The following is a 56783-nucleotide window of genomic DNA, read 5'->3' as shown; positions in this document are numbered from 1 at the left end:
ACTCGCGGGCGGTGGTGGGGGCCATCGCCCTGGGGATCGCCCGTGGGGCGGTGGAGGCCGCCACCCGCTTCGCCCGGGAAACCCGCCTGGGGAACCGCCCCCTCTTGGCCTATCCGGAAGTTCAGGTCGCTCTGGCCGAGCTGTGGGCCCTGACGATGGCCATGCGGGCCATGGTCTGGCAGAGCGCCCGGTATCGACGCCCCGTTCAGGGGATCGCCGCCGCCACCAAAGCCCTGTGCGCCGATCTCGGGGTGTATATCACCACCCGCGCGCTGGACCTGATGGGGGACTGGGGCTACATGCCGGCCTGGGGGGTGGAGAAGGCCCTGCGGGACGTCCGGCTGAACCCGATCTACGAAGGCACCAACCAGATCAACATGCTGGCCCTGGTGGAATCCTTCTGGGCCTCGGATCTGGCCGGCGTCCCTTACCCCCAGATCCCCTCTGAAGATCGCTCATTCGGCCGGAGCCGCTGATCAAAAGCGGAAGATCTTCACGTTATCCGAACACGTTCGATCGGGGCGCACCGGTGGATCAGTTCCTGGAATCCGACGCCCGGCAGGCCCTTCAGGATGCGGCGGAGGTGATCCGCTTTGCGGAATCTCTCATCCGGCCCTCCCGATGAGGAGCGCTTCCGGCGCACCGTTGAGCGGCTCCTCCAGGAGCGCGGGGAGGAGCTCGAGTTCCTGGTGCTGTTCGGGTCCGTCGCCCGGGGGGATTGGTCCTGGCGCAGCGACTATGATCTCCTCCTGGGCCTCCGGGAGGCGGACGGCATTCGTCTGATCGATCGGATCCTTCGCTTCACCCCGCTCGTGGAGGGGAACGTGGACCTGTTCCCCTACAGCCGTCCGGAATAGGAGCGGATGTTCCAAGCGCGCCACCCGCTGCTCCTGGAGGCCCTGGACCACGGTATCGTCCTCTGGGATCGAGGGGCCTTCGCCCGGATGCGGGAGATCTTCCAGCAATGGAAAGCCCGTGGGGAGGTGGAACGCCTGCCCTCTGGATGGCGGATCCGATCGTTGCCCGAGGAATGAAGTCGAGATCTTACGCGGGAGGAGCCCCCAGGGCTTCACGGGCCCACCGGGCGACCTGGGCCATGGCTGCCTCCAGGGTGGGGGAGGGGATCACCTCCGCGGAGAGCCACCCGCGGTAGCCGATCCGCTCCAGGGCCTTCAGGGCCGGCCGGAAGTCCAACCCGCCCCATCCCGGTGCCCGCCGGTTGGAGTCGGCAATGTGGACATGGAAAAGCCGATCGCCGGCCTCCTCGATGGCCCTCTCGATGGAGGGCTCCTCCAGGAAGGCGTGGAACGTATCCACCAGCACCCCCACGTTCGGATGGCCGACCGCTTCCACCAGGGCCCGGACCTCCGCTACGGTGTTCAGCAAGTCCGTCTCCCGCCGGTTCAGCGGCTCCAGGGCGAGGCGGACACCCCGGGCAGCGGCGCGGGGGGCCAGGTGTTCCAGCGCCTCCATAAGCCATCCCCGCGCACGCTCGGCCTCCACACCCGCCATACGCCTTCCCCGGATCAGCCCGATGATGACCTGCGCGCCCCATTCCGCCGCCAGATCCAAGTGGGCCTCCAACCGGGCGAGGGCGGCGCGCCGCACCGCCGAATCAGGATGGGTCAGGGAGAGCCCTTCCTCCACCCAGGCCTGGCCGGTGCCGATGGCTGGGACCCGCAGGTCGTAACGGGCAAGGAGCGCCCGCAGCCGCCCCACCGGGACCGCGGCGGGGTCCCGGACCGCCAGTTCCACGCCCTGATATCCCAGCCCCCGGAGCTGTTCCAGGGCACGTTCCAGATCCTCGACGGCCGCGGCGGCCTCGAAGCGCGTCGGTTGCCAGGAAAGGACGAAGGCCAGCGGGAACATCCGCGCTACACCCCCGAATCCGCGTCGAACCCGCCGTCCACCGGGACCACGATGCCGGTGACGAAGGCGCTGGCGGGGGAGGCGAGCCAGATCACCGTGCCCACCAGATCCTCCGGGTCTCCGAACCGCCCCATGGGCGTGCGGGCGAGGATCGCTCGCCCCCGAGGGGTCAGGTTCCCCTGCTCGTCGAGCAACAGGAAACGGTTCTGCTCGGTCAGGAAGAACCCCGGGGCGATGGCGTTGACCCGGATCCGGGGGGAATACTCCCGGGCCAGATGCACGGCCAGCCATCGGGTGAAGTTGTTCACCGCCGCCTTGGCGGCCGCGTAGCCCACCACCCGGCTCAGGGGGCGGAAGGCCGCCATAGAGGAGACGTTCAGGATCACCCCCTCGCCGGCCTCGACCATCTGCCGGGCGAAGATCTGGCTGGGGAGGATGGCCCCGCCGAAGAGGTTCAGGGCCACCACCTTCTCCAGGGCCTCCAGAGGCAGATCGAAGAACGAGCGCTCCGGCCCCACCGTGGCTTCCGGGAGATTGCCCCCCGCCAGGTTCACCAGGATGGTCACCGGACCGATCTCCCGCCGCACTCGTTCCGCCGCTGCCTCGATTTCCTCCCGTTTCAGGACATCCATCTGCTCACCATAGACCTCCAGTCCTTCCGCCCGCAGGGCCTGCAGCCGGGCCTCCAGGCGTTCCGCCGGAGGACGGTAGTCCGTGAACACTACCCGGGCGCCGGCCCGGGCCAGGCCCCGGCCGATGGCCCCCGCCAGCATCCCCGCTCCCCCGGTGAGCAGGGCCACCTTCCCCTTCAGCGAGAACAGGTCCTCCAGGAAGCTCATCCCTCCTCCCACTCCGTATGGAAGGTCCCCGGGCGATCGATCCGCTGGTAGGTGTGGGCGCCGAAGGCGTCCCGCTGGGCCTGGATCAGGTTGGCCGGGAGCCGCGCCCGCCGCATGGACAGCACGTAATCCACCGCTGTGCGCAGGGCCGGCATGGGGATCCCGGCCTCGAAGGCCCGGGCCAGGACCCGGCCGGCGGCGGGGAGCCGTCCCTGGAGCTCCTGGCGGAACCGTGGGTGGAACAGGAGGTGAGGATCCTCGGGGTCCTCACGGAGGATCTCCCGCAGGAAGATCAGCCAGCGGGCGCGGATGATGCAGCCGGCCCGCCACACCCGCAGCACCTCGGTTCGATCCGTCCCGTAACGGTAGGCCCGGGAGGCTTCGTGCAGCAGCCACAGGCCCTGAGAGAAGGCGCTCAGCACCGTTAGGTTCAGCGCGGCCTCCAGATCCGTGACGGCCGACGGATCCGCCGCCTCCGACCGGCGGTCGGGCCACGGGAAGCCGGCCGCGATCCGCTCCCGGTCGGCCTTGAAGTGGGAGAGGGTGCGGGCGATGACCGCCGCCGTCAGCGTGGGTGTGGGGACGCCCAGCTCCAGGGCGGCCTGGGCGGCCCAGCGGCCAGTTCCCTTCTGCTCCGCCTGATCCAGGATCCGCTCCACCAGGGGCTCCCCCGTCTCGGGATCCCGGTATCGGAGCACCCGCGCGGCCAGCTCCACCAGATACGCGTTCAGCGTCCCCTCGTTCCAGCGCGCGAAGGTCTCGGCGATGGCGTCGGCCGGCATCCCCAGCGCGTTTTTCATGAAATCATAGGCCTCGGCGATGCCCTGCATGAAGGCGTATTCGATGGCGTTGTGCACCATCTTCACGAAATGGCCGGCGCCGCCCCGGCCCATATAGGCGCAACACGGACCCTCCTCGCTTTGCGCGGCGATGCGCAGGAGGAACTCTTCCGCCAGCGCATACGCCTCCGGCGTCCCCCCGGGCATGATCGAGGGGCCGAGGAGCGCCCCTTTCTCCCCCCCGCTGATCCCCACCCCCAGGAACCGGATCCCGCGGGCGGCCAGGGCCTCCATCCGCCGCTCGGTGTCCGCGTAATGGGAATTCCCCCCGTCCATCACCAGGTCTCCGGGCTCCAGGAAGGGAAGCAGGGCTTCGATCACCTGATCCACCGCCAGCCCGGCCTGGACCATCAGGAGGATGCGGCGAGGACGGGTGAGACACCGGGCCAGCTCCTCCAGCGAATCCGCCGGGGTGATGGGCTCGCCCCGCACCCGCTCCCGCATGAACGCCTCGGTGCGCTCCCGGGTCCGGTTGTAGACGCACACGGAGATGCCGTGGCGGGCGAAGTTCAGGGCCAGGTTCTGCCCCATCACCGCCAAGCCGATGATTCCGATCTCACAACGGTTCATGCGCGCCTCCCATCGTGAGGTGGTGGGCTTCGGAACTCCCTCCATGCTGGAACGCGGCCTCCAGATTCGCCAGCACGGCCTGGAAGCGGGCGAACTGCTCTGCGTAAACGGGGATCCAGTCCTCCACCGGTGAATACACCCGAACCGGCACTCCAGGGGGGAGGGCAGAGAGGTCCGGGAGGATCCCCAGGGCTTTCCAGGCCAACATCGCGCTCCCGAGGAGGCTGGGCTCCGGGATCTCGGGGACTTCGATGGGCATCTCGAAGACAGAGGCGAGGATCCGCATCCAGAGCGGGGAGCGGGTGCCGCCGCCCCCTGCGCGCAGCCGAACAGGTTGCAGTCCGTTCTCCCGCAGCGCCTCCAGGAGGCGGCGCAGGGCGAAGGCCACCCCCTCCATCGCTGCCCGGATCAAGTGGCCCTGCCCGTGGTGGACACGTAGGCCGAAGATCACCCCGGAGGCCATAGGGCCGATCCCGGGCTCCCGCTCCCCGGCGAGAAAGGGGAAGAACAGAATCCCCGTGGGCCCCGCGGTCGCCTCGGCTAGGGCTTCCGCCTCCGCGTCGACCACCCGCAGCACCGCCTCCTGAAGCCACTGACGGACGATCCCGGCGTTGTTGAGGGCCCCGCCGGGAAACCACCGTCCCGGGAGCAGCGCATAGGTCTGCAGCCGCATGCGGGGGCTGTGGTCCAGAACCGGCTGCGCCGCGATCATGCGGATCATCGCCGTGGTGCCCAGGTTCATCACGCCCACGCCCGGCGCCAGGGCGCCCAGCCCGAGGCCCATCGCCCCCCCGTCGTAGACCCCGGCGATCACTTCCACCTCCGGCGGGAGGCCCAGGGCGGCCGCCGCCTCCGGCCGCAGCGGGCCCAGGCGGGCCTCCGGGGCTACCACCTCCGGCAGGCGATCCGCGGACAGCTCCACCGCCGCCAGCAGCTCCGGGTCCCAGCGCAGGGTGCGCAGGTCCATCAGCTGGGTGGCCGTGGCCAGGGAGGGCTCAGTGAAGGGCTTCCCCAGCAGCCGCAGCAGCAGGTATTCCTTCGCCCCCAGGAACCAGCGGGCCGCCCGGAAGATCTCCGGGCGACGAGCCCGGAGCCACGCCAGCTTGGCCAGGGGGTAATGGAAGAGGGGCGGGCAGCCGGTGCGGGCATAAAGGATGGTCCCATCGATGCGGGCGAGCAAGCCCGGGAAAGTCTCCCGGGGCCGGGTGTCGAGCAGCGTCATCAGGCCCATCAGCGGTCGTCCCCGCGCGTCCACCGGCAGCAGGCCCAGCTGATAGGCCGAGAGGATCAGCCCGCGCACCGCCGGGGCCTCTTCCCCCAGCGCCTCCCGGGTTGCGGCCACGAAGGCATCCCACAGGGCCTCCGGGTCGTGCTCCGCTCGGCCGGTCTCATCCCGCAGCAGCGGAAGCGCCCGCACCGCCCGGCGCCGGAGCCGGCCCTCGGGGTCCAGGCAGCCCGCTTTCACGTGCGTAGTGCCGATGTCCACGGCGAGGATCCACATCGCCCGCTCCGATCATCGTCGCCAGGCCCGGGCATGGGGAAGGACCTCGGGGTTCACCACTTCCTCCGGGATCTCCCCGCGCAGCACCCGTTCCACATCGGAGATCACTTTCTCCCCCATCCGCCGCAGGGTCTCACGGGTATACGCGGCGATGTGGGGGACGATGAGCACGTTGGGAAAGCGCAGCAAGGGATGGTCTGCGGGAATGGGCTCCTCCGTCATCACATCCAGCGCCGCGCCAGCCACCCGTCCTTCCTCCAGGGCGGCGATCAGGGCGGCCTCATCGATCAGCTCCCCCCGGGCCGTGTTCACCAGGATCACGCCCGGCTTCATCTTCGCGAAGGCCTCGCCGGAGAGCATACGGATGTTCTCCTCCGTGAGGGCGGCGTGGAGGGAGAGGATGTCGGCCTCCCGAAGGAGGGTCTCCAGGTCCGCCGGCTCAGCCCCCGCCGCCCGGATCGCCTCCGGCGGCACGTTCGGGTCATAGGCCAGCACCCGGGCGCGGAAGCCCTGGGCCAGGATCTCCCCCACCCGGCTTCCGATGTTCCCGAAGCCGATGAGCCCTACGGTTTTGCCCCGGAGCTCCCATCCGACGAAGGCCGCCCGCTCCGTCCAACGGCCCGCCCGGACCGCGGCGGCAGCCTCGGGGATGCGGCGGAGCAGGGCGAGCAGCAGCCCGACGGTGAGCTCCGCCACCGCCTCCCGTTCCATCCAGGGCGTCACCCGGGTGACCAGGACCCCGTGGGCGGTGGCGGAGGGGAGGTGGATGTTGTCGACGCCGATGCCGTGACGGGCGATCAACCAGGTTTCGTCCTTATGGGCGAAGAACTCCGGGCCGAACCGCGGGGTGACGCTCACGATGAGGATCGGGAAGCCGCGGAGCGCCTCAGCCAGGGCCCAGCCATCGATGTGCGGGGGGAAGTCCAGCCGCCGGACCTCCCCCAGGGTGGATAGGCGCTCCAGGTGCTCCGGGAAGTAGCGGCCGAAGCTGCTGGAGTTCACGATGGCGATGCGCGGACGCATAGCGGCTATCCTTCTCCACTAAGGATCGAGGTGGATCGATCTTCCAGGGGATGCTCATTCGAGAGGAGGCAGGCGATAGAGCAGCTGGTGTTGCACAGCGCGTTCCCGCAGCTCTCAGGCATGCTGCTGAACCAGTTCTCGCAACCTTGGGAACAGATCTTCCGGCCGCTTCCCGGTGATCCGCAGATACAACGCGTCCGGGCATATCTCGATCTCCTCACCCCAGGAGATCTCCCCGCCGGATCCGATATGGACTTTCTCAAACTCCTGTTCGTTCTCCCATGCCGCGAAGACGCCTTTCCCAACCAGGTCCGAGAGATCCAGCGTGCCTTCTACGCCATCTGAATATCGGATCCAGAGTCGATATCCCGGAAGCGCTTTCACGGCGATCGGCTCGGGCCTGCGAAGCTCACTCATCCATTCTTCCGTTGGGCTGGCGGATCGTTATTCAGTACGGTTTCCTATCGCCGTGAATATCCGCTTCGCTTCCTCCGGCAGTTCCACAGGCACAAACATGGATGCGGGGTAGAGATACCCATCGGGCTCCGATAGGTCCTCATCGATGATGCGAATCATATGGTGGGACTCCGCTTCTGGATCAGGCAGCCTGCGATACACTTTGCCGACAATCAGGCTGGCCGGATTCCCTTCATTGTTGATGCATATGACAAATTCGCTCATCGGATCACCCTCTTGATTTTGAAATCTCGGCGGCCTATTCCATGGGCCTCATACCAGTGTATTTCTGCTTCACAGATTGTGCCATCCGGAAGCTCGACGATGGCGATGCCTTTCATTTTCCGCCATCGCCCTCGGCCGTAAATGCGTTCCAGATGGCGTCGGATATACACGCCTCGGCCTGATGCGATGGTCTCAATGTCTCTGATCTCGCCGAGAATCTTGAATCTTGGACTCATTTGTCATGCTCGCGTGCTAACAAACGGGCTATCCGGGAGGACGCACGCGCCGCCTGCGTTCCTCAGACTCCGCCATCCGAATACCGGATCCAGAGTCGATATCCCGGAAGCGCTTTCACGGCGATCGGCTCGGGCCTGTGAAGCTCATTTATTTATCCCTCCGTTGGACTGACGAATCGTTGAGGTGGAGCACGTTGGGCTCTCTCACCCCCGATCTATTTTAGCAATGCCTCTAAGTGGCGCTCCAGGTTCTCCCGGACGGCGGTGAAGTGTTCCGCCTCGTGGGCCTCCAGGAGTGCCCGGATCGCGGGCCCTCGCTCGCGCAACAGCACGCCGTAAGAGATGTGGAAAAGCTGTCGCACGGCGCGGTCGGCCAGCGCGGCTTCGGGATCGTCGGGGAGGGCAGGGGGCAGCGCCTCCGGCTGCAGCGCGATGGGGTAATCCCGGCGGCTCTCCTCCAGATGCGCCCGGGCGATGGCGTAGAGCTCCGCGAAGAGAGCGGGGACGGCCCGCGCCACCACCCGCACCGCCTGCAGCCAGGTGGTCCCCGAGGTTTTCACGTGGAAACGTCCTCCGGTTGCCTCTCGGAAGACCGGGAGGATGCGGAACTTCTCGCTGCCGGAGTGCAGGCTGAGCCGGTGGCCCCCGAAGGTCCGGGCCACGGCGGTGTGGAGGGCGGCTGCCTGCGCGAAGCGTTCCACCTCCCCCTCATAATCGACGGCCTTCTCGAAGACCCCCGGGAAGCGGGGGGCCAGGCTCCAGAGGGCCACCCCGCGCCGTTGCAGATACACGGCGATGAAGGCATGGGCCTCCGGGGTGGTTTCCTCCTCGGTCTCGTCCACCGACACCTCCAGGTCGGCGTCGATCCCCTGATCGCGGAGGATCTCGGCCCCGCGGACCACCTCCTCCAGGGCCGGCTCGTAGCGGCAGGCTGCGGCCCGCAGGGCCGATTCCTCCAGCGTTCGCGGGCCCTGTGGCGCCTCGACCCGCCGGTCCGCCAGCTCGGCGACCACCGAGCGGGCGAGGGGCGAAAGCGCCTCCCACGGACGGGGGCCCCGGGCCAGGGCCCGGCGCAGATCGAACGTGTAAAGGGAGTAACCGGCCTCGGCCGCCGCGCGCAGCTGTTCGTCATCCTGGAGGTGATCCGCATCGGCGCCGAAGGGGCCCGCGAATCCGGAGGCGAAGACCCCCCACGCGGCGTCGAGCAGGACCGAGCGGAAATCCCGGCCGGTGCGGGCGAGCTCCCGGGGGGACTGCTGGGCCAGCACCGGGAAGACCGGGTAGCGCTCCAGGGCGGCGATCTGAGCCGCCGTGGCCATCCCCAGGCGATCCCCCGCCCCGAAGGAGGCGGGCCGATCGCACCGCGTGGGGGACAGGGCTGGGAGGCGCTCCCGCAGGATGCGATAATGGGCCCACGTCCAGGGGTGGATCCACACGAGATGCTCCTGGACGCGCATCGACATGCGCGGATCCGGGGCGGGGAAGGGGGATGTCTCCCCGATCCATCCGATCCGTCGCTCGCTTCCCTGACGGGCGGCGAAGATCGCCCCGCCGTCGGGGAGCTCCCGGATGGATCCCACGATCAGATGGAGCCCATACAGGCGCAATCCTTCCGCAAGGGCCTCTGGGGAGAGCATCATAGAAGAGCGCTGCCTCCTCCCGGACGCTGCCGCTCACATCGGGTAATGGAGCTCATACAGGCTGCGCCAGCCGGGCTCGAAGGGCATCTTGAGGTAGGGCTCCAGCATCTCCCGCTCCCGCTCGGTCACCCCCTCCAGCGGGGGCAGCTTCCCCGGCGGGAACGCCTCCAGGATGTCCCGCACCAGCTTCTCCAGGTAGTCCAAGAGCTGCTCCACCCCGGGTTTGGCCTTCTCGGCGCTGGCCAGGGTGGCCTTGCCCACCACGCCCGGCTGGTAGGCCTTCACCTCGATGGGGCGCAAGCCCACCTGGGCGTACCAGGCGATGGGCTTGCGCAACAGGTTCCCCGCCTTGTCGATGTGCTCGCTGTCGGTGGGCAGGAAGCTGTAAGGCTCCGTGTCCACCGCGTCCTCCATACGGATGAACTCAGGGAACAGGGCCAGGCTCCAGCTGGTCTCCACCTCATCCCCGTGGATGAAGTGGGTCTCGTAGGGTCCGCCTTCGGATTTCAGCTTGAAATGATCGGGGATGGCGTGATACCAGTTGACGTTGACGATGACCGCGGGCACCTTGTAGGTCTTGGCGAAGCGGTGGATGGCGATGGGGATGACATATTCCTGGCCGTGGCCGTTGAGAATGATCTGCTTGCGGAAGCCGGCGTTCCAGAACCCGGCGATGATGGCCGTGAGCATCCCGACGAACACATCCTCCGGCACCACGATGGTCCCCGGCATCCCCATGTGGTGATACGGATGGGAGCCGAACCACAACGGCTGGCTCACCGTGCACCCGGTGCGCAGGGCCACCTGTTCGGCCATCCGGGTGACCAGGAAGACGTCCTCTCCATAGGGCGCGTGGGGGCCGTGGGCCTCCGTCGCGCCCACCGGGATGATGATCAGGTCGTTCTGCTTCAGGCGCTCCATGACCTGCTTGCCGGTCATGTTCTGGAAGTAAATCCCCGTCGGCCGATCCATGTGGCCGCCTTCCGGTGGGATCTGCCACTTGCCCATCGCGAACCTCCCGCCGTTGGTGTATCCGTGGACGGTCTGTCTCTCAAGCGGGCACCATCATCACCTTCACCGCCTCTCCCCGGCGCAGCAGCTCCAGCCCCTCCCCGAAGCGGGAGAGCGGCAGGCGGTGGGTGACCAGCGTCTCGGGGCGGATCACCCCGCGCTCCAGCATCTGGATGGCCAGAGGGAAGGTGTGACGGCCGACGTAGCTGCCCACCACCCGCAGCTCCCGCCGGGTGATCTCATACTGGGCGACCTCCGCCCGGGCCCGGGCGTTCATGCCGAAAAGGACCACTGTTCCTCCCGGCCGGGCGAGCCGCAGCGCGGTCGTCATCAGTGAGCCCACCGCGTCCACCACCACATCGGCCCCGATTCCAGTGGTTTCCCGCACGACCCCCTCCAGATCCTCCACCCGGGGGTCCACCACCACATCCGCCCCGATCTGTCGGGCGAACTCCCGGCGGAAGGGCGCGATGTCCGCCGCGATCAGGGCGCCGGCCCCGCCCGCCCGGAGGACCTGGATGAACAGCAGCCCCACCGGCCCGCACCCCAGCACCACCGCCGATTCTCCGGGGTGGAGGCGGATCTGCAGAGTGCCGCCCACCACTGTGGAGAGCACCTCCGTGAAGATCGCCCGCTCCAGGGGGACCTCCGGGGAGATCGGGAACAGGGCCCGCGCGGGGGCCACTTCGTAGGGCGCCAGGCCTCCGTCCAGGAAGACCCCTAAGGTGGTGAACTGTTCGCAATGGTTGTAAAGCCCGCGCTGGCAGAACCGGCAGACGCCGCAATACAGGTTTGGGGCCACCGCCACCCGATCTCCCGGCCGCAGGTGGGTCACCGCCGGCCCCACCTCCACGACGCGGCCGATCACCTCGTGGCCCAGGATCACACCGGGGGTGGCCGGATGTCCCGGGGGCACCTCCAGGATGTGCAGATCCGTGCCGCAGATGCCGCAGGATTCTACCTGGAGAAGCACCTCGTCCGGTTGCCGGATGGAAGGCTGAGGCCGCTCCTCCAGCGCCCAGCGTCCTTCCCCTTGGAAGACGATGGCCGGCATACGGGTCCCCGTCATGAGATGCCTCCTTCAGGCCACCGTCGCGGCGGCCGGCTCCACTTGCGGAACTTCCCGCAGGTCCGGCTTGATGGTGATCTTGGCGTCGAGCCGCCGGCTCAACCGCTCCACCGCCTCCACCGCGCGGTCCAGGGGATAACGGGCGGTGATGATGCGGGTCATGTCGATCAAGCCGGCGGCCATCATCCGGATCACGCTGGGGAAGATGGCGTCGCCCGAGTGGCCCTGGGAGCCGAAGATCTGTCCCCGCCGCACCTGCAGGGTTTCCAGATACAGCGGCACCCGCTCCGCCGCCCGGCCGATGACCACGATGCGGCCGTTGATGGCCAGGGCCTTCTCCATCTCCGGCAGCGTCCGCGTAGGGGCCCCCGCCGCCTCGACGAACAGGTCGGCTCCCTCCCCTCGGGTGAGCTCCCGCACCGCTTCGCTGGGGGCCACCTCCCGGGGATCCAGGGCGATGTCCGCTCCCATCCGCCGGGCCATCTCCCGTCGCGGCGCGCTCACGTCGAAGGCGATCACCTTGCCGGCCCCTGCCGCCCGGGAGAGGGCGATGGCCGCCAGGCCGATGGGCCCCGCCCCGAAGACGGCCACATAAGCCCCCGGCCGGAACCCGCCCGCGCGGACGAAAATCCCATTATAGGCCACGCTGGTGGGCTCCACCAGCGACCCCGCTTCGTAGGCTTTGTCGACGTCGCCGTAGCGTTCAGCAATCGCATTGATCTTCCAGCAGTATTTGGCCTTGACCGCCACATACTCGGCCATGGCTCCGGGCACGGTGAAGCCCAGCTCCTCCAGGTTGGTGCAGTGGTTGAAGAAGCCGCTGCGGCATGGCATGCAGACCCCGCACCACAGCATCTCCTCCGATGTCACCATGTCCCCGGGCCGCAGATCCCGGACTTCCTTTCCCACCGCCACCACTTCCCCGGAGAACTCGTGGCCCGGGATCACCGGGAACTTCACCAGGCCGGGATACAGGATGTAGCCCTCCGGGTCGGTCTCGTAGAAATGGAGATCCGACCCGCACACCCCGCAGGCCTTCACCCGGATCACCACCTCATCCGGGCCCGGGGTGGGGTCCGGGACCTCCTGGATCGAGAAGCGGGGCTGCCGCCAGATGCTGGACCCGGTGATCGCCTTGCCGGTTTCGCGCTCCCAATCCGAGAGCGGGTAATCCGGACGGGGATCCCATTTCGCTTCCACCACCACCGCTTTCATGGCTTCTCCTCCTCCGGGATGGTGATCCCGCCCGCGATGAGCTCCGCCACCTGCTCAGGCGAGATCTGGTGTTTAGGGAAATCCCCGACTTTGCGGCCGTGGCTCAGGATGACCAGCCGGTCGGCCACCGGATAGACGTGATAGATGTTATGGGTGATGAAGATCACTGAGAGCCCCCGGCGGCGCACCTCCTCCACATAACTCAGCACCTTTCGGGTTTCCTTAATGGAGAGGGCGGAGGTGGGTTCATCGAGGATCAGCAGGCGGACGCCGAAATGGAGGGCGCGGCCGATGGCGATGGACTGGCGTTCGCCGCCGGAGAGGGCGGAGACCGGCTCCCACACCGAACGCACGCGGATGCCGATCTCCTCCAGGACCTGCCGGGTCACCCGCTCCATCTCCTTCATGTCCAGGAACGCGAGCGGCCCGATCCGTCGCACCGGCTCCCGGCCCAGGAAGAAGTTGCGGGCGATGCTCATCCTCTCCACCAGGGCCAGGTCCTGATAGACCGTCTCGATGCCCAGGGCCCGGGCCTCCCGGGGCGAGCGGAAGCGGACCGGCCGTCCCTCGAAGTAGATCTCCCCCGCGTCCGGCGGATAGACCCCGGTGAGGATCTTGATCAGGGTGGATTTGCCGGCCCCGTTATCCCCCAGCAGGCCCACCACCTCCTGATAGCCCACCGCGAAATCCACCCCGGCCAGGGCCTCCACACCGTCGAACCGTTTGACGATCCTTCGCATCTCCACCAGCCAGCGACCTGCGGTCATCGTCCTCTCCTGCACCACAGGGGATCCACCTTCCAGAGGCCGGGCGCTCGCTTATGCTCCGGCAGATCGCCGGATCCGCAGGTTGATGATCACCGCGAGCACCAGGACCAGGCCGATGAAGGCGCGATACCAGTAGGCGGGCGCCCCGGCCAGCACCAGCCCGTTGCGCACCATCCCCACGATGAGCGCCCCCAGCACCGTCCCGATCACGCTGCCGTAGCCGCCGGTGAGCAGGGTCCCCCCGGTCACCGTGGCCGCGATGGCCTCCAGCTCCACCCCCTCCCCTCGTAGGGGGTCTACGGAGCCGAAGCGGCTGAACTGGATGATCCCGGCCAGGGCGGCCAGCACGGCCGTCAGGACGAAGCCGATCTGCTTGACCCGGTGGACCTCCACCCCCAGGGCCCGGGCCGCCTGGGGGTTCCCACCGGCGGCGAACACCGCGTTGCCGAAGGGGGTGCGGGTGAGGACTACCGTGGCGATCCCGGCAATGGCCAGGAACCAGAGGGCAGAGGCGTGGAAGCCTCCGGGCAGCCGCCCCGAGAGGGCGAACATGAGGGAGGATGTCCCCTCGTAAGCGATGGGGAATCCGCCCGTCACCGCCAGCAGGACCCCGCGCCAGAACATCATAGATCCCAGGGTCACAATGAAGGAAGGCAATCGGCCGCGGGTTACCACCCAGCCGTTCAGCGCCCCGATGGCCGCCGCCAGGGCCAGGGCGGACCCGAAGGCCACAAGGTGCGGCCACCCCGCCCGGACCATCAGGGCGAAGGCCATGGATGAAACCCCCAGCACCGATCCGACGGAGAGGTCGAACTCCCCGGCGATCATCAGCAGGGTGACGCCGACCGCCACCAAGCCCAGCTCGGCGGCGATGGTCATGATCCCGGCCAGGGAGCCCAGGGTCAGGAAGTAAGGGGCGATCACCGAGAACCCGATAAAGACCGCGAGGAATCCAGCCAGCGCCCCCACCTCCGGATAGCGCCGCCATCCAGACAGGCGGACAATCTGGGCCCAACGCTGCGCATACGTCTGCCAGCGGGATCGAGCCTGGACCATCTCAGGATCCATCTGGAACGCTCCGCGGGTCGTCGGGCGAGGGATATCCGATCCGGCGAGGGGGGTGGGGATCCCCACCCCCCTCGCCAAGGTCTTCACCGATCAGCGGATCCCTTGCTTGATCAGCTCCTCCACCAGGCCCACGTTGTCTTTGTCCACGAACCCGGGCCCGGTGAGCACGTCGTTGGCCGGGCGCAGCCCGTATTTCTTGTAGAGATAGAGCCAGGTGATGGCCATGTAGCCCTGCAGATACTGCTGCTGATCGATGGCGAACAGCGTCACCCCCTCCTTGATCGCCGACAGCGTCCCGGGGTGCAGGTCGAAGGTGCCGTGGAGCACCTTGCCGACCAGGTTGTCCTCCTTCAGGAACTTCACCGCCGGGTCCGTGCCCAGGGGGCCGAGGGTGAGTAGGGCGTCGGTGTCGGGGTTGCGGGTGAAGTAGGCCTTCAGGGCCTCCACGGCCTTGGTGGGGTCCGTGCCGATGTCCAGCTTCTCCACCGGCACGTTCTTCTTGCTCATCTCATCCAGGAAGCCCTGGCAACGGGCCTCGAGGCCCACGTGGCCGACCTCGTGGATGGCACACACCGCCCGCTTGGGCGTGCGCACGGCAAGCATCCGCTGGGCCGCCCGCACCCCGCCCAGGTATTCGTCCATGCCGATGTAGAACATATAGGGGATGCGCTCGCCTTCTGGACGGGGATCGGCGACGTTGATGGCCACCACGGGGATCCCCTGCTGGATGGCCCGGCGCAGCGGCTCATCCAGGGCCTTGGGGTCGGTGATGGTCACCGCCAGGCCGTCGGGCTTGGCGGCGATGGCGCTGTTGAGGAGGTTAACCAGCTCCTGGATGGAGAACTTCTCGGGGCCGAAGTATTTCGCCTCCACCGGGTAGACCTTCGCCGCGTCGTTCATCCCTTTGAGGACCACGCCCCAGAAGGGGTCCGCGGGGCCGCCGTGAGAGACGATGTAGAAGGTGAACTCCTTCTGCACCGGGGTGGGGGCGGGCGTGGCCGGGGCGCATGCTCCGGCCAGCAGGGCGAGGGCCAACAGGATCAGGATCCAGCGGTGGGCGTGACGGATCATGGCAACCTCCTTTCTGTGAGGGATTGGGGGAGAAGATCCATCCCTTCCTCCGGGGGCGGGCCGCATGAAGCGCGCTCCACCAGCCGGCAGGGCAGGCGCAGATGCGTCGGCGTTCGTTCCCCCTGTAGCAGGCGCAGCAGCATGCTCATCGCGGTCCGCCCCATCTCATACTTGGGCTGGGCGACCGTGGTCAGCGGGGGCTCCGTGTAGAAGGCGAAGAGGATGTCGTCGAACCCGATGATCGAGAGATCGTCCGGGATCCGCAGGCCGGCCGCCCGGGCGGCCCGCAGGGCCCCGATGGCGGTCATGTCGTTGTAGCAGAACACGGCCGTTGGCGGACGCGGGGCCTCCAGCAGGCGGCGCAATCCCCATTCCCCGCCCTCCGGCCGGCCGTTCCCCTCGGCGATCCAGGCGGGGTCCACCGGGAGCCCGGCCCGGGCCATCGCCTCCCGGTAGCCGGCCAGGCGCTCCCGGTTCGAGCGGGCGGTGGGCGGCCCGGCGATGTAGGCGATGCGGGTGTGGCCCAGCGCCACCAGGTAAGAGATCGCCTGCACCGCTCCCTGATAGCTGTCCGAAGCCACCGAGTAGATAAAAGGCTCCTCCCGCTGGTTGTTGATCAGCACGATGGGGACGCCCAGGGCCTCCAGGTGCGGGAGGTAGAGCTCGCCGACGCGGGAGGAGGCCACGATCACCCCTTCCACCCGGCTCTCGGCCAGGGCCCGCACCGCCGCCAGCTCCCGCTCGGGGTCGGCGTTGGAGGTGGCCAGGAACAGGCGATAGCCCGCCTCCAGGGCCACCTCCTCCACGCCGCGGACGATCTCGGCCAGGAAGGGATCGGCCAGGGTGGTGATCACCAGGCCGACGATGCCGGTGCGGGCGGTGGCCAGGCTGCGGGCGGCGGCATTCGGGACATACCCCATCCGCGCCGCCAGCCGGCGGATCCGCTCCGCCGTGCGGGGATTGACCAACGGGCTCCCCCGCAACGCCCGGGAGACCGTGGAGTGGGAGACGCCCGCCTTCCGGGCGATATCCTTGATGGAGACCTGGCGGGAAGTGCGTCGGCCCACGGGATTGCACACGTGTGCAGATTTTTTCTTATGATACTCGGCGTGGCTGATTCTGTCAAGGGGTTGCAGCGTCATGGTTTCTGGTTTCCCAAGAGGGCAGGAAAGCCCGGAGGAGACATGGGGAAGAGATGTCTTTCGATGCTGCGCGGACTACCCATGCGGTGTGGGGGCCACCAGCACGCCCGGATTCATGATCCCGGATGGATCCAGCGCGCCTTTCACCCTCTGAAGGATATCCACAGCCAGCGAGCCATGCTCAGCCATCAGAAGGGACTGGAGGTCCCGTCCCGTTCCATGGTGATGGGTGATCGTCCCCCCGCATTCCAGAAACGCTTCCAGGGCCGTCCCTCGAAGATCCTGCCATGCCTCACGCAGCGCTTCTCGAGGCGGACGGGCGAAGAAGGTAAAATACAGCGCGCAGCCATCCGGATATACGTGCGTCACCCGCGTCATCACCCCGCCGACCGGTGACCAGCGGTCGATCCGCTGAAGTAACCGCTCCCGCACGGTCCGCACGGTGTTCTCCGCACGAGACCATGGCACAGCGGTCTCCACTGTATCCAGGAGCAAGCCGAAGTCGATCATGAGGTCTCGCCAGTAAGGCTGTTCGAAGTAGGCCTGTTTCCACGTCTCCACCGCCTCCGACGCCGGAATGCCCCCCGCTCGTTCGATCCATCGGAGGGCTGAGCGCCAATTGGCTTCCGCCCGATGCGCGTCCTCGGGATCCTCGATCTCCAGGCTGATGTGCAGCAGTGCGCCTGGCTCCAGCGGACGACCGGTGAGGGCGGCGCTGATCGCCACTTCATACTCGTCGAGCAGGCGGAGAACCGCCGGCGCTAAGCCTGCCTGCACTATCCTCCGCAAGGCTTCCAGGCCGGCCGAGAACTCCGGGAAACGGAAACCGCCCGCCCGCTTGGCAACCGGTGGCCGCACCGCCCGCACCACCGCCTCGGTGATGAATCCGAACGCCCCCTCGCTCCCCACGATCCACGATCGCACATCCGGCCCCGAAGCCGAGGCAGGGACCTCGCGGGTTTCCAGAACCCCGCGGGGGGTGAGCACGCGCAGGCTTTCCACGCGATGCTCGATCCTCCCCCACGCGGTGGCGAAATGCCCCGCCGCCCGCGTCGCGATCCAGCCCCCCAGTGTCGACATCTGGAAGGACTGGGGGTAATGCCGGAAGGCTAAGCCATGCGCCCTTAGCGCCTCCTCCAGATCCGGCCCGCGAATCCCCACCTGCACCCGAACCCGACGGCTGGATGGATCGAGGTACCGGATTCGATTCATCCGAGCGAGATCCACCGAGAGGACCCCCTGGAAGCCCGGTGGAACAGCGGGCTCCACCCCGCCAACGACAGAGGTTCCGCCCCCATACGGGATGAGCGCGATGGACTGGCGTTCCGCGCTCTCCAGCAGACGGAGCAGATCCAATTCGTCCTCCGGATAGGCCACAGCGTCGGGGAAACAGAGATCCTGGCCGGTCCGCAACCGCACCAGATCTCCGAAACTCCGTCCCGCCGCATGTAACGCCCGCTCATAAGGCGTGGCTGTGAGATCGCCCTTAAACCCTGGGATCTCCACAGAGATCCGAGGCGGAGGAATCCGGAGGGACTCCAGGGGAAGAGGCGGCTGATGGTCCTTTAGGGAGATCCGTAGCCATGGCTCCACGGCTTTCAACCAGCGGGCGACCCGCTCCGCCGGGATCCCTTCCCCTTCATAACCCCAGCCGTTCCATTTCCGCAGGCGATCCGGCATATCAGACCCTCCGCGCTGGGGCTTTGCCCGTGTCAATGATCCATGTCGGTAGGATCCGCTTCAGCAGCGACCAAAGGTCGGAGGCGAAAGCTCCTCCTACCGGTCTCCAGAGGAGGTCGGCAAAGGCCGATCTCCCGAAGGAAGCGTCCGCCTCCAGGGCCATAGAAGGCGCGCGGGCCGGCTTCCCATACTTCGTATCATGGATTGGGGATGGAGGGCGGGCGGCCAAGCCAGCCAGCTCTCCTTCTCCTCTTCTTCCTTTTCCGCATCTCCACATGGGCATGAGGATGGGCGGTGATGCCCGAAGGCATAATCGAACGGAAGCGACCGGATCGGGCGCCCGGCCCACACGTGGGCCTCCGCCCACAGGTATTTCAGCAATAGGGGGAAAACGCCTTCCTCCTCCACCCGGCGGGTGGAGACCGGGATGCGCACCGAGGTCAGCACCCCGAACCGGCCGTGGCGGGCCGCCCGTCGCACGTAATCGTGATCCTCGGCCAGCACCAGGGTTTCATCGAACCCCCCGATGGCCTCGTGGAGGGCGCGGCGAACCAGAATGCAGAACCCCGGCGCGCGGGGGGAGATCCATTGGAGCGCCAGCAGATATCCGTTGGCCACCTCGTGGAACACCCGATCCGTCGGCCGGGGGCTCAGGGGCTCCATCAAGCATGTGGCCACATCCAGACGCCGCGCCTCGATCTCTCGCAGTGCCTTCTCCAGGAAATCCGGCCGGGGGACCACGTCCGCGTCCAGGAAGACCAGCCACGTCCCCCGGGCGGCCCGGGCCCCTGCATTCCGGCCGACGGCCGGTCGTCCCCCGGGGACCACCCGGGCGCCCCAGGCCCGGGCGATCTTCGGCGTCCCATCCTCCGACCCCGCGTCAGCGACGATCACCTCCTCCGGCGGCTGTGTCTGACGGGCCAGGGCCTCGAGGAGTTGGGGGAGATACGCCGCTTCGTTCAGGGTTGGGATGATCACGCTGACCATAGATCTCCACTCCCCCATCCGCATCCCTTATTCGTGGGCATTCTCTTCTTGCAGGATTTGGGCCGCGAAGTGAGACAGCCGGCGCCGATCCATGGGATCCAGGCGCTCCCATTGCTCCTGGAACCAGCGGATCTTCGCCAGAAGTGCCCGGATCTGCTGGGGCGGGGGGTGGGTCAGGGCGACCAGGGCGGCGCTCAATCCGGCCAGTGCCCCCAGATCCAGCGCCCGACGGGGGGGAGGCGTTCGCTCCTCCTCGCTGGGTTGTTCCAGCAGGCGGAAGACCAGCATCAGCCCAGCAGCCATCCGGGCCATGCCCTCGGCGGCTGGTGCCTCCTCCGGTATGGTGAGCAACCATCGTAGCAGAGCCCCTGGATCCATCCGGGCCTGCAGCGTATGGATCTCCTGCTGCACGCGTGCCCGGGCGCTCCGCCAGGCCGCAGCATCCCACACCGGGGTCAGGATCCGTTGCGCGTGGGCGGTAGGACGGAAGACCACGCGGGGCCGGCCTGGCCCTGCCAGGCTTTCATATCGCCGCTCCACCAGGCCGATGCGCTCCAGCAAGGCCAGCATCTCATATGCAGTCGCCCGGCCGATACGCAGGGCGCGGGCTACCACGGCGTAATGGAGGGGCCGACGCCACCTCCGATGCAGCCGCAGGAAGGCGGCTAAAAACTCCCGCTGACGACGGGTGAGCGCGCCCATCCCCCACCTCTACACAAAATTTCCGAAAATTCCAGAAAAATTTTACCCAGGCTCGCCCATCTTTGCCAGGTCCCTTTCGGGGACAGATCGTGGGGGATCAGGTGAAGGGCCTGCGTCTTTAGGATGACCCCTGTGCTCTTGCTCTACATTCTGGCTGCCATCCGAAGCCACGCACGGCGCCGCGTGAAATCGAGAGGCGGCCCAAGGGTAGGGGCGTAGCGCCGCTGCGCCCCTACATTCTCAACGGCGGGGGCCTCCGTTTCCGGGGGAAGGCGGAACCAGCGGGAGCGTGAACACGAACAGGGCGCCGCCTCCGGGTCGATCCTCCACCCAAATCCGGCCGCCGTGGGCCTCTACGGCGAGCTTGCAGAAGGCCAGGCCCAGACCGAACCCACGCCCCTTGGTCATCCCGGTCACGAAGGGCTGGAAGAGGCGTTCTCGCAGCTCCGGTGGCACCCCGGGCCCGGAGTCGGCGACCTCCACGCGCATCTCCCTCGCATCCTCCACCGCTGCCCGGATCCAGATCGTCCCACCGGATGGCGTGAACTTGATGGCGTTGTCCAGCAGGTTCTGAAGCGCCCGCGCCACCAGCAGCTCATCCGCCCATACCGGTGGGAGATCCGGTGGGATCTCCATTCGCACCTCCAAGGTTTTCTCGCGGATCAAGGGGGAGAGCTCTCGCAGGATCCCGGCGACCTGCTCCGCCAGGGAGAACGCCCGCCGCTGGAGGATCGCCTGCCCGGATTGCAGCCGGCGCAGATCAAGGATGGTGTTCACCATGCGCAGCATGCGCCCCACGTTGTCCCGGGCGATGGTCAGCACATCCCGTTGCTCCGGCAGCAGCGGACCCACCCCTTCGCTCAGCAGGAAGTCCAGGGCGGTCTGGATGGAGGCCGCGGGGTTGCGCAAGTCGTGGACGATCATATGGAAGAACTCCTCGCGCAGGCGCTCCAGCTCCCGCAGCGGCGTGATGTCGTAGATCCAAAGGAGCCAGCCTGTGATGGAGGAACCCTCGGCGATGGGGACCCCGTGGATCCGCAGGGCGTAGGGGCCGGCCTCCAGCTCCACGGTGGGACGGCTTTCCGGGTTCCGGCGCCACGCCCGCAGGTAGCGGGCCAACCCCCGGGCCAGAGCGGGCCGCCGCCCTTTCAGATGGCAGAGCAAGTCGCTGACCGAACGCCCAATCCAGGATTGTGGCTCCCCGTCCAGGGAGAGCAGGCGGGCCGCTGCCCGGTTGATCTCCACCACCTCCCCTCCTGCCCGGATGAGGAGGATGCCGTCCACCGCCGCGTCGATGAGCGCCCGCAGCCGGCTGCGCTCCGTCCGGAGGTCCTCCAGCAGCCGCGCGTTCTCGAGGGCCACCGCCGCATGGTTGGCGATGGCCTGGCTCAGGGCAATCTGGTTCATGGAGAAGGGCTGGTCCCCGACCCGGTCCCATACTTCCGCAATGCCGAACACCCGCGTCCCCACCGCCAGCGGCAGGATCATGAGGCGCCTCACCCCCAGCCGGGCCAGGGTCTCCCGGTCCTCCGCCGACAGCGATCGTTCCGCCTCCGGATCCGCGAGCCGGAGGGCGATCGGCCTGCGCTCCCGAAGCACGGAGATCCGCACGGCCAGGGGGTTCCCCCGGGTTCCTTCCGGCCAGCCCGGCGGTCCTTTCCGGGCGGCATCCGGGGCCGTGAACTCCATCAGGACCTCCAGGGTCCCGGATTCCGGCCGATACCGGTAGAAGCGCGCATAGGTCCCGCCGGTGATGTCGCAGAGGAAGCGGCCCAGCAGGGTCAGCACCCGATTGACCTCCTGGGCGGCCAGCAGGTTCGCGCTGGCCTCGTAGAGCAAAGAGACCTCCCGAACTTGCTTGGCCATCCGCTCGACCAGAGCCGCCCGCTCCACCGCCAGAGCCAGGTGATCGGCCAGCGCCTGGAGCATCCGGATCTCCGGGTCGGTGAAGAGGTGCGGCTCGGGATCGTGCAGGCTGAGGACACCTACCGGGTGAGTACCGGCGTGCAGCGGGACGCCGATCCATGCCCGGATGAAGTCCTGTGGCAATGGGAGAGTGATCTTCGGGGCTTCCAGTGTGAGATCCCCATAAACGAGGACGCGATCTTCCGCGAAGGCCCGTCCCGCCAAGCCTTTCTCCGGGTAGCATTCTGTCAGAAGGGCTTGGACATCCGGAGGCAATCCCATCGCCGCGTGCAGGCGTAGACAGCCTGCGCTCTCGTCCCACAGATAAACCTCCCCCATCCGCAGGCCGACCGCCGCGCGCGCATGCTCCAGGCCGGCACGAAGGATCCCCTCTAAGTCCTCCGCCTGCAGGATCGCGGTGGCCACCTGATGCAGCGCCGCCTCGTAAGCAGCACGCCGCCGGGTCTCTTCAAGCAGATACGCGTTGGCCAGGGCCTGGGCGGCGGCGTTGGCGAAGGCCTGGCCCATGAACAGCTCCTCCGTCGTCAGCGCGCGGACCGTATCCCAGTAAACCGTGAGCACCCCGCGGAAGGGGAACTGGCTGCCTGTCATGGCGGGAGCCCAAAGGGGGAAGACCACGTAGGCGCGGAACCCCTCTTGCAGCAGCCGCTCGCGAACGGCCTGGGTGCGCGGATCGGTCTGAACGTCTGAGACATGGATCACTGTGGGGATTTCAATGGCCCGGACCCCGGGGACGCGACGGTAACTCTCCAGGAGCCATTGAACGTAGTCCGGCGAAAGCCCATCCGCCCCAGCGCAGGCCACCTGCTCCCGGATGGGCTCGTAGAACCAGACGCCCGCGCGGTCGCCGCCGAGCAGCCGTTTGGCGCCCCGGAGGATCGTCCGCACCCGCTCGGAGAACTCCGGAGGGGTGCTCAGGATCTCCTGGAGCGCTCCCGCCATTGCCTCCCACAGCCAGATCTCCCGCCGCCGGCGCAGGGCGATGCCCACGGCGTCCGCCAGGGTCTCCGCCAGACGGAGGGTGTCCTCATCGGGATGGCGTGGGGCATCGTAATACAGCATCAGCTTGCCTAAGGTCTGCCCCTCGCTCCGGATGGGGACGAAGGCCAGGGCCCGGATGCCTTCCCGAAGCACGGCCTCCCCCACATCCCCCAACTCGGGGGATTGGGCGGCGTCCGGGATCCAGAGGATGCGGGGGTTCGGATCCGAGGGGTCCCAGGGCCAGTGTCCTTCGACGGCGCGCCGGTATCCATCGGAGAGGTTCTCCCACGCTTTGAATCGCGCCACCCCATCTGGATCCCGCACCAGCACCGCCGCTCGATCCGCCCCCAGCACTTCGCGCACGCCCCGAAGGGTCAGCGCGTAGAGGTGCTCGACATCTGCGGCGCGGAAGAGCTCCTGGGAGATCCCCTGGAGCAGCTGGAGTTGCCGGGCATAGCGCTGGGCCCGGGCCTCCGCGGCCCGTCGCTCCGCGTTGCTCCAGACCAGGGCGATGAGATCCGCCACCTCCGCTGCGAAGGCGATTTCATCCGCAGTCCAGATGCGGATCTCCCCGACCTGCTCATGGCAGATCACCCCGATCACCTGTCCCCCCTGGCGGATGGGCGCGTCCAGCATCGAGCGGATGTTCCGAGGCGCCATGTAGCGCTCCCGCAGCTCGGAGGTTCGCGGATCGCTCCAGGCGTCCGAGGCGTCGATGGCGCGCCCCTCCTCCAGGGCCCGGAAATATGTGGGGAACTCGTCCGCGCGCAGATCCGCTTCCTTCCCCGTCCGCCCCTCCGGCCACTCCACATGGATCAGACAGGACAGGCGGCCGGTGGCCGGGTCCAGCCGCCAGATGTTCACCCGGTGGACCTGCAGGGTCTCCGCGGCCGTCCAGGCGATCCGGGCCATGGCCTCCTCGAGCTCCCCGTTCTGGATCCGGGGATCCCGGGCCAGGCGCAGCAGCGCCTCCTGCTGGCGGGCGCGTCGGAGAGCCTGGCGCCGGTGTTCGGTGATCTCGCTGGCTCGAACCAGCCACCCCTCAGGCTCCCCTTGAGAAGGGATCGCATGGATGGAAAAGAGGAACCAGCGCTCCTGAGCCGGATGGCGGAGCTCTGCGATCCTTTCCCCGCCTTCATGGACTGCCGCACGCCATACATCCCGGAGCTCCGGCCATGCCCGGAGCAGGTCCTCCGCCGGCGCGCCGAGGCATTCGGTCGGGAGACGTCCCAGCAGCTCGGCCATCCGGGAGTTGAGGTCGAGCACCCGACCCTGCGAATCCAGCACCATCATCCCTTCGGATATCCTCTCGATGAGCAGGCCCCGGGCGAGGGGGATGGGGCGGAGGCGCGGGAGGGCCTGGAAGATCAGGCCCAGCAACACGGTGGCCAGCCCCAGCGCGATCGCCGGCGCCCCTCGCCATGCCGTGGGGAGCTGCGCATACGAAGGATCGTGCAGCGCCATGAAGACGCTGACCATGACCAGGGCGACGGCGAGCAGGAACCCGACAAGGACCCGGAACGCGACCCGGTAAGCGTGGATCAGGGTTGGAAGCAGGAGGATCACCGCGCCGAGGAAAGCCAGAAGGGCGAACAGGGTGTGCACCCAGAACCAGGGCCCGTAAGAGACCGCGAGGGAGCCGTCCGGGCGGACGACTAAGGTGGACCAGACGAGGTGATGCGCATCGTTGGTGAAGGCCAGCAGGACGGTCAGGCTGGGGATCAGAAGGACTCCGATCAGGTGCCAGAGGCGGAGACGAGGGCGGAGGCCGGAATATCGGAGGGCGCCCAAGAGGAAGAAAGGAGCGACCCCCGCCACCCCCAGCGCCTGAACCTGAAACCCCAGGATGCACAGTTCGGGATCGGACGTGCCGATGATCAGACTCTCGCTCCAGGTCCAGAGGGCCAGGGCGAGGAGGGCCAGCCCCCACAGACGCGCCTCCGAGGAGCGGGAGCGCCGCACGCCCCGATAGGTCAGGAGCAGGCCGATCCACCCGAGGAGGACACCCAGAACCCACGCCATTCGAAAGGCGCTCCTCCGAAGCCCTGGCGGAATTCCTCTATCTTCCTCAGAACCCTTTTCTTTCGTTCGTTAGGATAAGGCAACCTTGGGGCTGTGTCAAGGAGAAATAAGGGCTATACTGAATTTCCACCTCGCGTAGCGGAATGGAGAGGCAGTGCCGTGGAGGATCTCACCCCCATCCGACGCCAGTATCTGGATCTGAAACGCCAGCATCCGGACGCCATTCTGTTCTTCCGGCTGGGCGATTTCTACGAGACCTTCGATGCGGACGCGGAGATCGTCGCCCGGGAGCTGGATCTGGTGCTCACCTCCCGGCCGGTTGGGAAGGGGCAACGGGTGCCCCTGGCCGGCGTCCCGGCCCATGCCCTGGAGGCTTACCTCGCCCGGCTGGTGGAGCGGGGCTATCGCGTGGCCATCGCGGAGCAGGTCGGCGAACCGGTGAACGGCCTGATGCCCCGCCGCGTGGTCCGGGTAGTGACCCCGGGCACCGCCCTGGAGCCGACGTTGCTGGAGGAGCGGGCACCGAGCTATCTGGCGGCGTGGGTCGAGGAGGGGGAGGGGATCGGCCTGGCCTATTGCGAGGTGAGCACAGGGCAGTTCGCGGCCACCCAGTGGACGGGCCCGGAGGCCCGGCGAGAGGCGGAGGCCGAGTGGTTGCGTCTCTCGCCCCGGGAGTGTCTGTATCCCGTGACGCCGGGGGAGCCTGCCACGCCGCCGTTGCCCTCGGCCGGAGAGGTCGCCTGCGCCTTCACGCCGTTCCCGGCTCATCGCTTCGCGCCCGGGGTGGCGCGCACGGCGTTGCTGGAGCACTTCCGGGTGACTTCACTGCACGCCTTCGGCCTGGAGGATCAACCGCTCGCCCTCCGGGCCGCGGGGGCGATCCTCCAGTATCTTCAGGAGACCCGTCCGGAGGCGCTCTCATTGCTGGTCTCCATCGAGATGTATTCCACTGCTCGCTATATGCTCCTGGACCCGGCCACCCGGCGGAACCTGGAGCTGGTGGAGAGCGCCTCGGGGGGCGGCCGGCGCGGATCCCTCCTTTCGGTCCTGGACTTCACCCGCACGCCGATGGGAGGTCGGCTGCTGCGAGCCTGGCTCTCGCAACCCCTGCGGGATCGGGCCGCCATCGAGGCCCGCCTGGATCAGGTGGAGGCTTTTGTGGAAGATCCCATCGCCCGGGATCGTCTGGCAGCGCACCTGCGCGGGTTCCCCGATCTGGAGCGCCTGGCTGGGCGGATCGGGAGCGGGCTCGCCTCCCCCCGGGACCTGGCGGCGCTGCGCCGGGCCCTCACGGCGTTGCCGGAGATCCAGGCCCTGCTTCGCCGAATGGAGGGCCCGCACGCGGGGGCCGTCCGGCCCCTGGCCGATCGCCTGGAGCCCCTTCCGGAGCTGCTGGAGCTGCTGAGCCGGGCCCTGGTGGACGATCCGCCGGCGACCCTTTCGGAGGGTGGGGTAATCCGACCGGGGTTCTCCGAGGAGCTGGACCGCTGGCGGTCCCTCGCCCGGGAGGCCCAGGCGTGGCTGGCGGAGCTGGAGCAACGGGAGCGGGAACGGACCGGCATCCGGTCCCTCAAGGTCGGCTACAACAAGGTGTTCGGGTATTACATCGAGATCTCGAAGGCAGCGGCCCATTCGGTGCCTTCGGACTACATCCGCAAGCAGACGCTGGTCAACGCCGAGCGGTTCATCACGCCGGAGCTCAAGGAATACGAAACCCAGGTCCTGAACGCAGCAGCCCGCCAGGCGGAGCTGGAGGCCGAGCTGTTCCGGGATCTCTGTCGCCGGATCGGGGAGGAGCTTCCCCGCCTGCGCGCGATCGCCCAAGCCCTGGCCCATCTGGACGCGGTGGCCAGCTTGGCGGAGGCCGCCGCCCGGCATCGCTACGTCCGCCCCGAGCTGACCGAGGAGGACGTCCTGGAGATCCGAGGCGGACGGCACCCGGTGGTGGAGCAGGCCCTGGCCGGGCGCTTCGTCCCCAACGACGTCGTGCTGGATGCGGAGGGCCGCATCCTGATCCTGACCGGCCCAAACATGGCCGGCAAGAGCACCCTGCTGCGCCAGGTGGCCCTGATCGTGTTGATGGCCCAGGTGGGCTCCTTCGTGCCCGCGGATCGGGCCCGGCTGCGGCCGGTGGATCGGATCTTCACCCGCATCGGGGCCCACGATGAGCTGGCCGCGGGCCGCTCGACGTTCATGGTCGAGATGAACGAGACGGCCTATATCCTGCATCAGGCCACGTCGGACAGCTTGGTGGTGTTGGACGAGATCGGGCGGGGGACCAGCACCTATGATGGGCTGGCCATCGCCTGGGCGGTGGCCGAGCATCTGCACAACCATCCGAAGCGGCGGCCCAAGGTGCTGTTCGCCACGCATTATCATGAGCTGACCGCCCTGGCGGCGTATCTCCCTCGCGTTCGGAACGCGCACATGGCGGTGGCGGAGGTGGAGGGCCGCATCGTCTTCCTGTATCAGGTGCGGCCCGGCGGCGCGGATCGCAGCTACGGGATCCACGTGGCGGAGCTGGCGGGCCTGCCTCGCGCAGTCATCCGGCGGGCGCGGGAGCTGTTGCGTCGGCTGGAACGCGGGGAACCGGCCGTTCAGCCCAAGGCGCCCCCCGCTGCGCCCCTGCCCCTTTTCGCCGAGCACCCCGTGGTCCAGGCCCTGCGGAACCTGGACCCGGATTCCCTTTCCCCGCTGGAGGCGCTCCACAAACTCTATGAGCTGAAAGGGATGGTGGAAGGATCCTCGCGCGCGGGCTCCTCAGCGGAAGCGGGGCCGGAAGGAGGTTGGGGATGAGCAAGGTACGGATGCCGCGGCGTCGCATCTCCTATCGGGATCACGGGGTGGTCATCGAGATCGCCCCGGATTATCAGCAGCTGGCGGAGCAGGCCGACGCCACCATCCGCCGGATCCTGGCGGATTATCCGCGGGCCGCTCACCTCTATGAGCGCATCGTCCGGGATCCGCGGGCCTCGGCGTGCTGGGATCTTTCGAACTACATGGCCGTTTACAAGCTCAACTACAACGACCACGGGCCGGTCCACGCGCGGGTGGCTACTGCTGCGGCGATGCAGATGATGCAGCTGCTGGTGCGTCACCAAGTTCCCATGGACGTGGTGACGTCAGGGGCGGGGGAGCTGGACGACGCCTTCCTGGTGGTGATGGCGGCGGAGATGCTACATGACATCGGGAACATGGTGCATCGGGCAGGACACATCGAATATGGAGTGTTCCTGGCCGCTCAGTTGCTCCCTCGCTGGCTGCCGGAGATCTACCCGGATCCCGAGCAGGAGCAGCTGATCACCGGATTCATCCTCTCGTGTATCGCCAGCCACGATGGATCGCCCCCACCGCTGACGGTGGAGGCCGCGGTAGTGGCCATCGCCGACGGCACAGACATGACCAAGGGGCGGGGGCGGGCAGCCTTTGATCTGGGGAAAGTGGACATCCACTCGGTGTCCGCATTGGCTGTGGATGCGGTGGAGATCCGGGACGGAGGGGATCTGCCCATCGAGATCGCGGTCTACCTGAGCAACTCGGCGGGGATCTTCCAGGTTCAGGAGATCCTGGCCCGCAAGGTGGTGGTGACGCCGTTGAAGGATCGAGTGCGGATCGTGGTGTGCGCCCGCCCCGAGACGCCGCTGGTCGACCAGCGGATCATCCAGAAGGTGGTCTTTGAGAACGGCCGCTTTCAGGTGGCCCAGGACTGAGTCGGGAGTCAGGTGTTCGGAGTTATCGGGGCGGCTTTCGCTGCGACCCTTGCGCCATCGAAGGCGGAGGTTCGGGGCCGAGGCCCCTCCTACAGAAACCGCCTTTTTGTATGAGCGGCTACAGCCGCGATCCTCTGCTCACACCCAGCCCTCGCCGCGCCCCGAATCCTCCAGGGAGATCAGCTCCTCGGGGAAGGGGAGGAGGAAAGCCTGCTGGCGAAGATACGGCTCATCGAAGCGGGCGGTCCATGAGCGCAGCAAGGCCAGGGGCGTGCTCAGAGGCAGCCGCCGCGCCCGGTAGGCGGCCACGGTCTCCAGGAAGTGGGCCTTCTCCGCCCGGCTCAGGCGATCGGAGAAATACCCGAAGGCGTGCAGGAGGGCATTGACCACCACGGGCCGGTGGGGCGGGTGGCGCAGGGCGGCGCGGAAGGCGGCCGCGTAGCGGGCGCGCACGGTCTCCAGGGGCGCCCGCTCCGGGTTCGCGACGATCCGCCCCAGCTCCCCAAGCCGCCGGGGGCTGTAAGCCATCAGCAGCAGCTTGTAGCGGGTGTGAAAGGCCACGAGGTCTTTCATCCTGCCCTCTTCCAGGGTCTCTCGCAGCGCCGCGAGGGCGAAGATGGCCGTGAAGAAGTGCTCCCGGATGCTGCGGTTGGTGAGACGCCCTTCGTCCTCCACCGGCAGATCTCCGAACCGCTCCAGCACCGCCTCGGCGAACAGCCCGGCCCGCAGGCCGGGTCCCCGCATTCCATCCGCCGTGTAGACCATGGCGTCCTTGACGGCGCATGAGGGGGAGCGGTTCTTGAGGAGGAAGCCGTCCACCGGAGGCAGGCGGTCCAGGAAGGCCCGGGCAAAGCGTTGCATGGCCTCGGTGAGATCCTTTCCGGTGTCCGGCTGCATCAGGCGCACGGTCCCCTTTTCCTGCACCAGCCGCACCGGCGGCCGGGGCGTCCCCAGGCCGATCTCCACCTCCGGACAGACCGGGATGAACTCCACATAACGCCCCATGGCCTCCACCACGCGGTGGGGGATGAGGCTCCCATCATACCGACAGGCGGCGAATCCCAGGCAGGCGCTGACGACCACGCGCGGGCGAGGGAAGCCCATTGCTTCCTCCTCTCAAAGCTCCAGGATATCTGGAGGCGCCTCCGCCTCCACGGCCTCCAGAATGCGCCGGGCGGCCTCCTCAGGGTCCATGGCGCCCTTCGGGGGACCGCCGAAAGGCGCCCAGATGCCGGTGGCCACCGCTGGCAGGCGGACCAGCATCAGACGCACCCCACGCAGCTCCCGACGCGCGACCGTGAGCAAGCCCTCCAGGGCCCACTTCGAGGCCGCATAGGCCCCCAGGCCCGGAAGGGCGATCCGCTGGGGGTAAGCGCCGAGGAACACTCCCCGCGCGCCCGCTCCCCATCGGGCGTGTTTCATGGCGAGGAAGGCGCCCCACAGGTTGGCCGTGAACGTCCGCTCCCACGCCTCGCGATCGGTCCGCGCGAGGGGGGCGGGGAAGACGGCCCCGGCGGCGTAAAACAGCCGATCCACCGGGCCGATCTCCGCCAGGAAAGCCTGAACGGCGGTCTCGTCGGAGAGATCCATCGCCTCCGCCTCGGCCCCCAGGGTCTCGGCCAGCTCGAAGAGAGCGGCCTCGTTGCGCCCGGTGAGCCAGAGCCGGCCCCGACCCTGCAGGGCCTGCGCCAGCGCGCGCCCGATGCCGCCTGTGGCTCCGAAGATCACGATCTCCATGATCTCCCTCCTCATGATGACCTCCGATGGGTCCAGAACAGGAGCAGCGTGTGGCCGAGAGCGACCGCCCAGAGGCTGATGTCAGCGAATCCGGCAAGGGCAGCGCCTCCGAGCAGGAGGTTCAGGGCGAGCATCCCTGCGCGCACCGCTTGCCCTTCTGCGCGGAAGAGCCGCAGTGTCACAGCGAACAGGCCTCCCAACAGCATAGGGACCCGCCATTCGGTGAGGCCGCACCAGACGCCGAAGGTGACGGCCAGCGCCTTTCCGCCCCGGAACCGCAACCAGGGGGTGAAGGCGTGGCCCAGGGGCGCGGCCAGGGCAGGGGGGACCAGGGCCCATCCGGAGAGGCCCCCGATCCACCGGGCCAGCGCGATGGGCGCCGCGCCTTTGAGGAACTCCAGCAGCAGCGCGGGCAGAAACCACCTCCATCCTCCGGCCCGCAGCACGTTCATCGCCCCTGGGTTCCCGTCGCCGAAGGATCGGATCTCCACGCCCATCCCCCACCGTCCGATGGCCCACGCCAGGGGAAGGGCGCCCATCCCCCCGGCGATCAGGGTCCACAGTCCGATCCGAAGCCCGAGCTCCATCTCTTCGGCCCCTTCTAATCCGAGGGAATGCGCAGAGGGCGGAACTCCGCCTGGCGGATCCGCCGCTCCACCACAGGATCGAGTGCCAGCGTCCAGCCGTTGGCCACCAGGAGGTTGGTCAGGGCGAAGAAGACCATTTCCTCCAGGGGGAGCCCAGCGAGTCCCAGGCCGACGGTGAATTCAGGCCGGATGAACCAGATGCCGGCCCGGATCGCGATCCCATCGGCCAGCCACAGCCACAAGGTGGGTCCGGCCCAGCGGCGGGCTAGCACCTCTCGCGCCGCCCACAGTCGGTCCCCGCCCACCGCCACCTGGAGGGCCAGCGGCGGCAGCCCCCACGCCAGGATCCGGCTGAGGTAGGCCCCTTCCTGCAGGCCGCTGATCCAGACTCCAAGGGCCCCGATCTCCAGGGCAGCCAGGGCGATGAGGAGACCCCATCGGCCCTTCCCGCCTGTCGTTTCCGGCGGGGGCGGCTTGGGGCCTTCTGCCATCGCCCACAGGCCTACCAGGAGCGGCTGGAGCACGAAGAACAGATATTCCTCCAGCGGCACCCAGCCCAGGGTGATCCCCAGGACCCGCTGCGGGTCGTAGCCCCAAACCCCCATGGCCACCAGGTGATTGTCCCATGGTGTGGTGTAGAGGAGGGCGATGAGGCTAAGGGCCGCCATAGCCGTCCATGCTCGCCGCTCTGTCGGACGCCGGCGCGCAAGGGCTCCCAGGACGAGAATCGGGATCCCTAAAAACAGAGCGAGAAATCCCAGGTAGGTCATCGTGGTCTCCGCGATTCCTCGAACTTCAACGAACCCTTCGGCCTTTCCACGGGATCCCATGCCCGCTCCAGCGGCGAGCCAGCCCCCAGAGGGCGCTCCCCGCGAGGAGGGCTGCTCCCAACGGGGCCAGCCCGGCCGCGGCCGGCCATCCCCATCGTTGCGCCCAGGGATAGGCCCCCAGCCCGGCCAATGCCCAGCGGAGGAGGCGTGCTCCCAGACGCCCTCGCCTCACCTCGCCCAGCGGGAAGGCCATCCCTGCGGTCAGCAACACCGGGACCCACGGGCGCATGGCCTGTGCTTCCATCACCCCCGCGGCCCAGCGCCCCATCCGGTGGATCCATGCCCGAAGATCTCCATCCGTTCGCACCCGCACGACATCGCGTCCGTCCACCAGGGCGATGCGATAGCCGAGGGCTCGCAGCCGTTGCCCGAAAGCCAGATCCTCCAGCATCCGGTCCCGCACCGCGGCGAACCCTCCGCTGGCGAAGTAGACGGCGCGGGGGATCAGGAGATACTGGCCGTTGATCAGCCCGTCGAAGCGGCGCAGGCCGGCGAAGAGCCCGGCGAAGGCCACGGCGAGGGCGGCTGCCTCCCAGATGCGTTCGGTCTCCAGATCGGGGAAGAGGGTCAGGGCATCCACCTGATGCTGAAGCGCCCAGGCCACGGCCCTCGCGGCGCTGTCGGGAGCGTGCCAGGTGTCGGCATCGGTGAAAAGCAACCATTCCCCGGATGCAGCCTCCGCGCCCCGGTGGGCGGCGAAGGGCTTCCCCAGCCAGCCCGGCGGGCGTGGGCCTGCGCGGAGCACGGTCGCCTCAAAGGCCACGGCCACTTCTGCCGTCTCGTCCTCTGACTCATCGTCCACCACCAGGATCTCCAAGGGGCCCGGGTAGCGCAGGCCGCACAGGGAGGGCAGCAGTCGGCGCAGGTTCCGGGCCTCGTTGCGCGCCGGCACGATGATGGAGAGGGCGGGCAGAAGTTCCTGTGGAGGCGGAAGGGCCAGTCGCGGCAGGCGGCTCGCCCGGGCGAAGGCCCACCATGAGAGGAGGACCGCCGCCAGCTCAGGGATCGGGAGATCGCGGAGGGAACGCCCGCTCACTTACCACCTCCGTCGGATCCGCACGAGGAGGCCGGGCGCGGGCTCCAGCGTGGCCCCCATCCGCGGCCGCGGGGTGGAGAACGCCGGCTCAAAGGCCGCCCGCTGGAGCATCCGCGCCACGGCCAGTTTCCACTCCAGCCGCGCCAGCGGTGCGCCGATGCAGGTATGCGGCCCCGCCCCGAAAGGCAGAAACCGCAGCCCCATCCCTTCCCCTCGGAACCGCTCGGGGCGGAAGGCGTGAGGTTCCGCCCACAGGCCCGGGTGGCGATGGAGCGTGTAGAGCGAGACCATCACTCGAACTCCGGCGGGGATCGTCCATCCCTCCAGCGTGCAGGAGGCCGTCGCCCGCCGGTTGAGAACGGGGATCGGCGGATACAGGCGCAGGGCTTCCCAGCCGATCCCCTCCAGCTCCTCCAGGCCGCGCAGGGCCTCCGGGCTTGGCGTTCCCCAGCCCAGCCGCGCGTCCACGGCTGCTCGGGCTCGCTCCTGAACCTCCGGATGGGCGGCCAGGAGGATCATTGTCCACGCCAGCCAGGCGGCCACCGTGTCGTGACCGGCGATCAGCATGGTGAGCATTTGATCCCGCACTCGCTCTTCATCGCCCCCGAAGGCCTCGATCCAGGCGTCCAGGAGGGTTCCCCCCATCGGGCATGCTCGGCGCTCACGGATATGATCCCGGAGCACCTGTTCCAGCTCCTGAAGGGGCCCTTTCAGGCCGGGTCGGGAGAGGGCGGGATGGAGGAGCCAGGGGCCCGGGGAGATATACGCCTGGGCGGCCCGCAGCAGCGGGAGCAGCCGCGGCGCCTCCGTCGGCCCGGGGATTCCAAACAGGGCTTCAAGGAGGACCTCCAGGGCCAGCGTCCGCATCGCCTCGATGATCTCCACATGCGCTCCGTCCGCCCAGGCTTCGATCTGTCGGTCGGCGGCGCGGACGATCGTGGGGGCGAAGCGCTCCAGCGCCGCCGGCCGGAAGAAGGGCGCGGCGATCCGACGTAGAGCGGCGTGCTCCGCACCGTCCATCACCAATATCCCGGTCCGGAACAGGCGCACCACCGGGTCCGGATCCACCCGGGAGCGCAGGGAGGAGACCGCTTCCACCAGGGCCGCGCGGATGGAGGCGGGGCCGGCGGCCACCACGGCTCGGAAGCCCGGCATCTCCAAGCGGAACACGTCCCCGGCCCCTGCGCGCAGCGCCTCTAAAGCATCCAGCCACGTGCCGCCGCGCAGTCGCACGGCGAGGGCGCGCAGCCGGCTTTCCACTGAGGGGATGGGCGGCGCGTGGCCATCGGTCTTCTCTTTCATTGGTTTCATCGTCGTCGCGCCTCCCGGAAGATCACCCGCGCCTGCGCCGCTGCCCTTTCCGGCACCCAGGGCGCTGGATAATCGACTCCAACGCGACAGCCTGCGGCCCGCTGGATCTCAGGAGGCATTTCCCATGGGGCGTGCACGTATTCGTCCGGGACGTCCGCCAGCTCCGGCACCCAGCGCCGGATGTAGGCGCCGTGCGGGTCGCTGCGTCGGGATTGGGCCGCGGGCTGGAAGATGCGCACGTAAGGCGCGGTGTCCACCCCCACCCCCGCGGCCCACTGCCAGTTCCCCCCGTTGACGGCCGGGTCGCCGTCGAGAAGGTGGGTCATGAACCACCGTTCTCCCCATCGCCAGTCGATGAGCAGATGCTTGGCGAGGAACGCGGCCGCCACCATCCGCACGCGATTGGGCATCCATCCGGTCGCCTGCAGCTGACGCATCCCGGCGTCCACCAGGGGATAGCCAGTGCGCCCCTCGGCCCAGGCCGCAAAGCCCTCGGGATCCGACCGCCATGGGATGCGTTCGCCGAAGGGAAACAGGCTCCGCCGGCGCAGCGCCGGCTCGTGGGCGAACAGCACGTAAAAGAAGTCTCGCCAGATCAGCTCCCTCAGCCATGCCTGAGCGCTCCGCTGGCCCTCCGCATCGGGGGCGTTCGCCATGGCCGCAATGGCGGCCGCCGCAGCGGTGCGCGGCGAGAGCATCCCGAACCGGAAGTAAGGGGAGAGCCGGGCCGTCCCCTCGCGGTCCAATCGATCCCGCTCCCGGGCATAGCGGTAGATCGGCGCCTCGGGCCCTTCCGTGAAGGCCCGCAGCCGCCGCAGCGCCTCGGCCTCTCCCGGAGGGAACTCCTCCTCTTGCGCGATCATCCTCGTTTCCCATCCCTCGACGTGGAGGAGGGAGAACAATCCGGTGGGTGTGGCCAAGGACCGCTCCGGCGGAGGCAGGGGCGCGGGAAGGGGGAGTGCTTCCCAGACGCGACGGAAGGCCCCGAACACCCGATAGGCGCCCCCGTCGGCGCGGACCAAGGACTCAGGAGGATGGATGGTCGGATGGCCCACCAGGCGCAGGGGAAGCGAACGGGCCACGAACGCATCCCGACGCCGGGCGTAAGGGGTGAGATCCCGCTCCGCGAAGATCGCCGAGGCGCCGGTTTCGGCCATCAGGGCCTCTAAGACCTCCGCGGGCGATCCCTCCCGAACCACCAGGCAGCCCCCGCGGGCGTGCAGGGCCGCGTCCAGCGCCCGCAATCCGCCGATCAGGAATCGCCGCCGGATGGTCGCTCCCGGGGCTCGGGTCAGGGTGGGATCGAGGATGAAGACGGGAACCACTGCGGCAGCGGCCCTCAGGGCAGCGTGCAGGGCCGGGGCGTCGTGGAGACGCAGATCCCGCCGGATCCACCAGAGGGCCACCTCGGCCATCACAATTCCTCCACCGGTGTCGGCACAGGCACCTGTTTCGGAAAGGCCAGGTGGAGCATGGAGAGAACTTCATAGGCCACTGTGGGCTCAAAAGTATAGAATCCCTCGTAAAATCGGCCCTGGCCGTCCAACGCCGGGATCTCCCGGGCGAGCAGGCACATCGAGAGCCCGGGCCCATACGCGATGACGAACCAGTAGGACAACAGAAGGGTTCCTTCCGTATCGATGAGGATCACGTTCGGGCCCACTTGGGCCTCCTCGGGGTCCGCCACATCGAAGGCCCCATATAGCCAGAGCCGCTCCACCCGGGGGGCCAGCGCTCGGTAACGCTCGCGCTGGGGCAGGAAGCGGGACAGGGTCTGGAACGAGACATGGAAGCAGACCGGTCGGGGATGCTGCATCGCCTGCTCTTCGATGATGTGGCTTATCTGGGTCATCGCCTCGACCGATAGTGTGTAGCGGAAGGCAAGCTGCCGCCAGGCCTCCGGCCGGACCCGGGCGAGCAGGGCTTCCCCTTGCGGGGGATAGCTGGCCATGATCCCGCGGTAGAAATCCTCCAGGATGCGCAGGGCGTTCATCGGATCGAGCCTCCAGAAAGCGAAGAGGATGAAGGGAGCGGACGGCCCCAGAGAAGCCAGCGCCGGGCCCGGGCCGCTTCGCGCTGCACCTGCTGGGCCACGCGCATGGCTCCCAGGGCCACGGCGGGGATCGAGGGGCCGGGGAAGATGGCGTCTCCCACGAGCCACAACCCAGGGGCCAGGCGAGGGCCGATATATCGCCACAGGGAAGTCTGGGGGAAACCGGCCACCCATCCCCGGGCACGGCGGGTAAACTGATGGAAGGTGACCGGCGTGGCGGTCCGGAGGACCCATCCTTCCGGCCACTCCGCCTCGGATGCGGGCAGATCGGGGAGGAGGCGGCGGGCTGCCCGGAGGACGCGCGCGGTCAGCTCGGCCTTCCGGGCTGCGTAAGCTTGGGGGCTGCGGGCCAGCGCCTCCCACCAGGGCGCCAGGGCCGTGTGGGTGCTGAGGGTAATGGATCGAAACCCCGGTGGAGCACGAGTGGGGTCCCACGATGGGCTGAGAGTTAGGAAGATCATCCCTCCCTCCGCAAGCCCCTCTTCAGTCAGGATCTGGTGGTGGAGCGGCAGGTTCGGGGGGATCCGATCCTCCGGCACCCCCAGGTAGACCATGAAGGCGCCCCAGCCGTCGGGCGGGGCCTCCGGGAGCCTGCGCAGGATGGGCGGCGCCTCCTCACCCAGCAGGGCGGCCGCGTTGCTGGGCGGCAGGTTGAAGATCACGACGTCTGCCTCCATCCCTTCCCCGGCGCCTGTCTCCACGCGGAAGGCGCGCGGCCCGGAACGCCGAACCCGTTGGACCTCCTGGCCGAAGCGCACCCGCCCCCCGGCCCTTCGCACAGCCTCCACCAGCCGCTCAGCGATCGCCCCGATGCCGCCAGGCATGGACCCGACACCGGTGTGTGGGAGATCCAGGGCGACCGCTCCGTAGAGAGCGTTGGCCCGCGCTGCAGGGGCTTGGGCGCTGATCATCAACTGGGCATCCACGAACAAGCGCAATCGTTCCCCTTCAGGCAGCCGCGCCGCCACCGGGCGGAAGGCATCCTGAACGATGGAGCTCCACATCCCCGGATGCCGCCGCAGCCAGGCGGTTGCCCTCCGAAAGAGCCTCCATCCTTCACCGGCGTCCTGAGGGGGCCAGGGAAACCCTTCTCGCGCGAGATCCCAAAGGGCTTGAGCGGTCTGCTCCTGCCACGCCCAAAAGGGCTCTCCCGCTGCGCCGAAGTGCGCGCGCCGTTCTATCCGCCACCGCTCTCGATCCGTCCAGCGGGAGATCGTCGTCCCATCGGGCAGGTGAACCTGCATGGCGAGGGCCTCCGGATGGATGCCCCACGAGATCCCCAGCCGTTCCCCCAGGATCGCCATGGGCATCCCCGGGGCGAACCCGCCGGCCAGCGTTGCCCCTGCGTCGAAGCGAAAACCTCGATAGGAGAAGGTGGCTGCGCACCCCCCCGGATCCGTGTGGGCCTCCAGCACCTCCACCTCTAGCCCGTCGTGGGCGAGGATGGCGGCCGTCGTCAGCCCGCCGATGCCCGCTCCGATCACAACGACACGCATGGGATCTTCTCCTCATTGAGAGGCGGTCTGAAGGGCGCGCCGGGTAGCCCGGGCGCGGTAGGCGAAGAGGAGGGGAAGCCCCAACCAGATCGCCAGGGCCACCAGCGCCCGGAGGGGATGCCGCGGCAGCGCCGCCTCGATCTCATCGACGATCTCGGTCACCCCCGGGGCGATCTCCCGAAAGCGATGACGGTGAACCCACCTTCGGAACGGTCCCGCCACCTGCTCGTCCACGAAGCCTGTTGCGGAGACCTCCCGATGGACCGCCTCCCATGGGATGGCGACGGGGCCCCACTGCAGGATGAAGCGGGCCCGTGCTCCCTCGGCGACCGGCTCGCGATGAATCCAGCGGATCGACAGCGGAGGCGGCGTCAGGCGGGCCAGGGCGATGGGATCGCGGTGGAAGGCCGCCACCCGTTCGAAGGGCGCGCTCACGATGAAGGCGTGTCGGAACCGCATTCCGATCCCTCCAGAGAGGTCAAGCAGGCCTCCAAAACTTCCGCCAGCCGGATGACCGCGGGTTCCCCGCTCAGGAGGCGGCGCAGGGCTCCGGCATAGGCACGGGTGAGCTCGGCCAGGAGGGAGACCGACCCGCCGTGATGGCGCAGCAAGCCGGCCGCCCATCGCCATTCCTCGGCCACCGCTTCCGGCCGCCCGAGCCGTAGGGCGGCCTCCATGATCCGCAGAGGGGTCATCGGTCCTAAATCCAGGGACTCCAGCAAAGCTTGGATCGTCCCGCATGCTTGCCAGATCTCCAGCTCCAGCTGGGGCCGGGCGGCACGGTAGGCCTGGAGGGCCCGGCGGAAGGCCTCGGGAAGTGGCGCAAGCGGCGGGATGGGGCGCCCGAGGGCCACGAGGGCCTCCGCTCGGCTTACGGCCTCCTCCCACGTGGTGCCGAGGAAAGCCCCTGGGATGGCGTCCCCCAGCCCCGGTCGCTGGAAGATCCGCCCACCGTAGCCCAGTGGGATCCCCTTTTGGGCGACGATCTCAGCGGCGTCGGCCAGGGTGGCGGCGGTCGGAAGCATCTGGGCCAGCATGATCACGAGGTGAGGGCGGATGGCGATCAGGGCCTCCTCCAAACGCAGCAGAGGCAGATTGGGGCCCAGGTAGATCACCTCCCATCCTCGGCGTCGGAGGAGGAGGGTGAGGAGCAGAGCGGGCAGGGCATGGGACTCCTCCGGTGGGCAGCCGATCAGGATCCGCTGGGGACGCACGGAAGGCGGAGCCGCCGCGATCAGGGCGTTCAGTCGGCGCATCGCCAGCGCGGAGGCGAAATGCTCCTGTTGAGCGGTGGCCTTCCCACGATACCACCGCTCGCCGATCTCCCCGAGCCCTGCCTCGATGATCTCGTGGCACACCTGCTCCACCGGATACAGGGCGAAGGCCTCGCCCATGATCCGATCGGCCTCCTTCTCGTCGAAGCGCAAGCAGGCCTCGATCCAGGCCGCCCGCAGGGCGGCAAGCTGGTCCCGCGTTGAGCGAACTGGGCGAACCCGAAGGGGGTCCTGGCCTTCGGCCTCCAGGGCGCGCCAGAGGGCAACGGCCTGGCCGATCCGCATCCCCTCCGCCTCTCGGGCCATCAACCAGCGGATGATCTCGATGTCCCGACGCGAGTAAAGGCGATGCCCGCCACGGGTGCGGTGGGGACGCGGCAGCCCGTACCGGCGCTCCCACGCCCGCAGCGTGTCCGGGCGGATCCCGGTCTCGCGTATCACCGCGCGGAGGTTGTAGGTGGGGGCCCGGTCGGCCTCCTCCATCCTGACCTCCCTGGCTTACGCGGTCGCTGACGCCCTCGGCACCGGATAGCGGCGTGCTGCAAACCACGCCGCACATTCCTCGACGATGCGCTGGGCCGTTAACCGAGCCGACAGCAACACGATCGGTAACCCGGTCCCCGGATGCGTGCTGGCGCCCACGAAGTAGAGGTTGCGGTAACGCGGATGACGATTCGCCGGGCGCAGGTAGCCCACCTGGGCGAACGTGTGGCTTAGGCCGAAGGCGGCCCCGCGCTCCAGATGGTAACGCGTCTGCCACGTGTGCGGGGTATACACCCGTTCGAACTTTCGCAAGGGCCCCAGCGGCCACCCCAGGGCCCGAGCCAGACGCGCCTCCACCGCCGCTCGGGCCCGCTCCACCATGGCCTGCAGGTCCTCTGGCGGACGACCATCCGCAGGCAGATGTCCGGTGGGCACCAAAACCATCACGGTGTCCTCGCCAGGCGGGGCGGCGTCTGGGTCGAGGCGGGCCGGGGCGTGCACGTAGAAACTGGGCTCCTCCGGCAGCCGGAGGTCCCGGAAGATCTGTTCGAAGCTCTTGCGATAGTCTCCGGCCAGGAACACGTTGTGAGCCCACAGGTCGGGCAGCGACTTCCGAAGGCCCCAGTAGAAGGTGATCGCCGAGCATGTGTAACGAAGCCGGGCCATGGCCTCCGCCTCCGGCCCCGGAGGAAGCAAATGGCGATACACATAGGGAAGGTCGGCGTTGGCCACCACGAGGTCCGCCCGCACTCGCTCCCCGCCCTCCAGACGAACCCCTGTCACCCGGTCCTCATCGACTTCGATCGCGGCCACCGGGGTGCGGTAGTGGAAGCGAACGCCGTGGCCTTCGGCGATGGCCGTCAGGGACTCCACGACCCGATACATCCCTCCCTTGGGGAACCAGACGCCCTGGGTGATCTCCGACGCTGCCAGCAGCGCGTAGGTGGCGGGGGCCTCAAAAGGGCTGAGGCCCAGATACATGTCCTGGAAGGTGAAGGCGGCGCGCAGCCGCGGATCCCGGAAATAGCGCCCCACATCCTGATAGTGGGCCGTGAGGGCCCGCAGCTGCAGGAGGAGGGGCAGGCGAGCAGGGCTGAAGTATTCCCACCAGTGGCGAAAATTGCGCCCGATGAACTCCCGCCGGGCGACTTCGTAGAAGCGGTGCCCATCCGCGAGATAGCGCAGGAAGGCCGTGAAGCTGCCCGGCTCCAGGGCCTCCAGCTGATCCCGCATCGTCGGCAGATCCGCCGTCATCTGCAGGACGGTCCCATCTTCGAAATGCACGAGGTAAGTGGGATCCACCCGCCGCAGCGCGAGATGGTCTTCCAGCCGCTCGCCGAGCTCAGCGTAAGTTTCGGCGAAGATCTCGGGCATCAACAGCAGCGTGGGCCCGGTGTCGAAGCGATGGCCCTCCCACACCCAGCGGTCGCAGCGGCCTCCCGGCCCTTCGTTCTTCTCGAACACGGTCACGCGCGCCCCCTGTCGCGCCAGCCGGGCAGCAAGGGCGATCCCCCCCACCCCTGCTCCGATCACTACAACCTCCAATGTCCTCATCGGCACGCTCCTTGACCAATGGATTTCCCCGGAGACGGGTCCCCCCAGCTGACCGGGGGGACCCGCCCGGGAACCAGTGGGATCCGCTCCCCCGGTGCACCCCACTCCACCTTACCACGGCACACATATTTTGTCAAGGATTTGTGGGCAAAATATTGACAAAACATGGACAAGGCGCTATCCTTGACCTTGACATTCGGGGTGAGGGAGGGGTCGATGCGGGAGGAGACCTGGGCGGAGTGGGAGCGTCCTCTTGTGGGGTGGGCGTATGAGGCGGCCCGCTCGGAGGCTCTGGAGTCTTCTCCGAGGGTGGGGGATGTGGATCGGGCGTATGCGGTCTGCGAGGGGATCATCCGGCGTTACAGCCGGTCTTTCGCCTTGGCCTCGTCCCTGTTGCCGGCGGAGAAGCGACGGGCGGTGCGGGCCCTTTATGCCTTCTGTCGGGTAACAGATGATTTGGTCGATGCACCGCGGACCGATCCTGCGGTGGCCCTGGCGCGGTGGCGGGCTCTTGCCCTCTCCCCTCAGCCTCCGGCGGACGAGCCGGTGCTGGTAGCCTGGGCCGATGCCCGAAGACGCTACCGCATCCCCCGCGGCTATGTGGAGCAGTTTCTGGATGGGGTTGCCCGGGATCTGGACTTGCGTCCCTACGAGACCTTTGCGGAGCTGGCGGCTTACTGTTACGGGGTGGCCTCGACGGTGGGGCTGATGAGCATGTTCATCATCGGCTACACGGATCGCTCAGCCCTCCTTTACGCCGTCCGGCTGGGAGTGGCCCTGCAGCTCACGAACATCCTGCGGGATGTGGGGGAGGATTGGCGAGCGGGCCGGCTGTATCTGCCCCGGGAGGAGCTGCGGGCCTTCGGGATCTCAGAGGAGCAGATTGCGGAGGGGCGGGTGGATGCCCGATGGCGGGCCTTCATGCGCTTCCAGATCACGCGGGCGCGGCGCCTCTACGCCGCCGCTCTCCCCGGCCTGCGCTGGCTCTCCCCGGAGGGGCGGGTGGCCATCCGCGCCGCCGCCGAGCTGTATCAGGGGATCCTCGGGGCGATCGAGCGCAACGGCTACGATGTGTTCACCCGCCGCGCCGCCCTGGGCCCGGTGGCCCGGTTGTGGATCGCCCTCCGCGCGTGGTGGGCGGAACGCAGGCCGGGCGCTCAAGGCGCGCCCTCCGCTTCTCCGCCGGCCATGGACGCATCATAGCGGGCGGCGAGGGCAGGCCACGCATAGGGCCGAAGGGCTTCCAGCCAAAAGGTGAATCCTCGAGTAGGGATGCGGGAGGAGGCCGACGCGGCGCCCCCTCGTTCCATCTCGATCCACTCCGCCAGTTCCCTTCCGTTTCGCCACGTGGGCAATCCGGGCAACAGCTCCGCCAGCACGGACCCCTCGGGAACCCAGGGAGGGATCCCTCGGGCGGCGAAGGTCATAGTCCAGATGGGGGAGCGGGTCTCCGGGTCTGTTTCCAGGAGGGCGTGGCTTCGGGCGGCCCAGCGGCTGGCCTCAGGGTCCTCCGGATGGAGGATCCCAAACAGGCGGGCCTTCAGGGGGCGGGGGAGCCGCTCGAGGGCGCGGGCCGCTCGGGGCGGATCTTCACTCAGCGCGATCAGGCGGAAGTCGATCCCTTTCGCCGCCGCCAGCCCCATGGCGTCCAGGAGGCGATCGAGGGCCTCCAGATCGCCTCGAAAGATCCAGAGGAACCATCCCATGGCCTCGGGGGCCGTTAGCCGGGGAGATGAGGTAGGGAAGGAGAAGCCGGGTGGGAGGGTGGCCGAGCGGGCTGCCCCCATGGCGGCCGCAGCTGGGTCGATGGCCTGTAGAGCAGTTAGGAAGCGCTGGCGGTGCCCCTCGGCGTTGAAGAGCAGGCGGTCCGCGGCGCGGGCGGACGACGCCTCCAGGGCCGCGCGGTTGGGATCCGATAAGCGCCGCCGCCCGAGGGCGCTGTCGTGCCAGTAGATCCAGACGGGGATCCCCTCCAGAAGATCGGCGGTCGCTTCCCGGAAGACGGCGACATCCATGCCGTCCAGGGCCAGGAGGAGGTGGGGCCGGCCGGCGGGCAGGCGGGTTGGATCCGGGGTGGCGGATCCGGTGAGGGCGCGGCGGATGCGGCGGGCGAGGGCCAAGGCTCGCTCCCGCCCGCGGACGGGGTCGGGTGGGAGCGGATCCGCGGGGAGGGCGAGCCGGCGGATTTGGTGCCGGCTGTGCCGAGTCCACCCCTCCGCCCAGGCCCGCCGCTCCTCTGTCCCCCAAGGATCTAGGATCCAGATCTCCATCGATCTTCCCACAAGCGTGAGAGCTTCGGTTATCTTATTCTCTCTCCTTCGCCAGGGGGATGCCTTCCCGCTAAGGCAGGCTGTCCGGATAAGCGTGGCGGTCACGGAGAGATCGCCGCTGGCGTCCTGATGGATGGATCATCCGTCTGTTGTGGGCGGCCCCAGTTGTCCAGGCCTTGATCCGGCTTAGGATATCCGGGGAAGCGTGCGTGGCCTTGTCAGTGCCCTCTCCTGATGCTATAATAGGCTTGCGTTTTTTGTGATATCTGCAACAAGGGGGAGGGGACGTGCTGTCGGCCTATGCGGTCGTCGCGTTGTATCTCTTGCTCTCCCTGGTCCTTCTGGGAGCCACTCTGCTCCTCTGGTGGGCGTTGCGGCCCAAGAAGCCAAACCCCCTCAAACTTGAGGCCTATGAATGCGGCGTGCAGACGGTCGGGGATACCTGGGTGCAGTTCCGTGCCCAGTATTACATCTTCGCCCTCATCTTCGTGCTCTTCGATGTGGAGGCGGTGTTCCTCTTCCCGTGGGCCGTGGCTTACAACCAGCTGGGTCTGTATGCCGTGATCGAGATGGCCCTCTTCCTGCTCCTGCTGCTGGGCGGCTTGCTCTATGCTTGGCGAAAGGGCGCGCTGGAGTGGGTGTGAGGGTTGCGATCTCCCTGGACGCTTGAACCTTCCCGTGTGAGGTTCGCATGGGGCAGATTTACGATTTTATCTATAACTTGTTGCCCTATCTGGGGATGTGGCTGTACGGGTTCCTGCGGAGCCTGGGCCTCTCGGAGGAGGCCGTGTTTTTGGTGGTAGGCCTGATCAAGGCCTTCCTGTTGGCCAACTTCGGTCTCATCGGGTTTGCCATCCTCACCTATGTGGAGCGTAAGATCGTGGCCCGCTTCCAGGACCGACTGGGGCCGAACGTGGCGGGCCCGTATGGGATCCTGCAGCCGGTGGCCGATGGGATCAAGCTGCTGACGAAAGAGGACACCATGCCGGCGGGGGCGGATCGCTGGGTTTACAACCTGGCGCCCCTGATCATCGCCACATGTGCGCTGGCGCCGCTGGTGGTGATCCCCTTCGGCCCGGGGGCCATCGGGGCGGATCTCTCCATCGGGGTCCTCTATGTCCTGGCGGTGGGGTCGGGGGCCCTGGTGGGGGTGCTGATGGCCGGCTGGGGCAGCAACAACAAATACGCGCTGCTGGGCGCCTTCCGGGCGGTGGCCCAGCTGATCAGCTATGAGATCCCCGCGGTGCTCAGTGTGGTCGTCGTGGTCATGATCGCGGGGACCATGTCCACGGTGGGGATCGTGCAGGCCCAGGATGTGCCGTATCTCTTTGTGCTCCCCGTGGCGGCGCTGGCCTTCCTCCTCTCGGGCGTGGCAGAAGTAGGCCGCACGCCGTTCGATCTGCTGGAGGCCGAGTCGGAGATCGTGGCCGGCTTCCACATCGAATACAGCGGCATGAAGTTCGCCTTGGTCTTCCTGGGTGAGTTCGTCCACGCCCTGGTGGTCTCCGCCCTCTTCGCTGTCCTCTTTTTGGGTGGCTGGCGGGGGCCGTGGCTCCCACCCTATCTGTGGATGCTCATCAAGATGAGCGTAGGGATCTTCCTCTTCTTCTGGCTGCGGGCCACGCTTCCCCGGATTCGGATCGATCAGATGCTGAACCTGAACTGGAAGTTCCTGACGCCCCTGATGATCCTGAATCTGATCGGGGTGGCGCTGGTGGACAAAGGCCTGCGGGCGGCGGGGGTGAGCGGCGGGATGTGGGCGGCCGGGCTCTTCCTGTTCAACATGGCGATGCTGATCGGAGCGCTGGCCCTGCCGGGGTATCTGGGGCGCCGGGCCCGGATGGCGGCGCTGGCAGCCGAGGCGGAGGCGGAAGCCGTTGAGGCCGCTATGGCGGCGCATTGAACGGCAAGGGAAGTACAGGAACCTCACTAGACTTGTTTCCTTCGCCCGAGGAGACCTTCCGGGAGCGTGGTGGACGATGACGTTGATCCAGGCAGTTTTCATCCTGTTCGCGGCCCTGACCCTGGGGGCGGGGCTGATGACCGTCCTCAGCCGGCATCTGTTCCACGCCGTGCTCTATTTAATCCTCTCGCTGGTGGGGGTGGCGGGCCTCTTCATCCTGCTGGAGGCGGAGTTCCTGGCCGGGGTGCAGGTCTTGATCTACATCGGGGCCATCTCCATCCTGATCATCTTCGCCGTCATGCTCACCCGGGGGATGGCCCGGAACCCCGGCCCGCCGTTGAACAACCAGAGCCTGGCCGCTGCGGTGATCGCCGGGCTCTTTTTCGTCCTGCTGGCCCCGGTGCTGGCCGGGTTCCCATGGCCGACGGCCGCCCCCGGGGTGCCGGCGGACGCCATCGAGGCCCTGGGACGCTCCCTGGTGGACCCGAACCAGTTCGCCCTGCCCTTTGAGCTGGCATCGGTGATGATCCTGGCGGCGCTGATCGGGGCGATCTTCATCGCCCGGGAGAAGCGTTGAGATCCCGGAGCCGGGCCTGATCTTCGCGCGGTGGAGGGCTTCCCGATGATCCCTTTGACCTGGTATCTGCTGGTGGCGGCGGCGCTGTTCTGCATCGGCGTGTATGGGGTCCTGGCGCGGCGCAACGCCATCGCGATCCTGATGGCCATCGAGCTCATGCTCAACGCGGTGAACCTCAGTCTGGTCTCCTTCTGGCGCTACCTGCATCCGGATCGAATGGTGGGGCAGGCCTTTGCCCTCTTCGTGCTGGTGGTGGCGGCGGCGGAGGCGGCCGCCGGCCTGGCGCTGATCATCAGCATCTACCGGAACCGCGAGACGGTCGACGTGGAGAACATCGACCTCCTCAGGGGCTAATCTCTCGAGGTGGAGGAGAATGGAGAACCAGGGGACGATCCTGGCGTTGTTGACGGCCCTGATCCCGTGGCCGCCGTTCATCGCCTTCGGCCTGATTTCACTCTTTGCAAACCGCTGGAAGCGCCTCAGCCACACCCTGGCCATCGGCTCGGTGACGATCTCTTTCGTCCTCTCCCAGGTGGTGTTCTGGAGCGCCCTCCGGATCGAGCACCTGGGGGAGCACCCCATCGCCGCCCGCATCCCCTGGTTGCCGGTGGGGGCGCGACCCTTGGAGTTCGGGGTGCTGGTGGATCCCCTGGGGGCGGTGATGCTCTTCATGGTCCCCCTGGTCTCGTTGATGATCTTCATCTATAGCGTGGGCTACATGGCGGGGGATCCCCACTACAGTCGCTTCTTCGCGCTGCTCTCTTTGTTCGAGGCGGCGATGTTGCTGCTGGTGGTGGCGGATAACCTCTTGATGCTGTTCATCGGCTGGGAGGTGATGGGCTTCTGCTCCTACGCCCTCATCGGTTTCTGGTATCGCAAGCCCTCGGCCTACCGCGCCGCCGTGAAGGCCTTCATGACCACCCGGGTGGGCGATGTGCTGATGCTCCTGGGCATCGCCTACCTCTACGCTCAGACCGGCACCCTGAACTTCCACGACATCCTACGCAATCCCGAGACGCTGAAGACGCTGGCGGAGACGCCCTCTTATGTAGCGGGCCTCTCGGTGGCAGCCCTGGCCTCGCTGCTGCTGTTCGCCGGCACGGTGGGCAAGAGCGCCCAGTTCCCGCTGCACGTGTGGTTGCCGGACGCGATGGAGGGTCCCACGCCGGTCAGCGCGATGATCCACGCCGCGACCATGGTCTCGGCCGGCGTCTACACCACCATCCGGATGTTCCCGTTGCTTCAGGCGGGTCAGCACGGCCTGGGCGGGGAGACCGCCTTCTGGGTTGTGGCCCTGATCGGCGCCTTCACGGCCTTCATGGCGGCCACGATGGGCGTGGCCCAGAACGACATCAAGCGGGTGCTGGCTTATTCCACCATCTCCCAGCTGGGCTACATGCTGGCTGCGGTGGGAATTGGCGCTTACGTCGCCGCGGCCTTCCATCTGATCACCCACGCTTTCTTCAAGGCGCTGCTCTTCTTGGGCTCCGGCTCGGTCATCCATGCCATGGAGCACGGGCACCATCACGCCGGTCACGGCCATGGCCATGAGGAGCCCTTCGATCCCAACGATATGCTGCAGATGGGCGGGTTGGCCCGGCGGATGCCGGTGACCTTCTGGACCTTCCTGGCCGGCGGGCTGGCCCTGGCGGGCTTCCCGCTGATCACGGCCGGTTTCTGGAGCAAGGATGAGATCCTGGGAGAGGCCTTCCACGGGGCTTTCGAGAAAGGGGAGCTCCTGCCGCTGTTGGTTTTCCTGTTGCTGGCAACGGCCGCCGTCCTCACCGGCTTCTACACGATGCGCCAGATCGCCCTGACCTTCCTCGGGGAGCCTCGGTCCCCAGCCGCCGCTCACGCGGCAGAGAGCCCGGCTTCCATGACCATGCCGTTGATCATCCTCGCTCTCTTCGCGGTCTTGGGAGGCTACGTGGGGGTGCCGGAGGGGTTCCCGGTCCTGGGCGCGCTGTTCGGGCGGAACTGGTTCCATGAGTTCGTGGGCGGCACCCTCCTCGAGCACCCCAAGGCCCCGCCCTTCAACGCCGTCCCGGTCGTGCTCTCTTCTCTCATCGCGCTGAGTGGGCTGGCTCTGGGCGGGCTGGTCTACGCCCGTCGGCCCCTGGCGGCAGGCGAGCCGGATCCTCTGGTTCGCCTGGGCCCTATCCACACCTTCCTTCGGAACCGCTGGTATATCGACGATCTCTACCATCGTGTCTTTGTCCAGCCGACCCTGTGGCTGGCCGAGCGGGCCGTGGCGTTCTTTGTGGATCGGGTGGTGATCGATGGGTTCCTCCACGGCGTCGCCGATGCGGTCTGGTCGATGGGGGGCGCCTTGCGCCTCTTCGATCGGGTCGTGGTCAACGGCATCGGCGATGGGATCGGGGAGGCGGTGAAGGCCGCCGGCCGGGAGCTGCGGGCCCTGCAGACCGGCCTGGTCCAGAACTATCTGCTGGTGGTGGTGCTGGGGGTTCTGGGCTTCATCGTGCTGTACACGGTGGCGCCCATGCTGCGAGGGTTCTGAAGTCGTGCCTGTGATCCTGAAGGCGGAAGGGGGAAGCCGGCGATGACGCTCTTCGGGCAGCCGATCCCGATCCTCACTTTGATCACGTTCATCCCGTTGCTGGGGGCGGGGTTCATCGCGCTGACGCCGCGGGACAGCGTCCGGCTGCAGCGCGGCTTGGCGCTGGCCTTCAGCCTGATCCCGCTGGCCCTCTCCATCTGGCTGTGGTTGAACTTCGACCGGAGCCGCCCGGGCTTCCAGTTCGTGGAACGGGCGGTCTGGTTCCCCCAGGTGAACGCCAGCTACTTCCTCGGGGTGGACGGCCTGAGCGTGATGCTGATCTTCCTGACGGCGCTGCTCACGCCCCTGGGGGTCCTGGTCTCCTTTAACATCACTCAGGATCCCCGGACGTATTTCGCCCTCTTCCTGGCCCTGGAGACGGGGATCTTGGGGGTGTTCGTCAGCCTGGATCTGGTGCTCTTCTTCTTGTTCTGGGAGCTGGGCCTGGTGCCCATGTATTTCCTGATCAACAACTGGGGGGCGCCGGAGCGGCGGCATTACGCGGCCCTGAAGTTCATCCTCTACACGATGGCGGGATCCCTGGGCCTTCTGCTGGGGATCCAGCTGATCTGGGCGGCCCTGGGGGGAACGCAGGGTGGGACTTTCGATTTGCTGGAGATCAGCCGGCACTGGCCGGCCCTCCAGGGGACCCTGGCAGGGGTTCCGATGGAGGTGGTGAAGGCCATTGTGTTCTGGGCCTTCGTGATCGCTTTCGCCATTAAGGTGCCGGTCTGGCCCTTCCACACCTGGTTGCCGGACGCCCATACCGAGGCGCCCACGGCGGGCTCGATGATCCTGGCGGGGATCCTTCTGAAGCTGGGGGCCTATGGCTTCCTGCGCATCGTCTTCCCGTTGTTTCCAGCCGAATCCGCCCGGTTCGCCGTTGCCCTGGCCCTCCTGGCCACCGCGGCCATCGTCCTGGGCTCTTACGCGGCGCTGGGCCAGCGGGACTTTAAGCGGCTGGTGGCGTATTCTTCGGTGAACCACATGGGCTTCGTGGTGCTGGGGATCGCCGTGGCCGGCTATGCCCTGGGCAACCCGGCGGTGCGGGATCATGCGTTGATGGCGGTGAACGGGGCGGCGCTGCAGCTGTTCGCCCACGGCCTCTCCTCAGCGGCGATGTTCGCCCTGGTGGGAGTGGTGTACGATCGCACGCACACCCGGGATCTGGAGGCTTATGGCGGGCTATGGGCGCGGATGCCCCGCTACGGTGGGGTGCTGATCTACTGCGCAATGGCCTCGGTGGGGCTGCCGGGCCTGGCGGGCTTCGTGGCGGAGTATATGGTGGTGCAGGGGGCCTGGCCAGTGTTCACCGCCCTCACGGCCATCTCCATGCTTGGGTTACTCATCACAGGCGCGTTCATTACGAAGGCCATTCAGAAGGTGTTGCATGGACCGCTGAACCCTCAGTGGGCCCGGTTGCCGGACATGGGCGGGCGGGAACTGCTCGCCGTGGCGCCGCTGATGGCCTTCATGTTGCTCACCGGCCTGTGGCCGGCCTGGATCGTGCCCACCCTGGACGCAGCCCTGCGTGGGCTGTTCGGATGAAGGAGGCGCTTTATGGAGATCCGGATCCGTGACTTGGTAGAAGCAGGCCTATATAAGAGCGAAGAGGAGGTGATGGAGGAGGCGTTGCGCCTTCTGCTTCAGGATCGCCCACACCTACGAGTGGCCTTGGCGGTGCATCGCTATCGAACGGATCCCGAGCTGACCTTGGCTCAAGCGGCTGCGATCGCCAGGGTAAGCGTGGAGAGCATGAAGGAAATCCTAGAGCGCTACGGTGTACCCCTGCGCTTAGGACCTGCAGATCGCACGGAAGCTTTGGCCGAGATCCGAGCGTTGGAGGACTTCCTGAATGTCGGCAATAGTTGATACAACAGTCTTATCAAATTTCGCCGCCGCGCAGCGTCTGGACCTTCTCCCGTTATTGTGGAATGAGATATATATCGCATATCCAGTTTTCGAAGAAATCCGAAAGGGCGTGGAAGACGGTTATGAATTTCTGAGATCCGTCGAAAAGGTCACTTATCCGCTTCATCCAGATGGCTGGCTTAAAATTGTCTTTTTAGAAGATCCCAGAGAGGTCGAACTGCTCGCAAAACTTCCCAACAAGCCGCATTTCGGGGAAGCAGTATCTATCGCGATTGCGGCTGTAAGGGGGTGGATGTTGTTAACAGATGATCGAGCTGCGAGACTCCATGCTACACAGATGAAAGTGCAAATATCAGGAACCTTGGGGATCTTAGCAAGTCTTGTCCGTCGAGGGTTTCTGTCCGTATCTGAGGCAAATGATATTCTACGTTGTATGGTTGTTTGCGCTCGTTACCGAACTCCTTTTGCGGATTTAAATGATTTACTCTCGTTCATGGAGCGTGAAGGATGACGATCCCGGCGGTGACGCTTCCTATTCTCAGCTTCATTGTCTTCACGCCCCTGGTGGGGGCGCTCCTCCTATTGCTCATCCCGCGCCATCAGAAGGAGGCGGCGCGGGTCTTTGCGGCCACGGTCTCCGGCTTCACGTTGCTGCTGGCCCTGTGGGCCTTCGTCGCCTATGACCGCTCGGCCGGCGGCTATCAGTTCGTGGAGCGGATCTCCTGGTTGCCTCAGCTGGGGATTCATTACTATGTAGGGGTGGATGGCGTCAGTCTGCCGCTGGTGTTGCTCTCCGCCCTGGTCCTCTTCACCGGCGTGCTGGTCTCGTGGAACATCGAGGACCGCCCCCACGAGCTGTTCGCCTTTATGTTGCTTCTGGCCAGCGGCATCATGGGGGTCTTCGTGGCCCGCAACTTGGTGTTGCTGTTCTTCTTCTATGAGATCGCCATCTTCCCCAAATACTTCCTGATTGCCATCTGGGGCTCCACCCGCAAGGAATACGCGGCGATGAAGCTGGTGCTTTACACGCTGGTGGGGTCCATTATCGCCCTGGTGGGCGCCCTGGCCCTGTATTTTGTGTCCCCGGTGCGCACGTTCGATATGGATGTGTTGCGCGAGCTGGCGGCTCGAGGGGCCTTCGCGCGGCCGGTGGAGGTCTTCGGCCAGACGGTGCGCTTTGATTACCTCTGGTTCCTCCCCGTCTTCCTGGGCTTCGCAGTCACTGCCGGCCTGTGGCCGTTCCATAACTGGGTGCCGGATGGACACTCGGCGGCCCCTACGGCGGGCTCGATGTTCCTGGCCGGGGTGGTGATGAAGGTGGGGGCCTACAGCGCCCTGCGGGTGGGGATCGAGTTGCTGCCGGGCGGGGCGGTCTACTGGCTGCCGGTTGTGGTCTTCCTGGCGGTGGTCGCCGCCCTCTATTCGGCGGCTATCTCCCTGGTGCAGGAGGATCTCAAATATGTGATTGCCTTCTCCAGCATCGGGCATATGGCCTTTGTGACCATCGGGTTCGCGGCGATGAACGTCACCGGGCTGACAGGGGCGGTGCTGCAGATGTTCTCCCACGGGGTGATGGCCGCCATCCTCTTCGCCGTGGTGGGGATGGTTTACGATCGGGCGCACACGCGTTATCTGGCCCACTTGGGTGGGTTCGCCCGGGCGATGCCGATGGCGACCCTCGGCTTCGTCCTGGGCGGCCTGGTGGCGATGGGGATGCCGGGCTTCTCTGGGTTCATCGCGGAGTTTCAGGTCTTCGCAGGGATCTGGGCGGCCCGGGACACCGCCTGGTGGTATCCTTGGGTGGCGATCCTCGCCGCGCCCAGCATTGCCCTCTCGGCGGCCTATATCCTGCGGGCGCTCCAGGCCACGTTCTTTGGGGAGTTGAACCGGGAGCGCTACCCCCATGTGGGGGACGTGACCGTCCTGGATAAGGTGGCCATCGTCACGCTGGCGGTCTGGTTCGTCCTGATCGGGGTGTTCCCGCGGGTGATGACCGACCTGATCCAGATGGGCGTGGAGCCGATCGCGGCGCTGCTGCACGGGGCGATGCTGGCCTCCCTTCGTTGAGATCCACTGATCCAGAGGAGGCGTGGATGAGCGAGCTGTCCTGGTGGGCGCATCTCTGGTCGGTCCTGCCGGAGATCGTGCTGGTGGTCGCGGCGGTCGTGACCATGGCCGCGGACGCCTGGTTGCCAGAGGGACGCAAGCGGGAGCTGGGCTACTGGGCCATCGGGGGGCTGGCCGTGGCCCTGGGGGTGACAGCGGTCCAGGCGGCGCAGCTGGCCGGAGGGATGGCGGCCCCCTATGAAGCGTTCGGTGGATCCGTGCGAGCGGATCTTGCGGCGATGTTGTTCCGCCTGATCTTCCTGCTCGCAGGGATCCTCACGGTGGCGATCTCTATGGATTTCCGCCCCCTGCGCCAGAGCGGCGAGTATTACACCCTCCTGCTCCTCTCGATCCTGGGGATGGGCCTGATGGGGGCAGCGGTCAACTTGGTGACGTTGTATCTGGCCCTGGAGACGGTGGGGATCGCCCTGTATCTGCTGGCGGGATATCTGCGGGACACCCCGCGTTCCGCGGAGGCGGGGCTGAAGTATTTCCTGTTCGGGGTCTTCAGCTCCACGATCATGCTGTATGGCCTGGCCCTTCTGTATGGCTTCACCGGGGAGATCGCCTACGCCCGCATCGCCCAGGCCCTGGGCGCGCTGCCTTCTCCGGCGGTGATGGCGGCCCTCCTGCTGGTGCTGGTAGGATTCGGCTTCAAGGTCTCCGCCGTGCCCTTCCATTTCTGGACCCCGGATGTCTATGAGGGGGCGCCGACCCCGATCACCGCCTTCATCTCGGTGGCTTCCAAGGCGGCCGGGTTCGCCGTGCTCATCCGGGCGATGATCGAGGCCTTCCCCACGGTGCAGGGGAATTGGGTCGCCCTGATCTCGGCCTTGGCCTTCGTCACCATGACCGTGGGGAACCTCCTGGCGATCCCCCAGCGCAACCTCAAGCGGTTGCTGGCCTACTCGAGCATCGCCCAGGCCGGTTACATCCTGATCGGGGTGGCAGCGGCCAGCCCCCTGGGGATCGCCGCCTCGATCTTCTACCTGGGGATCTATACCCTGACCAACATCGCTGCCTTCGCCGTTGCGGTGATCATGACCAACGTGACGGGAAGCGAGGAGATCCGGGACCTGGCGGGGCTGTCCCGACGTTCCCCCGGCCTGGCCCTGGCGATGCTGGCTGCCCTCCTCTCCCTGGGGGGAATCCCTCCGCTGGTTGGCTTCTTCGCTAAGCTGTTCGTGTTCGCCGCGGCCATCGAGAGCGGATTGCTCTGGCTGGCCATCGCCGGGGTGCTGAACGCCATGGTGGCGTTTTATTACTACATCATGGTGGCTCGAGCGATGTATGTGGACCGATCGCCCGAGGAAGGGAAACCCGTTTGGATCTCCCGCCCGGCCCGTTTCACTTTGTGGTTCACTGTGGCAGGAGTGCTGTTGCTCACGGTGCTGGTCTACCCGCTTTACCAGCTGGCGCAAATGGCCGCCCAAGCCCTCTGAGCCGGATTAAAACCGGCCGGTGAGTGCGAATTTTCGGGGAGGGGCCTTGTCGACATACGGGCAGACCGGTATCATTATGGTCGTGTGGCTCAACAGGCGCGAAGCCGGAGCCGAGAAACCTTCAGACAAGCAGTTTCGATGAAATCCCCTGGACGATGGTGGATCCGGGCCTGGAACTTAGCGCTGGCGGGGGCGCTCTCCCAGATCGGGTTCATCCCCGTGGTGTTTGTGGTGGGGGCGATGCTGTGTGGGCTGTGGCTGGATCTGCGGCTGGGGACCCGGCCGGTGCTGACGGCGGCTTGCATGATCGCCGGCGCGACTCTGGGCTTGGTGGTGATGGTCCGCACGGCGATGACCGCAGCCTCCCGATTCCGGATGGAGGGAATGCAACCCGGGAGGCGAGGCCCCGGCCCCGCCGGGCTCCGGCAGGAAGATGAGCCGGACGATCCTGGGAAGGCGGCTGGATAAAGCCCGGCGAGGCTCCAGGCCGATGAATCGATCAACCAATCCGGGAGGGTGAGGCGCCGCAATGGGGAAGTTGATCCGACGGATGGGTCCTTATGCGTTGCTGGGGCTGATCGCCTTGCTCTCGTGCGGGGTGGGAGGACAGGCTTCCTTCTGGTTGTTGGGAAGCCTGCGGGCGCTCATCGGCGGGCTGGGCGCGATCTCCTTCCCCTCGGCGGGCGGGCTGATCGGGTTTCTGGTGGTGGATGCTTTTGTGATCGCCCTGGCCCTGTGGGGGCTGCGGGATACCCGGGTGATCCGTTATTTCCAGAGGCTGGTGGTGGTCCCCCTGATCCTGGGCTTCGTGCTGGGGACCTCGTTGTTTTTCGGCACCCTGGGGCAGGGGCTCTCCGTGGCGGGCAAGCCGATCAAGACCGTGCTCCCGGTGATCCTGGTGAAGCCGGAGCCGCTGACTGGCCCTCTGTTCTTCGGCGCCCCGCTCACCAACACCATGGTGGCCATGGTTCTGGTGGACCTGGTGGTCCTGGGGCTGGGTTTCCTGGCAGCCCGGCGGGCAGGTCCGCTCCCGCCACCGGTGCGCGGCCTGGGGATCCTGGTCAACCTCTTCGAGTTCCTCGTGGAGGCCCTGTATGAGAACCTGGCCAAGGTGGTCCTGGGCCCTCGGGCGCGCCATGTCTTCCCCCTGGTGGCTTCGATCTTCCTGATGGTGCTGGCGGCGAACTGGCTGGGCTTAATCCCCGGCTTCGATTCCATCGGGAAGGTGGAGCCTGCCCACGGCCCGGAGCCAGGCTATGCAGTTCTCCATTGGGGTCCGATCACCTTGCTGACAGCGGAGCCGGCGGCGGCTCCTGCGGAAGCCTCCGGTCCGAAGGCGGGTGCGCATGGGGAGGGTGAAGGGCACGGGGAGGGAAGCGCGAAAGCCGGGGAAGCCCACGGGGCCGGCTTCGTCCTGGTTCCCTATCTCCGGGCCTTGAGCACCGATCTGAACTTCACCATCGGGCTTGCCCTGGTGGCGGTCTTCATGGTGCAGGTGTGGGGAGTGCGGGCCCTGGGACCGGGCTATTTCTGGAAGTTCTTCAACGTGAAGGCACTCCGCCGTGGCTTCATGGGGATCATCGAGTTCTTCGTGAGTCTTCTGGAGCTGATCAGCGAGGTGGCCAAGATTGTCTCCTTCTCCTTCCGATTGTTTGGGAACATCTTCGCCGGCCATGTGTTGCTGGGGATCATGATCTTCCTGCTCCCCCTTCTGATCCCGGCGGTCTTCTACGGCCTGGAGATCTTCGTGGGGTTGATCCAGGCCTTCATCTTCATGATGCTCACCCTGGTCTTTATCGCCCTGGCGACAGCCGGGCATGGGGAGGAGCATTCGGAGAGTCATCACTGAGCGAAGCGAAGGATCCGGAGCCGGCCTGTTCGGTGCCGGCGCGTGCCGGATTGTCGCAATCCAAAAATCTCTTATAAGGAGGATCCAAGATGTTGGGGTTGATTCTGGCGCAGGAGATCCTTTCGCCACAGGCGTTGAGCGTGCTGGGAGCCGGTCTGGCGATCGGCCTGGGGGCGTTGGGCCCCGGGATCGGCATTGGGCTTCTGGCCAGCGGGGCTTTGCAGGCGATCGGGCGTAACCCCGAAGCGACCCCGCAGATCCAGCTCAATATGATTTTGGCCATTGCGTTCGCTGAGGCCATTGCCATCTACGCGCTGGTCGTGGCGCTGCTCCTGAAGTTCGTCGCGTAGTCGAGCACCTGAACCTCGAGATCCGGGAGGCTGGCGTTGGAGGCCCTTGGGATCAACCCGATCTATCTGATCGCCCAGATCCTCAACTTCCTGGTGATCTGGTTTCTGCTATCCCGTTTTGTCTTCCCCCGGGTGCTCAAGGCCCTGGAGGAGCGACGGGCGCTGATCGAGAAGGGACTGGAGGATGCTAAGGCGGCGGAGCAGCTGCGGGCGAGCATGCAGGCCGAGCGCCAGCGCATCCTGGAGGAGGCCCTGGCCGAGCGCCAGCGGATCGTCGCCGAGGCCGTGCGTCAGGCGGAGCAGCAGCGCGCCCAGATCCTCTCCGAAGCGCGAGTGGAAGCTCAGCGCATCCTTGAAGTGGCCCGGGAGGAGGCCGAACGGGAGCGGGAGCGCGTTCTGGGGGAGCTGCGCAACCAGATCGCCGCCCTGGCCCTGGCGGCGGCCCATCGCGTGGTGGGGGACGCTTTGGATGAATCCCGACACCGACGCCTGATCCAGGAGTTCTTTACCGCGATCCCCCCTAAAGCCTTAGACGAGCTCCGGGGTCTGAAGGGGGAGCGGGTGGAAGTGATCAGCGCTCTCCCCCTCCAGGAGGAAGAGAAGGCGCGTATCCGTCAGGAGCTCGCCGCCCGCCTGGATTCCCTCGGAGAGATCGTCTTCCGCGTGGATCCCACCATCCTGGGGGGCTTGATCCTTCGGGTGGGCGATCGAGTGGTGGACGGCAGCGTGCGAGCCCGAATGGAAGGGCTGCGGGCGGCGCTCATCGGCTGAGGATCCGCTTCGCGCGATCCGGATGGAGCCGGGACCACGCGTGGTCCCGGCTTCTTCGTCTTTTCGCTTAACACGTCCCTTCGAACTCCGATGTAGAATAGGCGAGGGAGTCCTCCATCTGGGAGGGAGAGCGGATGGCCGTGGAGAACCTGAAGGAGGCGGTGCGGCAGGCCTTG

Annotated in this window: 54 protein-coding genes (2 of these 54 running past the window's edge); 21 read left to right on the top strand and 33 right to left on the bottom strand. The window is 67.3% G+C overall.

Annotated elements, in window-relative coordinates:
• The 3 genes from CFB18_RS02165 to CFB18_RS15180 form a co-directional block, all read left to right on the top strand.
• A protein-coding gene (locus CFB18_RS02165) for an acyl-CoA dehydrogenase family protein (RefSeq protein ID WP_088570157.1) crosses the window boundary here: on the top strand, window positions 1–476 show its end. It extends 886 nt beyond the left edge of the window; only the last 476 of its 1362 coding nucleotides appear in the window; its start codon lies off the left edge, out of view; the stop codon is at window positions 474–476.
• A 117-nt stretch (window positions 477–593) separates the two neighbouring features.
• Window positions 594–857 (top strand): nucleotidyltransferase domain-containing protein, encoded by a 264-nt coding sequence (locus CFB18_RS02160; RefSeq protein ID WP_088570156.1) that lies wholly within the window; start codon window positions 594–596, stop codon window positions 855–857.
• 6 nt (window positions 858–863) lie between these two features.
• The gene (locus tag CFB18_RS15180) at window positions 864–1034 is read left to right on the top strand and encodes a hypothetical protein (RefSeq protein ID WP_159461528.1); all 171 of its coding nucleotides are present in this window, start codon (window positions 864–866) and stop codon (window positions 1032–1034) included.
• A 10-nt stretch (window positions 1035–1044) separates the two neighbouring features.
• Here the strand turns inward: CFB18_RS15180 and iolO are convergent, their stop codons facing one another.
• From iolO to CFB18_RS02060, 20 genes are all read right to left on the bottom strand, one after another.
• The gene (gene iolO / locus CFB18_RS02155; RefSeq protein WP_088570155.1) at window positions 1045–1869 is read right to left on the bottom strand and encodes a 5-keto-L-gluconate epimerase; all 825 of its coding nucleotides are present in this window, start codon (window positions 1867–1869) and stop codon (window positions 1045–1047) included.
• Between the two features lie 5 nt (window positions 1870–1874).
• Window positions 1875–2708, bottom strand: a complete 834-nt coding sequence (locus CFB18_RS02150) for an SDR family oxidoreductase (protein WP_088570154.1) — start codon at window positions 2706–2708, stop codon at window positions 1875–1877.
• Window positions 2705–4117 carry an NADP-dependent phosphogluconate dehydrogenase gene (gene gndA, locus CFB18_RS02145; protein ID WP_088570153.1) on the bottom strand — a complete coding sequence of 471 codons (1413 nt, stop codon included), beginning with the start codon at window positions 4115–4117 and terminating at the stop codon, window positions 2705–2707. Before gndA ends, CFB18_RS02150 begins: the two co-directional genes overlap by 4 nt.
• Window positions 4104–5618, bottom strand: a complete 1515-nt coding sequence (locus tag CFB18_RS02140; protein ID WP_088570152.1) for a gluconokinase — start codon at window positions 5616–5618, stop codon at window positions 4104–4106. Before CFB18_RS02140 ends, gndA begins: the two co-directional genes overlap by 14 nt.
• Window positions 5619–5630: 12 nt before the next feature.
• Window positions 5631–6641 (bottom strand): D-isomer specific 2-hydroxyacid dehydrogenase family protein, encoded by a 1011-nt coding sequence (locus tag CFB18_RS02135; protein ID WP_088570151.1) that lies wholly within the window; start codon window positions 6639–6641, stop codon window positions 5631–5633.
• Between the two features lie 114 nt (window positions 6642–6755).
• Window positions 6756–7058, bottom strand: a complete 303-nt coding sequence (locus CFB18_RS02130) for a DUF2442 domain-containing protein (RefSeq protein ID WP_088570150.1) — start codon at window positions 7056–7058, stop codon at window positions 6756–6758.
• A 27-nt stretch (window positions 7059–7085) separates the two neighbouring features.
• Entirely contained in the window at window positions 7086–7322 is a 237-nt protein-coding gene (locus CFB18_RS02125) for a hypothetical protein (protein ID WP_088570149.1), read from the bottom strand.
• On the bottom strand, window positions 7319–7558 hold the full coding sequence (locus CFB18_RS16445; protein WP_088570148.1) for a hypothetical protein: 240 nt from the start codon (window positions 7556–7558) through the stop codon (window positions 7319–7321). The genes CFB18_RS02125 and CFB18_RS16445 overlap by 4 nt, the downstream gene beginning before the upstream one ends.
• A gap of 215 nt (window positions 7559–7773) precedes the next feature.
• Window positions 7774–9198 carry a tagaturonate epimerase family protein gene (locus CFB18_RS02115; RefSeq protein WP_088570147.1) on the bottom strand — a complete coding sequence of 475 codons (1425 nt, stop codon included), beginning with the start codon at window positions 9196–9198 and terminating at the stop codon, window positions 7774–7776.
• 33 nt (window positions 9199–9231) lie between these two features.
• Window positions 9232–10206 (bottom strand): 3-dehydro-scyllo-inosose hydrolase, encoded by a 975-nt coding sequence (iolN, locus tag CFB18_RS02110; protein ID WP_088570146.1) that lies wholly within the window; start codon window positions 10204–10206, stop codon window positions 9232–9234.
• A gap of 43 nt (window positions 10207–10249) precedes the next feature.
• Window positions 10250–11278, bottom strand: coding sequence for an alcohol dehydrogenase catalytic domain-containing protein (locus tag CFB18_RS02105; protein WP_088570145.1), 1029 nt, complete (start codon window positions 11276–11278; stop codon window positions 10250–10252).
• 12 nt (window positions 11279–11290) lie between these two features.
• The gene (gene iolM / locus CFB18_RS02100) at window positions 11291–12493 is read right to left on the bottom strand and encodes a scyllo-inosose 3-dehydrogenase (protein ID WP_088570144.1); all 1203 of its coding nucleotides are present in this window, start codon (window positions 12491–12493) and stop codon (window positions 11291–11293) included.
• Complete coding sequence (locus CFB18_RS02095; RefSeq protein ID WP_088570143.1) at window positions 12490–13260, bottom strand: ATP-binding cassette domain-containing protein; 771 nt, start codon at window positions 13258–13260, stop codon at window positions 12490–12492. The genes iolM and CFB18_RS02095 overlap by 4 nt, the downstream gene beginning before the upstream one ends.
• 51 nt (window positions 13261–13311) lie before the next feature.
• Window positions 13312–14328: an ABC transporter permease gene (locus tag CFB18_RS02090; RefSeq protein ID WP_200808033.1), complete on the bottom strand. Its 1017-nt coding sequence runs from the start codon at window positions 14326–14328 to the stop codon at window positions 13312–13314.
• A 90-nt stretch (window positions 14329–14418) separates the two neighbouring features.
• The gene (locus CFB18_RS02085; protein WP_088570142.1) at window positions 14419–15399 is read right to left on the bottom strand and encodes a sugar ABC transporter substrate-binding protein; all 981 of its coding nucleotides are present in this window, start codon (window positions 15397–15399) and stop codon (window positions 14419–14421) included.
• Window positions 15396–16466, bottom strand: coding sequence for a LacI family DNA-binding transcriptional regulator (locus CFB18_RS02080; RefSeq protein ID WP_159461527.1), 1071 nt, complete (start codon window positions 16464–16466; stop codon window positions 15396–15398). The genes CFB18_RS02085 and CFB18_RS02080 overlap by 4 nt, the downstream gene beginning before the upstream one ends.
• A 150-nt stretch (window positions 16467–16616) precedes the next feature.
• The gene (locus tag CFB18_RS02075; protein WP_088570140.1) at window positions 16617–18221 is read right to left on the bottom strand and encodes an FAD-binding oxidoreductase; all 1605 of its coding nucleotides are present in this window, start codon (window positions 18219–18221) and stop codon (window positions 16617–16619) included.
• Between the two features lie 96 nt (window positions 18222–18317).
• Window positions 18318–19208: a glycosyltransferase gene (locus tag CFB18_RS02070; protein WP_159461526.1), complete on the bottom strand. Its 891-nt coding sequence runs from the start codon at window positions 19206–19208 to the stop codon at window positions 18318–18320.
• Window positions 19209–19235: 27 nt separating this feature from the next.
• Window positions 19236–19910: a helix-turn-helix domain-containing protein gene (locus tag CFB18_RS02065; RefSeq protein WP_088570138.1), complete on the bottom strand. Its 675-nt coding sequence runs from the start codon at window positions 19908–19910 to the stop codon at window positions 19236–19238.
• Between the two features lie 240 nt (window positions 19911–20150).
• Complete coding sequence (locus CFB18_RS02060) at window positions 20151–24839, bottom strand: GAF domain-containing protein (RefSeq protein ID WP_088570137.1); 4689 nt, start codon at window positions 24837–24839, stop codon at window positions 20151–20153.
• 159 nt (window positions 24840–24998) lie between these two features.
• Between CFB18_RS02060 and mutS the strand changes: the two genes are divergently transcribed.
• Together mutS and CFB18_RS02050 are read left to right on the top strand one after the other, a co-directional pair.
• On the top strand, window positions 24999–27635 hold the full coding sequence (mutS, locus tag CFB18_RS02055; protein ID WP_088570136.1) for a DNA mismatch repair protein MutS: 2637 nt from the start codon (window positions 24999–25001) through the stop codon (window positions 27633–27635).
• Window positions 27632–28549, top strand: coding sequence for an HD domain-containing protein (locus tag CFB18_RS02050; protein WP_200808032.1), 918 nt, complete (start codon window positions 27632–27634; stop codon window positions 28547–28549). Before mutS ends, CFB18_RS02050 begins: the two co-directional genes overlap by 4 nt.
• A 138-nt stretch (window positions 28550–28687) precedes the next feature.
• Here CFB18_RS02050 and CFB18_RS02045 read toward each other — a convergent pair whose 3' ends face one another.
• From CFB18_RS02045 to CFB18_RS01990, 12 genes are read right to left on the bottom strand one after another with little or no spacing between them, the layout of a single operon-like run.
• A complete protein-coding gene (locus CFB18_RS02045) occupies window positions 28688–29653 on the bottom strand; it encodes a YbgA family protein (RefSeq protein WP_088570135.1) in 966 nt (321 codons plus the stop codon).
• Window positions 29654–29665: 12 nt separating this feature from the next.
• Window positions 29666–30286 (bottom strand): SDR family NAD(P)-dependent oxidoreductase, encoded by a 621-nt coding sequence (locus CFB18_RS02040; protein ID WP_088570134.1) that lies wholly within the window; start codon window positions 30284–30286, stop codon window positions 29666–29668.
• Between the two features lie 11 nt (window positions 30287–30297).
• Window positions 30298–30873, bottom strand: a complete 576-nt coding sequence (locus tag CFB18_RS02035; protein ID WP_088570133.1) for a glycerol-3-phosphate acyltransferase — start codon at window positions 30871–30873, stop codon at window positions 30298–30300.
• A gap of 14 nt (window positions 30874–30887) precedes the next feature.
• On the bottom strand, window positions 30888–31643 hold the full coding sequence (locus CFB18_RS02030; protein ID WP_088570132.1) for a lycopene cyclase domain-containing protein: 756 nt from the start codon (window positions 31641–31643) through the stop codon (window positions 30888–30890).
• 25 nt (window positions 31644–31668) lie between these two features.
• Window positions 31669–32739: a glycosyltransferase family 2 protein gene (locus CFB18_RS02025; RefSeq protein ID WP_088570131.1), complete on the bottom strand. Its 1071-nt coding sequence runs from the start codon at window positions 32737–32739 to the stop codon at window positions 31669–31671.
• Entirely contained in the window at window positions 32740–34050 is a 1311-nt protein-coding gene (locus CFB18_RS02020) for a cytochrome P450 (RefSeq protein WP_088570130.1), read from the bottom strand.
• On the bottom strand, window positions 34047–35465 hold the full coding sequence (locus tag CFB18_RS02015; protein WP_088570129.1) for a cryptochrome/photolyase family protein: 1419 nt from the start codon (window positions 35463–35465) through the stop codon (window positions 34047–34049). Before CFB18_RS02015 ends, CFB18_RS02020 begins: the two co-directional genes overlap by 4 nt.
• Window positions 35465–36043, bottom strand: a complete 579-nt coding sequence (locus CFB18_RS02010; protein ID WP_088570128.1) for a DICT sensory domain-containing protein — start codon at window positions 36041–36043, stop codon at window positions 35465–35467. Before CFB18_RS02010 ends, CFB18_RS02015 begins: the two co-directional genes overlap by 1 nt.
• On the bottom strand, window positions 36040–37599 hold the full coding sequence (locus tag CFB18_RS02005) for a phytoene desaturase family protein (protein ID WP_088570127.1): 1560 nt from the start codon (window positions 37597–37599) through the stop codon (window positions 36040–36042). The genes CFB18_RS02010 and CFB18_RS02005 overlap by 4 nt, the downstream gene beginning before the upstream one ends.
• A 12-nt stretch (window positions 37600–37611) precedes the next feature.
• Window positions 37612–38058 (bottom strand): SRPBCC family protein, encoded by a 447-nt coding sequence (locus tag CFB18_RS02000; RefSeq protein ID WP_088570126.1) that lies wholly within the window; start codon window positions 38056–38058, stop codon window positions 37612–37614.
• The gene (locus tag CFB18_RS01995) at window positions 38031–39356 is read right to left on the bottom strand and encodes a MerR family transcriptional regulator (protein WP_088570125.1); all 1326 of its coding nucleotides are present in this window, start codon (window positions 39354–39356) and stop codon (window positions 38031–38033) included. The genes CFB18_RS02000 and CFB18_RS01995 overlap by 28 nt, the downstream gene beginning before the upstream one ends.
• Before the next feature lie 15 nt (window positions 39357–39371).
• A complete protein-coding gene (locus tag CFB18_RS01990; protein ID WP_088570124.1) occupies window positions 39372–40910 on the bottom strand; it encodes a phytoene desaturase family protein in 1539 nt (512 codons plus the stop codon).
• Between the two features lie 216 nt (window positions 40911–41126).
• Between CFB18_RS01990 and CFB18_RS01985 the strand changes: the two genes are divergently transcribed.
• Window positions 41127–42113 carry a phytoene/squalene synthase family protein gene (locus tag CFB18_RS01985; protein WP_159461525.1) on the top strand — a complete coding sequence of 329 codons (987 nt, stop codon included), beginning with the start codon at window positions 41127–41129 and terminating at the stop codon, window positions 42111–42113.
• Here CFB18_RS01985 and CFB18_RS01980 read toward each other — a convergent pair.
• Window positions 42068–43180, bottom strand: coding sequence for a tRNA-queuosine alpha-mannosyltransferase domain-containing protein (locus CFB18_RS01980; protein ID WP_088570122.1), 1113 nt, complete (start codon window positions 43178–43180; stop codon window positions 42068–42070). The genes CFB18_RS01985 and CFB18_RS01980 overlap by 46 nt on opposite strands.
• A 314-nt stretch (window positions 43181–43494) precedes the next feature.
• Between CFB18_RS01980 and CFB18_RS01975 the strand changes: the two genes are divergently transcribed.
• The 15 genes from CFB18_RS01975 to CFB18_RS01910 form a co-directional block, all read left to right on the top strand.
• A complete protein-coding gene (locus CFB18_RS01975) occupies window positions 43495–43824 on the top strand; it encodes an NADH-quinone oxidoreductase subunit A (protein ID WP_407083998.1) in 330 nt (109 codons plus the stop codon).
• 47 nt (window positions 43825–43871) lie between these two features.
• On the top strand, window positions 43872–45083 hold the full coding sequence (gene nuoH, locus CFB18_RS01970; protein WP_200808031.1) for an NADH-quinone oxidoreductase subunit NuoH: 1212 nt from the start codon (window positions 43872–43874) through the stop codon (window positions 45081–45083).
• 76 nt (window positions 45084–45159) lie between these two features.
• Window positions 45160–45660, top strand: a complete 501-nt coding sequence (locus CFB18_RS01965) for an NADH-quinone oxidoreductase subunit J family protein (RefSeq protein WP_088570120.1) — start codon at window positions 45160–45162, stop codon at window positions 45658–45660.
• 45 nt (window positions 45661–45705) lie between these two features.
• Entirely contained in the window at window positions 45706–46014 is a 309-nt protein-coding gene (nuoK, locus tag CFB18_RS01960; protein ID WP_088570119.1) for an NADH-quinone oxidoreductase subunit NuoK, read from the top strand.
• A gap of 19 nt (window positions 46015–46033) precedes the next feature.
• Window positions 46034–48178, top strand: a complete 2145-nt coding sequence (gene nuoL, locus CFB18_RS01955; protein WP_088570118.1) for an NADH-quinone oxidoreductase subunit L — start codon at window positions 46034–46036, stop codon at window positions 48176–48178.
• A 42-nt stretch (window positions 48179–48220) separates the two neighbouring features.
• Window positions 48221–49765, top strand: coding sequence for a complex I subunit 4 family protein (locus CFB18_RS01950; protein ID WP_088570117.1), 1545 nt, complete (start codon window positions 48221–48223; stop codon window positions 49763–49765).
• Between the two features lie 12 nt (window positions 49766–49777).
• A complete protein-coding gene (locus tag CFB18_RS01945; RefSeq protein WP_088570116.1) occupies window positions 49778–50089 on the top strand; it encodes a DUF7317 family protein in 312 nt (103 codons plus the stop codon).
• Window positions 50073–50600 carry a PIN domain-containing protein gene (locus tag CFB18_RS14855; protein WP_143597479.1) on the top strand — a complete coding sequence of 176 codons (528 nt, stop codon included), beginning with the start codon at window positions 50073–50075 and terminating at the stop codon, window positions 50598–50600. The genes CFB18_RS01945 and CFB18_RS14855 overlap by 17 nt, the downstream gene beginning before the upstream one ends.
• Entirely contained in the window at window positions 50597–52156 is a 1560-nt protein-coding gene (locus CFB18_RS01940) for a complex I subunit 4 family protein (protein ID WP_088570115.1), read from the top strand. Before CFB18_RS14855 ends, CFB18_RS01940 begins: the two co-directional genes overlap by 4 nt.
• 26 nt (window positions 52157–52182) lie before the next feature.
• Complete coding sequence (locus CFB18_RS01935; protein WP_088570114.1) at window positions 52183–53637, top strand: NADH-quinone oxidoreductase subunit N; 1455 nt, start codon at window positions 52183–52185, stop codon at window positions 53635–53637.
• 138 nt (window positions 53638–53775) lie between these two features.
• Complete coding sequence (locus tag CFB18_RS01930) at window positions 53776–54105, top strand: AtpZ/AtpI family protein (protein WP_088570113.1); 330 nt, start codon at window positions 53776–53778, stop codon at window positions 54103–54105.
• Between the two features lie 61 nt (window positions 54106–54166).
• Window positions 54167–55486: a F0F1 ATP synthase subunit A gene (locus tag CFB18_RS01925; protein WP_088570112.1), complete on the top strand. Its 1320-nt coding sequence runs from the start codon at window positions 54167–54169 to the stop codon at window positions 55484–55486.
• Window positions 55487–55575: 89 nt separating this feature from the next.
• Complete coding sequence (gene atpE, locus CFB18_RS01920) at window positions 55576–55836, top strand: ATP synthase F0 subunit C (protein ID WP_088570111.1); 261 nt, start codon at window positions 55576–55578, stop codon at window positions 55834–55836.
• 36 nt (window positions 55837–55872) lie between these two features.
• Window positions 55873–56607: a F0F1 ATP synthase subunit B gene (gene atpF, locus CFB18_RS01915; RefSeq protein WP_088570110.1), complete on the top strand. Its 735-nt coding sequence runs from the start codon at window positions 55873–55875 to the stop codon at window positions 56605–56607.
• A gap of 134 nt (window positions 56608–56741) precedes the next feature.
• A protein-coding gene (locus CFB18_RS01910; protein WP_088570109.1) for a PD-(D/E)XK nuclease family protein crosses the window boundary here: on the top strand, window positions 56742–56783 show its start. 843 nt of this gene lie beyond the right edge of the window; the window shows 42 of its 885 coding nt (coding positions 1–42); its start codon is at window positions 56742–56744; its stop codon lies beyond the right edge, outside the window.

It is taken from the genome of Thermoflexus hugenholtzii JAD2 (assembly GCF_900187885.1).
Taxonomy (GTDB): Bacteria; Chloroflexota; Anaerolineae; order Thermoflexales; family Thermoflexaceae; genus Thermoflexus; species Thermoflexus hugenholtzii.
This window is presented reverse-complemented; position numbering and strand designations above follow the sequence as displayed.

Coding starts and splice junctions, on each gene's coding strand:
- CFB18_RS15180 (WP_159461528.1), top strand. CDS start 864: ATGTTCCAAGCGCGCCACCCGCTGCTCCTGGAGGCCCTGGACCACGGT.
- iolO (WP_088570155.1), bottom strand. CDS start 1,869: ATGTTCCCGCTGGCCTTCGTCCTTTCCTGGCAACCGACGCGCTTCGAG.
- CFB18_RS02150 (WP_088570154.1), bottom strand. CDS start 2,708: ATGAGCTTCCTGGAGGACCTGTTCTCGCTGAAGGGGAAGGTGGCCCTG.
- gndA (WP_088570153.1), bottom strand. CDS start 4,117: ATGAACCGTTGTGAGATCGGAATCATCGGCTTGGCGGTGATGGGGCAG.
- CFB18_RS02140 (WP_088570152.1), bottom strand. CDS start 5,618: ATGTGGATCCTCGCCGTGGACATCGGCACTACGCACGTGAAAGCGGGC.
- CFB18_RS02135 (WP_088570151.1), bottom strand. CDS start 6,641: ATGCGTCCGCGCATCGCCATCGTGAACTCCAGCAGCTTCGGCCGCTAC.
- CFB18_RS02130 (WP_088570150.1), bottom strand. CDS start 7,058: ATGAGTGAGCTTCGCAGGCCCGAGCCGATCGCCGTGAAAGCGCTTCCG.
- CFB18_RS02125 (WP_088570149.1), bottom strand. CDS start 7,322: ATGAGCGAATTTGTCATATGCATCAACAATGAAGGGAATCCGGCCAGC.
- CFB18_RS16445 (WP_088570148.1), bottom strand. CDS start 7,558: ATGAGTCCAAGATTCAAGATTCTCGGCGAGATCAGAGACATTGAGACC.
- CFB18_RS02115 (WP_088570147.1), bottom strand. CDS start 9,198: ATGATGCTCTCCCCAGAGGCCCTTGCGGAAGGATTGCGCCTGTATGGG.
- iolN (WP_088570146.1), bottom strand. CDS start 10,206: ATGGGCAAGTGGCAGATCCCACCGGAAGGCGGCCACATGGATCGGCCG.
- CFB18_RS02105 (WP_088570145.1), bottom strand. CDS start 11,278: ATGACGGGGACCCGTATGCCGGCCATCGTCTTCCAAGGGGAAGGACGC.
- iolM (WP_088570144.1), bottom strand. CDS start 12,493: ATGAAAGCGGTGGTGGTGGAAGCGAAATGGGATCCCCGTCCGGATTAC.
- CFB18_RS02095 (WP_088570143.1), bottom strand. CDS start 13,260: ATGACCGCAGGTCGCTGGCTGGTGGAGATGCGAAGGATCGTCAAACGG.
- CFB18_RS02090 (WP_200808033.1), bottom strand. CDS start 14,328: ATGGATCCTGAGATGGTCCAGGCTCGATCCCGCTGGCAGACGTATGCG.
- CFB18_RS02085 (WP_088570142.1), bottom strand. CDS start 15,399: ATGATCCGTCACGCCCACCGCTGGATCCTGATCCTGTTGGCCCTCGCC.
- CFB18_RS02075 (WP_088570140.1), bottom strand. CDS start 18,221: ATGCCGGATCGCCTGCGGAAATGGAACGGCTGGGGTTATGAAGGGGAA.
- CFB18_RS02070 (WP_159461526.1), bottom strand. CDS start 19,208: ATGGTCAGCGTGATCATCCCAACCCTGAACGAAGCGGCGTATCTCCCC.
- CFB18_RS02065 (WP_088570138.1), bottom strand. CDS start 19,910: ATGGGCGCGCTCACCCGTCGTCAGCGGGAGTTTTTAGCCGCCTTCCTG.
- CFB18_RS02060 (WP_088570137.1), bottom strand. CDS start 24,839: ATGGCGTGGGTTCTGGGTGTCCTCCTCGGGTGGATCGGCCTGCTCCTG.
- CFB18_RS02050 (WP_200808032.1), top strand. CDS start 27,632: ATGAGCAAGGTACGGATGCCGCGGCGTCGCATCTCCTATCGGGATCAC.
- CFB18_RS02045 (WP_088570135.1), bottom strand. CDS start 29,653: ATGGGCTTCCCTCGCCCGCGCGTGGTCGTCAGCGCCTGCCTGGGATTC.
- CFB18_RS02040 (WP_088570134.1), bottom strand. CDS start 30,286: ATGGAGATCGTGATCTTCGGAGCCACAGGCGGCATCGGGCGCGCGCTG.
- CFB18_RS02035 (WP_088570133.1), bottom strand. CDS start 30,873: ATGGAGCTCGGGCTTCGGATCGGACTGTGGACCCTGATCGCCGGGGGG.
- CFB18_RS02030 (WP_088570132.1), bottom strand. CDS start 31,643: ATGACCTACCTGGGATTTCTCGCTCTGTTTTTAGGGATCCCGATTCTC.
- CFB18_RS02020 (WP_088570130.1), bottom strand. CDS start 34,050: ATGAAACCAATGAAAGAGAAGACCGATGGCCACGCGCCGCCCATCCCC.
- CFB18_RS02015 (WP_088570129.1), bottom strand. CDS start 35,465: ATGGCCGAGGTGGCCCTCTGGTGGATCCGGCGGGATCTGCGTCTCCAC.
- CFB18_RS02010 (WP_088570128.1), bottom strand. CDS start 36,043: ATGAACGCCCTGCGCATCCTGGAGGATTTCTACCGCGGGATCATGGCC.
- CFB18_RS02005 (WP_088570127.1), bottom strand. CDS start 37,599: ATGCGTGTCGTTGTGATCGGAGCGGGCATCGGCGGGCTGACGACGGCC.
- CFB18_RS02000 (WP_088570126.1), bottom strand. CDS start 38,058: ATGCGGTTCCGACACGCCTTCATCGTGAGCGCGCCCTTCGAACGGGTG.
- CFB18_RS01995 (WP_088570125.1), bottom strand. CDS start 39,356: ATGGAGGAGGCCGACCGGGCCCCCACCTACAACCTCCGCGCGGTGATA.
- CFB18_RS01990 (WP_088570124.1), bottom strand. CDS start 40,910: ATGAGGACATTGGAGGTTGTAGTGATCGGAGCAGGGGTGGGGGGGATC.
- CFB18_RS01985 (WP_159461525.1), top strand. CDS start 41,127: ATGCGGGAGGAGACCTGGGCGGAGTGGGAGCGTCCTCTTGTGGGGTGG.
- CFB18_RS01980 (WP_088570122.1), bottom strand. CDS start 43,180: ATGGAGATCTGGATCCTAGATCCTTGGGGGACAGAGGAGCGGCGGGCC.
- nuoH (WP_200808031.1), top strand. CDS start 43,872: ATGGGGCAGATTTACGATTTTATCTATAACTTGTTGCCCTATCTGGGG.
- CFB18_RS01965 (WP_088570120.1), top strand. CDS start 45,160: ATGACGTTGATCCAGGCAGTTTTCATCCTGTTCGCGGCCCTGACCCTG.
- nuoK (WP_088570119.1), top strand. CDS start 45,706: ATGATCCCTTTGACCTGGTATCTGCTGGTGGCGGCGGCGCTGTTCTGC.
- nuoL (WP_088570118.1), top strand. CDS start 46,034: ATGGAGAACCAGGGGACGATCCTGGCGTTGTTGACGGCCCTGATCCCG.
- CFB18_RS01950 (WP_088570117.1), top strand. CDS start 48,221: ATGACGCTCTTCGGGCAGCCGATCCCGATCCTCACTTTGATCACGTTC.
- CFB18_RS01945 (WP_088570116.1), top strand. CDS start 49,778: ATGGAGATCCGGATCCGTGACTTGGTAGAAGCAGGCCTATATAAGAGC.
- CFB18_RS14855 (WP_143597479.1), top strand. CDS start 50,073: ATGTCGGCAATAGTTGATACAACAGTCTTATCAAATTTCGCCGCCGCG.
- CFB18_RS01940 (WP_088570115.1), top strand. CDS start 50,597: ATGACGATCCCGGCGGTGACGCTTCCTATTCTCAGCTTCATTGTCTTC.
- CFB18_RS01935 (WP_088570114.1), top strand. CDS start 52,183: ATGAGCGAGCTGTCCTGGTGGGCGCATCTCTGGTCGGTCCTGCCGGAG.
- CFB18_RS01930 (WP_088570113.1), top strand. CDS start 53,776: ATGAAATCCCCTGGACGATGGTGGATCCGGGCCTGGAACTTAGCGCTG.
- CFB18_RS01925 (WP_088570112.1), top strand. CDS start 54,167: ATGGGGAAGTTGATCCGACGGATGGGTCCTTATGCGTTGCTGGGGCTG.
- atpE (WP_088570111.1), top strand. CDS start 55,576: ATGTTGGGGTTGATTCTGGCGCAGGAGATCCTTTCGCCACAGGCGTTG.